This is a genomic window from Nocardia sp. NPDC041819 (genome assembly GCF_055590505.1).
Genome location: NZ_JBVJAP010000005.1, coordinates 341,727 through 398,908 on the forward strand (window position 1 = coordinate 341,727; position 57,182 = coordinate 398,908).

General features: G+C 65.3%; 53 protein-coding genes and 3 pseudogenes (2 of these 56 cut by a window edge). 26 read left to right on the forward strand and 30 right to left on the reverse strand.

Annotated features, from left to right (window positions below; translation table 11 throughout):
• Positions 1–663, forward strand: the 3' portion of a protein-coding gene (locus ACZ6DL_RS18565) for a helix-turn-helix transcriptional regulator (RefSeq protein WP_466052560.1). 12 nt of this gene lie to the left of the window's left edge; the window shows 663 of its 675 coding nt (coding positions 13–675); its start codon lies off the left edge, out of view; the stop codon is at positions 661–663.
• A 557-nt stretch (positions 664–1,220) separates the two neighbouring features.
• Here ACZ6DL_RS18565 and ACZ6DL_RS18570 read toward each other — a convergent pair.
• The 3 genes from ACZ6DL_RS18570 to ACZ6DL_RS18580 are packed head-to-tail and all read right to left on the reverse strand — an operon-like array spanning position 1,221 to position 3,440.
• Positions 1,221–1,733 (reverse strand): carboxymuconolactone decarboxylase family protein, encoded by a 513-nt coding sequence (locus ACZ6DL_RS18570; RefSeq protein ID WP_466052561.1) that lies wholly within the window; start codon positions 1,731–1,733, stop codon positions 1,221–1,223.
• 55 nt (positions 1,734–1,788) lie between these two features.
• On the reverse strand, positions 1,789–2,232 hold the full coding sequence (locus ACZ6DL_RS18575) for a DoxX family protein (protein ID WP_466052563.1): 444 nt from the start codon (positions 2,230–2,232) through the stop codon (positions 1,789–1,791).
• A 35-nt stretch (positions 2,233–2,267) separates the two neighbouring features.
• Positions 2,268–3,440 carry a serine hydrolase domain-containing protein gene (locus tag ACZ6DL_RS18580; protein ID WP_466052565.1) on the reverse strand — a complete coding sequence of 391 codons (1,173 nt, stop codon included), beginning with the start codon at positions 3,438–3,440 and terminating at the stop codon, positions 2,268–2,270.
• A gap of 320 nt (positions 3,441–3,760) precedes the next feature.
• Between ACZ6DL_RS18580 and ACZ6DL_RS18585 the strand changes: the two genes are divergently transcribed.
• Positions 3,761–4,642 carry a sigma-70 family RNA polymerase sigma factor gene (locus ACZ6DL_RS18585; RefSeq protein ID WP_466052567.1) on the forward strand — a complete coding sequence of 294 codons (882 nt, stop codon included), beginning with the start codon at positions 3,761–3,763 and terminating at the stop codon, positions 4,640–4,642.
• 242 nt (positions 4,643–4,884) lie between these two features.
• On the opposite strand, the gene ACZ6DL_RS18590 is transcribed toward ACZ6DL_RS18585, so the two are convergent.
• On the reverse strand, positions 4,885–5,700 hold the full coding sequence (locus ACZ6DL_RS18590) for an SDR family NAD(P)-dependent oxidoreductase (RefSeq protein ID WP_466052569.1): 816 nt from the start codon (positions 5,698–5,700) through the stop codon (positions 4,885–4,887).
• Between the two features lie 112 nt (positions 5,701–5,812).
• On the opposite strand from ACZ6DL_RS18590, the gene ACZ6DL_RS18595 reads away from it, so the two are divergent.
• Positions 5,813–6,418, forward strand: coding sequence for a TetR/AcrR family transcriptional regulator (locus ACZ6DL_RS18595; protein WP_466052571.1), 606 nt, complete (start codon positions 5,813–5,815; stop codon positions 6,416–6,418).
• A gap of 50 nt (positions 6,419–6,468) precedes the next feature.
• Here the strand turns inward: ACZ6DL_RS18595 and ACZ6DL_RS18600 are convergent.
• Positions 6,469–7,282 (reverse strand): annotated as a pseudogene (locus tag ACZ6DL_RS18600) (leucine zipper domain-containing protein).
• 646 nt (positions 7,283–7,928) lie between these two features.
• Here ACZ6DL_RS18600 and ACZ6DL_RS18605 point away from each other — a divergent pair.
• Complete coding sequence (locus tag ACZ6DL_RS18605; protein ID WP_396977933.1) at positions 7,929–8,240, forward strand: hypothetical protein; 312 nt, start codon at positions 7,929–7,931, stop codon at positions 8,238–8,240.
• 617 nt (positions 8,241–8,857) lie between these two features.
• Here the strand turns inward: ACZ6DL_RS18605 and ACZ6DL_RS18610 are convergent.
• Positions 8,858–10,078, reverse strand: a complete 1,221-nt coding sequence (locus ACZ6DL_RS18610; RefSeq protein ID WP_466052572.1) for a hypothetical protein — start codon at positions 10,076–10,078, stop codon at positions 8,858–8,860.
• 456 nt (positions 10,079–10,534) lie between these two features.
• Here ACZ6DL_RS18610 and ACZ6DL_RS18615 point away from each other — a divergent pair, with 456 nt between their 5' ends.
• Positions 10,535–10,765 (forward strand): DUF6400 family protein, encoded by a 231-nt coding sequence (locus ACZ6DL_RS18615; RefSeq protein WP_393230204.1) that lies wholly within the window; start codon positions 10,535–10,537, stop codon positions 10,763–10,765.
• Between the two features lie 34 nt (positions 10,766–10,799).
• Here the strand turns inward: ACZ6DL_RS18615 and ACZ6DL_RS18620 are convergent, their stop codons facing one another.
• Complete coding sequence (locus ACZ6DL_RS18620; RefSeq protein ID WP_466052573.1) at positions 10,800–11,003, reverse strand: ferredoxin; 204 nt, start codon at positions 11,001–11,003, stop codon at positions 10,800–10,802.
• Positions 11,004–11,007: 4 nt separating this feature from the next.
• Positions 11,008–12,198: a cytochrome P450 gene (locus ACZ6DL_RS18625; RefSeq protein ID WP_466052575.1), complete on the reverse strand. Its 1,191-nt coding sequence runs from the start codon at positions 12,196–12,198 to the stop codon at positions 11,008–11,010.
• Between the two features lie 229 nt (positions 12,199–12,427).
• On the opposite strand from ACZ6DL_RS18625, the gene ACZ6DL_RS18630 reads away from it, so the two are divergent.
• The 4 genes and pseudogenes from ACZ6DL_RS18630 (at position 12,428) to ACZ6DL_RS18645 (ending at position 15,189) form a co-directional block, all read left to right on the forward strand.
• Complete coding sequence (locus ACZ6DL_RS18630; RefSeq protein WP_466052577.1) at positions 12,428–13,144, forward strand: GbsR/MarR family transcriptional regulator; 717 nt, start codon at positions 12,428–12,430, stop codon at positions 13,142–13,144.
• 619 nt (positions 13,145–13,763) lie between these two features.
• Positions 13,764–14,270: pseudogene (locus tag ACZ6DL_RS18635) on the forward strand (cupin domain-containing protein); the annotation flags it as partial.
• 122 nt (positions 14,271–14,392) lie between these two features.
• Entirely contained in the window at positions 14,393–14,662 is a 270-nt protein-coding gene (locus ACZ6DL_RS18640) for a helix-turn-helix domain-containing protein (RefSeq protein ID WP_466052579.1), read from the forward strand.
• A 146-nt stretch (positions 14,663–14,808) separates the two neighbouring features.
• Positions 14,809–15,189 carry a peptidase inhibitor family I36 protein gene (locus ACZ6DL_RS18645; protein ID WP_466052581.1) on the forward strand — a complete coding sequence of 127 codons (381 nt, stop codon included), beginning with the start codon at positions 14,809–14,811 and terminating at the stop codon, positions 15,187–15,189.
• Between the two features lie 304 nt (positions 15,190–15,493).
• Here the strand turns inward: ACZ6DL_RS18645 and ACZ6DL_RS18650 are convergent, their stop codons facing one another.
• The 5 genes from ACZ6DL_RS18650 to ACZ6DL_RS18670 all read right to left on the reverse strand — a co-directional run bounded on the left by ACZ6DL_RS18650 (position 15,494) and on the right by ACZ6DL_RS18670 (position 19,232).
• Complete coding sequence (locus ACZ6DL_RS18650) at positions 15,494–15,892, reverse strand: PPOX class F420-dependent oxidoreductase (protein WP_466052583.1); 399 nt, start codon at positions 15,890–15,892, stop codon at positions 15,494–15,496.
• Positions 15,893–15,973: 81 nt separating this feature from the next.
• The gene (locus ACZ6DL_RS18655) at positions 15,974–16,450 is read right to left on the reverse strand and encodes a DUF1772 domain-containing protein (protein ID WP_466052585.1); all 477 of its coding nucleotides are present in this window, start codon (positions 16,448–16,450) and stop codon (positions 15,974–15,976) included.
• Positions 16,451–16,489: 39 nt separating this feature from the next.
• Complete coding sequence (locus tag ACZ6DL_RS18660; RefSeq protein ID WP_466052699.1) at positions 16,490–16,891, reverse strand: TetR/AcrR family transcriptional regulator; 402 nt, start codon at positions 16,889–16,891, stop codon at positions 16,490–16,492.
• Between the two features lie 312 nt (positions 16,892–17,203).
• Entirely contained in the window at positions 17,204–17,695 is a 492-nt protein-coding gene (locus tag ACZ6DL_RS18665; protein WP_466052587.1) for a DUF2199 domain-containing protein, read from the reverse strand.
• 367 nt (positions 17,696–18,062) lie between these two features.
• Positions 18,063–19,232 (reverse strand): aromatic ring-hydroxylating oxygenase subunit alpha, encoded by a 1,170-nt coding sequence (locus tag ACZ6DL_RS18670; RefSeq protein WP_466052588.1) that lies wholly within the window; start codon positions 19,230–19,232, stop codon positions 18,063–18,065.
• Positions 19,233–19,354: 122 nt separating this feature from the next.
• Between ACZ6DL_RS18670 and ACZ6DL_RS18675 the strand changes: the two genes are divergently transcribed.
• The 5 genes from ACZ6DL_RS18675 (at position 19,355) to ACZ6DL_RS18695 (ending at position 23,646) form a co-directional block, all read left to right on the forward strand.
• Entirely contained in the window at positions 19,355–19,972 is a 618-nt protein-coding gene (locus tag ACZ6DL_RS18675; RefSeq protein WP_466052590.1) for a TetR family transcriptional regulator, read from the forward strand.
• A gap of 266 nt (positions 19,973–20,238) precedes the next feature.
• Complete coding sequence (locus tag ACZ6DL_RS18680; protein ID WP_466052592.1) at positions 20,239–20,742, forward strand: hypothetical protein; 504 nt, start codon at positions 20,239–20,241, stop codon at positions 20,740–20,742.
• A complete protein-coding gene (locus ACZ6DL_RS18685) occupies positions 20,743–22,362 on the forward strand; it encodes a M48 family metalloprotease (RefSeq protein WP_466052594.1) in 1,620 nt (539 codons plus the stop codon).
• Positions 22,314–23,174 carry a hypothetical protein gene (locus tag ACZ6DL_RS18690; protein ID WP_466052596.1) on the forward strand — a complete coding sequence of 287 codons (861 nt, stop codon included), beginning with the start codon at positions 22,314–22,316 and terminating at the stop codon, positions 23,172–23,174. The genes ACZ6DL_RS18685 and ACZ6DL_RS18690 overlap by 49 nt, the downstream gene beginning before the upstream one ends.
• 304 nt (positions 23,175–23,478) lie before the next feature.
• Positions 23,479–23,646, forward strand: coding sequence for a DUF4265 domain-containing protein (locus tag ACZ6DL_RS18695; RefSeq protein ID WP_466052700.1), 168 nt, complete (start codon positions 23,479–23,481; stop codon positions 23,644–23,646).
• On the opposite strand, the gene ACZ6DL_RS18700 is transcribed toward ACZ6DL_RS18695, so the two are convergent.
• From ACZ6DL_RS18700 to ACZ6DL_RS18710, 3 genes are all read right to left on the reverse strand, one after another.
• The gene (locus ACZ6DL_RS18700; RefSeq protein WP_466052702.1) at positions 23,635–24,264 is read right to left on the reverse strand and encodes a DUF2199 domain-containing protein; all 630 of its coding nucleotides are present in this window, start codon (positions 24,262–24,264) and stop codon (positions 23,635–23,637) included. The two genes, ACZ6DL_RS18695 and ACZ6DL_RS18700, sit on opposite strands and share 12 nt — an antisense overlap.
• Positions 24,201–27,428 carry a protein kinase domain-containing protein gene (locus tag ACZ6DL_RS18705; protein ID WP_466052597.1) on the reverse strand — a complete coding sequence of 1,076 codons (3,228 nt, stop codon included), beginning with the start codon at positions 27,426–27,428 and terminating at the stop codon, positions 24,201–24,203. Before ACZ6DL_RS18705 ends, ACZ6DL_RS18700 begins: the two co-directional genes overlap by 64 nt.
• Before the next feature lie 195 nt (positions 27,429–27,623).
• Entirely contained in the window at positions 27,624–29,954 is a 2,331-nt protein-coding gene (locus tag ACZ6DL_RS18710; protein ID WP_466052599.1) for a transketolase-like TK C-terminal-containing protein, read from the reverse strand.
• Between the two features lie 271 nt (positions 29,955–30,225).
• Here ACZ6DL_RS18710 and ACZ6DL_RS18715 point away from each other — a divergent pair, with 271 nt between their 5' ends.
• The 3 genes from ACZ6DL_RS18715 (at position 30,226) to ACZ6DL_RS18725 (ending at position 35,236) form a co-directional block, all read left to right on the forward strand.
• Entirely contained in the window at positions 30,226–30,735 is a 510-nt protein-coding gene (locus ACZ6DL_RS18715) for an Lrp/AsnC family transcriptional regulator (RefSeq protein WP_357474400.1), read from the forward strand.
• A 992-nt stretch (positions 30,736–31,727) separates the two neighbouring features.
• Entirely contained in the window at positions 31,728–33,074 is a 1,347-nt protein-coding gene (locus ACZ6DL_RS18720) for an amidohydrolase family protein (protein WP_466052601.1), read from the forward strand.
• A complete protein-coding gene (locus ACZ6DL_RS18725; protein WP_466052603.1) occupies positions 33,071–35,236 on the forward strand; it encodes a bifunctional 3-(3-hydroxy-phenyl)propionate/3-hydroxycinnamic acid hydroxylase in 2,166 nt (721 codons plus the stop codon). The genes ACZ6DL_RS18720 and ACZ6DL_RS18725 overlap by 4 nt, the downstream gene beginning before the upstream one ends.
• A 771-nt stretch (positions 35,237–36,007) precedes the next feature.
• Here the strand turns inward: ACZ6DL_RS18725 and ACZ6DL_RS18730 are convergent.
• The 3 genes from ACZ6DL_RS18730 to ACZ6DL_RS18740 are packed head-to-tail and all read right to left on the reverse strand — an operon-like array spanning position 36,008 to position 39,338.
• A complete protein-coding gene (locus tag ACZ6DL_RS18730; protein ID WP_466052605.1) occupies positions 36,008–37,594 on the reverse strand; it encodes an FAD-dependent oxidoreductase in 1,587 nt (528 codons plus the stop codon).
• A complete protein-coding gene (locus tag ACZ6DL_RS18735) occupies positions 37,591–38,487 on the reverse strand; it encodes an alpha/beta fold hydrolase (RefSeq protein ID WP_466052606.1) in 897 nt (298 codons plus the stop codon). Before ACZ6DL_RS18735 ends, ACZ6DL_RS18730 begins: the two co-directional genes overlap by 4 nt.
• Positions 38,484–39,338: an alpha/beta fold hydrolase gene (locus ACZ6DL_RS18740; RefSeq protein ID WP_466052608.1), complete on the reverse strand. Its 855-nt coding sequence runs from the start codon at positions 39,336–39,338 to the stop codon at positions 38,484–38,486. Before ACZ6DL_RS18740 ends, ACZ6DL_RS18735 begins: the two co-directional genes overlap by 4 nt.
• A 77-nt stretch (positions 39,339–39,415) precedes the next feature.
• Between ACZ6DL_RS18740 and ACZ6DL_RS18745 the strand changes: the two genes are divergently transcribed.
• From ACZ6DL_RS18745 to ACZ6DL_RS18760, 4 genes are all read left to right on the forward strand, one after another.
• Positions 39,416–40,147, forward strand: coding sequence for a TetR/AcrR family transcriptional regulator C-terminal domain-containing protein (locus ACZ6DL_RS18745; RefSeq protein ID WP_466052610.1), 732 nt, complete (start codon positions 39,416–39,418; stop codon positions 40,145–40,147).
• Positions 40,148–40,288: 141 nt separating this feature from the next.
• Positions 40,289–40,720 carry a type II toxin-antitoxin system Rv0910 family toxin gene (locus ACZ6DL_RS18750; protein WP_466052611.1) on the forward strand — a complete coding sequence of 144 codons (432 nt, stop codon included), beginning with the start codon at positions 40,289–40,291 and terminating at the stop codon, positions 40,718–40,720.
• 77 nt (positions 40,721–40,797) lie between these two features.
• Positions 40,798–41,391: an SDR family oxidoreductase gene (locus ACZ6DL_RS18755; RefSeq protein WP_466052613.1), complete on the forward strand. Its 594-nt coding sequence runs from the start codon at positions 40,798–40,800 to the stop codon at positions 41,389–41,391.
• The gene (locus ACZ6DL_RS18760; protein ID WP_466052615.1) at positions 41,388–41,696 is read left to right on the forward strand and encodes a hypothetical protein; all 309 of its coding nucleotides are present in this window, start codon (positions 41,388–41,390) and stop codon (positions 41,694–41,696) included. Before ACZ6DL_RS18755 ends, ACZ6DL_RS18760 begins: the two co-directional genes overlap by 4 nt.
• 2 nt (positions 41,697–41,698) lie before the next feature.
• On the opposite strand, the gene ACZ6DL_RS18765 is transcribed toward ACZ6DL_RS18760, so the two are convergent.
• From ACZ6DL_RS18765 to ACZ6DL_RS18815, 11 genes are all read right to left on the reverse strand, one after another.
• Positions 41,699–42,316: a hypothetical protein gene (locus ACZ6DL_RS18765; protein WP_466052617.1), complete on the reverse strand. Its 618-nt coding sequence runs from the start codon at positions 42,314–42,316 to the stop codon at positions 41,699–41,701.
• Between the two features lie 38 nt (positions 42,317–42,354).
• Positions 42,355–43,323: an MlaD family protein gene (locus ACZ6DL_RS18770; RefSeq protein ID WP_466052619.1), complete on the reverse strand. Its 969-nt coding sequence runs from the start codon at positions 43,321–43,323 to the stop codon at positions 42,355–42,357.
• Complete coding sequence (locus ACZ6DL_RS18775) at positions 43,320–44,492, reverse strand: MlaD family protein (RefSeq protein WP_466052621.1); 1,173 nt, start codon at positions 44,490–44,492, stop codon at positions 43,320–43,322. The genes ACZ6DL_RS18770 and ACZ6DL_RS18775 overlap by 4 nt, the downstream gene beginning before the upstream one ends.
• Complete coding sequence (locus ACZ6DL_RS18780; protein WP_466052622.1) at positions 44,417–45,490, reverse strand: MlaD family protein; 1,074 nt, start codon at positions 45,488–45,490, stop codon at positions 44,417–44,419. Before ACZ6DL_RS18780 ends, ACZ6DL_RS18775 begins: the two co-directional genes overlap by 76 nt.
• A gap of 29 nt (positions 45,491–45,519) precedes the next feature.
• The gene (locus ACZ6DL_RS18785) at positions 45,520–46,563 is read right to left on the reverse strand and encodes an MlaD family protein (RefSeq protein ID WP_466052623.1); all 1,044 of its coding nucleotides are present in this window, start codon (positions 46,561–46,563) and stop codon (positions 45,520–45,522) included.
• The gene (locus ACZ6DL_RS18790) at positions 46,551–47,525 is read right to left on the reverse strand and encodes an MlaD family protein (protein ID WP_466052624.1); all 975 of its coding nucleotides are present in this window, start codon (positions 47,523–47,525) and stop codon (positions 46,551–46,553) included. Before ACZ6DL_RS18790 ends, ACZ6DL_RS18785 begins: the two co-directional genes overlap by 13 nt.
• Before the next feature lie 29 nt (positions 47,526–47,554).
• Positions 47,555–48,646: an MlaD family protein gene (locus tag ACZ6DL_RS18795; RefSeq protein WP_466052626.1), complete on the reverse strand. Its 1,092-nt coding sequence runs from the start codon at positions 48,644–48,646 to the stop codon at positions 47,555–47,557.
• Between the two features lie 5 nt (positions 48,647–48,651).
• Positions 48,652–49,518, reverse strand: a complete 867-nt coding sequence (locus tag ACZ6DL_RS18800; protein ID WP_466052627.1) for an ABC transporter permease — start codon at positions 49,516–49,518, stop codon at positions 48,652–48,654.
• Positions 49,518–50,375, reverse strand: coding sequence for an MlaE family ABC transporter permease (locus ACZ6DL_RS18805; RefSeq protein ID WP_466052629.1), 858 nt, complete (start codon positions 50,373–50,375; stop codon positions 49,518–49,520). Before ACZ6DL_RS18805 ends, ACZ6DL_RS18800 begins: the two co-directional genes overlap by 1 nt.
• A 6-nt stretch (positions 50,376–50,381) precedes the next feature.
• On the reverse strand, positions 50,382–51,083 hold the full coding sequence (locus ACZ6DL_RS18810) for a TetR/AcrR family transcriptional regulator (RefSeq protein WP_466052631.1): 702 nt from the start codon (positions 51,081–51,083) through the stop codon (positions 50,382–50,384).
• Between the two features lie 401 nt (positions 51,084–51,484).
• On the reverse strand, positions 51,485–52,153 hold the full coding sequence (locus tag ACZ6DL_RS18815; RefSeq protein ID WP_466052633.1) for a TetR/AcrR family transcriptional regulator: 669 nt from the start codon (positions 52,151–52,153) through the stop codon (positions 51,485–51,487).
• A gap of 372 nt (positions 52,154–52,525) precedes the next feature.
• On the opposite strand from ACZ6DL_RS18815, the gene ACZ6DL_RS18820 reads away from it, so the two are divergent.
• The 5 genes and pseudogenes from ACZ6DL_RS18820 to ACZ6DL_RS18840 all read left to right on the forward strand — a co-directional run.
• Complete coding sequence (locus ACZ6DL_RS18820) at positions 52,526–53,008, forward strand: flavin reductase family protein (RefSeq protein ID WP_466052703.1); 483 nt, start codon at positions 52,526–52,528, stop codon at positions 53,006–53,008.
• Positions 53,009–53,256: 248 nt separating this feature from the next.
• Positions 53,257–53,910, forward strand: a pseudogene (locus tag ACZ6DL_RS18825) (fumarylacetoacetate hydrolase family protein).
• Between the two features lie 41 nt (positions 53,911–53,951).
• On the forward strand, positions 53,952–55,148 hold the full coding sequence (locus ACZ6DL_RS18830; RefSeq protein WP_466052635.1) for an acyl-CoA dehydrogenase family protein: 1,197 nt from the start codon (positions 53,952–53,954) through the stop codon (positions 55,146–55,148).
• 170 nt (positions 55,149–55,318) lie between these two features.
• The gene (locus ACZ6DL_RS18835) at positions 55,319–55,918 is read left to right on the forward strand and encodes a TetR/AcrR family transcriptional regulator (protein ID WP_466052637.1); all 600 of its coding nucleotides are present in this window, start codon (positions 55,319–55,321) and stop codon (positions 55,916–55,918) included.
• A 149-nt stretch (positions 55,919–56,067) separates the two neighbouring features.
• A protein-coding gene (locus tag ACZ6DL_RS18840) for an MFS transporter (RefSeq protein ID WP_466052638.1) crosses the window boundary here: on the forward strand, positions 56,068–57,182 show its 5' portion. 394 nt of this gene lie beyond the right edge of the window; only the first 1,115 of its 1,509 coding nucleotides appear in the window; it begins with the start codon at positions 56,068–56,070; its stop codon lies beyond the right edge, outside the window.

Below are 57,182 nucleotides of genomic sequence, written 5' to 3' on the forward strand. Positions count from 1 at the left end.
GAACGCCTCCACGCGATCACCAACCACCTGCGAGTCCACTCACCCCGTCCCGTGGCCGCGGCCGTCCTCGCGGACCGATTCGGGGTGAGCCAGCGAACGATCGAGCGTGACCTACGTTCCCTGAACGACGCCGGCGTTCCCATCTACGGATCCCCGGGCCGCACCGGCGGGTACGCGATCCTGCCCGAGTACTCGCTGCCGCCCGTGCAGCTCACTGCCAAAGAGGCGGCGGCCTGTGTTGCAGCACTCGGGCTGATGGATCGCTCACCGCTTGCCCCGTACGCCCGGACTGCACTCGACAAGCTCCGCACGGCTCTGCCCGAACCGGTCAAAGCCGCCGCCACGGCTGCGCCTGTCGTCATGACGGTAGTCACGCAGCAGGCACAGAGAACCGCCGCCTGGCTCGATGCCGTCCGCGACCACGCCCTCGTGGAGATCCTTTACGAGAACGATCCAGCTCCCCGCCTCGTCGAGCCGTACACCACGCTCGAAGGAGGTGGCTCCTGGTACCTCGTCGGATGGTGCAGAACACGTGAAGGCGTGCGGGGTTTTCGCACCGATCGCGTCACCGAGTTGTCCGTCACGGCCACCTCATTCGAACCCAACCATGTAGCTGCCATCACAAATGACCTTGCCCGGTGGGCCGTCGCGCCGCTGACATGACCGCTCGGTGCGTGGCCACTCACGCTGGAACCGATATCTCCTCGCGCGCATCCCGGGCTGGGGAGCGGCGGACAAGGGTGGACTGCGTCGCGGCCGTCGACGTCTGCCATCGCCTGGCTGCCGATCCTGGTCCGCGCAGGAGCGTCGCTCCCGACGGCACCGACCTCCCAACCGACCGCCGAAAACGCCTACATAGAACCAGAAAACAGCAGATGAGCCGCACATGATGTGCCGGCACGGGCCACTCCCAGCGAGAACCGGGCCCGGACCACTCATTCATCCGCCTAACAGAGCACAGCCAACTCACCGGAAATCCGAGCACGGCGCCACACGTTCCACGGCGCGGTCAGCAATAGCAGCTTCACCATGTTCACATAAGGGCATCAGCTGACAGTGCTATCTGATAACTATCGATGAACAGCGATCTCGCCATCCATAAGCGTCCAAGAATGCACCATTGAATGAACAGTTGGGAGCCGGGGAGACGGGGTCCGAGTTGGCAGTCGGCTGTGGGTCCGGGCGTTTTGGCCCGGACCCACAGCCGATAGTTTGACCGGTCAGGCCGACACGGGGGTCCATTGTTCGGCCGGGGTCCGGCCGGGCAGCGGCTGTCCGATCAGCGCCAGGGGGACGAAGAAGTTCACCTGGCCGATGGCCATGGCGAGAGTGGCCAGGGCCTTGTCATCGTAGTGCTCGGCGGCCACGGCGTAGAGACTGTCAGACACCCGCTCACCGTGTGCGGCCGGCTGCAGGACAGCTTCGACCAGGGCCAGCGCGACACGTTCGGAGTCGGTGAAGTAGGGCGCGTCGCGCCAGGTCGCGACAGTGGCGATCCGCTCCTCGGTTTCCCCGGCGGTGCGCAGATTGCCTGTGTGCAGGATAACCAGGTAGGCGCTGCCGACGATCTGGCCGGCCCGCAACTGCACCAGGCCGATGGTGGTCCGGGGGATCGCCCCGTTGCCGGTGGCCTTGAAAAGCGCCGCGCCGATCTCGCCGAGTTCGGGGACGAGTTGCTGAGGGTTGGGCAGCCGGGAGCCGTCGCGCTGCTGGGTGGTGATGTTCGCGGTCATGGTGTGGGTTTCCTTTTCTCTTCTCGTGGTGAATTGCGGGTTGATATTCGATCGGTCAGGCGTGCTGAGGTCGGTGGCGGGAGCCGCCGATCGCGCGCAGGGTTGCGGCGGTGGATTCACCTTGCGGAAGCCAGGCTCGGGCGGCGAAGGTGGCGGCGGCGAAGAACAGGGGCATCGCCCATTTGTCGGGGCCGTCGCCGGCGGCCAGGTGTGAGGTGGCGGCGCCGCCGTAGACGAAGACGAGTCCGGCGTAGGCCCATTCCTTCGTCTGCGGGTGACCGGGGGTCAGGATCGCGGCGAGGGCGGCGGTTTTCGCGACGCCGAGGATGGTGGCGAAGTACAGGGGGTAGCCGAGGTGGTCGAACGAGTCGCGGACATAAGAGATCCGGGCCAGGTCCCAGTAGGCGCCGACCGCGGTTTCGGCCAGGACGGCGGTTACTGGGACCCAGCGGGCGAGTTTGAGGCCGCGGGAGATCATCGCAGTAGTACGAGTAGACATGTTTGTTGCTCCTGGAAATTCGTCGGCCGGAAAGGTCAGGCGGCCACGGTGATGCCGGTGCTGGTCGCGGCGCGGTGCAGGGCGGCGGCGAGCCGTGCGTTTTCGGGGGCGCTGAACGCGAAGGCGGCCCGGCGGCGGGTGTAGCCGTAGGTGAGACCGCTGTGTGGGTCGGCGAATCCGTCGGAGCCGGCGGAGCCGGTGTGTCCGAAGGCGTGGGCGCCGAGGAACCGATACAGCAGGCTTTTCGCTTCGAAGCCCAGCGTGTAGGGGGCGCGGTCGCCACGGACCAGATCCGGGCCGCTGGAATGGATGGCGGAGATGGTGGCGATGGTTTCCAGTGACAGCAGCGGTTCCCGGTCCTCGATGCCGGTGGTGGCGGCCGCGTACATGGCTGCCACGCCGTGCGCGCTGCCGACGCCGCGGGCCGAGCCTTGGCCGAGGCGGCGCAGTGTCGTGTTGTTCGGTAGTGCCATGACGTCGGCGGCGGTGAAGCCGCGGGCGTTGAGGTTGTAGGAGATACCGACGATGCCGTGCGGGTTGGGCGAGTTGGCGGCGAAGGCCGCTTCCATCTCCGGCGTGGCCCGCCAGGGCAGTATCGGCAGATAGCGGTGATCGAGTTCGGCGGGCAGGCCCACGTACACGTCGAGGCCGTAGGGGGCGCGGATCCGGTGCTCGAAGAGCTCCTGGATGGTGCTGCCGGTGATCGCCCGTACCACCTCGCCGATGATGGCGTAGGTGACGAACCCGCCGTAGCCGTGCACCGAGCCCGGTTCGAAGAAGGACCGTTGCCCTACCAGCCGCTCGGCGATGACTCGCTCGTCGGCGAGTTCGTCGACGGTGAAACCACCGTCGACCCCGACAATCCCGGACCGATGCACCAACACGTCGCGGACGGTGATGTTCTCCTTGCCAGCCGTGGCGAACCGTGGCCAGAAGTGGGCGATCGGCTGGTCGATATCGAGGACCCCGTCCTGGATCAGCAGTGCCACCACCAGGCCTGCGGCTCCTTTGGTCGTCGAGTGCAGACCGGTCAGGGTGGTGCCGGACACCTCCCGGCCGGCCCACAGGTCAACCACTTTCCGGCCCCGCACGAACGCGGCCAGCTGAGCGCCCGATTCCCCGTCCTCCTCGGCGACGACGGCGGCGAACTCGGCGCGCACCCGTTCGTATCCGTCGGCGACGGTGCCGTGTATCTGGATCGCGTTCACAGTGTTATTCCCTTCGTCAGCGGCCGGGTGGCTCCCGCGGCGAAAGACCTTCGGCTCCGGAAGCCGCCGCGGTCGGTGGTCTGGTGCACTGACGGACAGCGGTGAACAAACGTGACCGCAGCACGGAAACCAGCAGGTAGGGACACTGGAAGGCGTGTCCGGCCCCGCGGGGCTCGATTCCGGCCGCCGTGTGTCCGGGAGTCGATCGGGGCAGTGCGTGCGACGGAACTCCGCAGGGAAGCAGGCGGCGAAAGCGGGATGGGGTCACGTTTCCCGCCCGCGATTCGTCATCGGTACGGGACGAGATCGAGGAGGACCCCGTGCACGATGAGCAGTTGTTGGCTGAGGAATTCGAGGGCCACCGCACCCACCTGCGGGCGGTGGCCTACCGGATGCTCGGCTCGCTCACCGACGCCGACGACGCCGTGCAGGAAGCGTGGCTGCGGCTGGCCCGCGCCGACACCACCGAAGTCGGTAACCTCGGCGGCTGGCTGACCACCGTGGTGGGCCGGGTCTGCCTGGACATGCTGCGCACCCGCAAGACCCGCCACGAGGAACCCCTCGACACCGACCATCTCCCCGACCCGGTGATCATCAGCGAAAACACACCCGACCCGGAACACGAGGCACTGCTCGCCGATTCGGTAGGGCTGGCGCTGCTGGTTGTGCTGGAATCGCTGAGCCCGGCCGAACGACTCGCCTTCGTCCTGCACGACATGTTCGCCCTGCCCTACGAACAGATCGCCCCCATCGTCGACCGCACCCCGCAGACCGCGAAGAAGCTTGCCAGCCAAGCGCGCCGCCGGGTCCAGGGTGTGGCACCGGGCCCCGACCCGGACCTGCCCCGGCAACGCCGCATCGTGGATGCCTTCCTCACCGCCGCCCGCGGCGGCGACTTCGAGGAACTCCTGCAACTCCTCGACCCCGACGTAGTGCTGCGCGCCGACGCCGGCGAAGCGATGCGCGTGCTCCGCGGCGTGGCCGCCGTGGCCGGGCAAGCCGAAACGTTCCAGCGCATGGCCACCCTCTGCACCATCTATCCCGCAGTGGTCAACGGCGGTGCGGGACTGGTCAACACCGTCGAGGGCACCCCGTTCTCCGTTATCGGTTTCACCGTCGCCGACGACCGCATCACCGCGATCGACATCCTCTCCGACCCCGACCGTCTCGCCAGCCTCGACCTGACCACAGTCCTGGGTTGACCACGGTCCGACACGACGCCGCCGTACCGGGAGATGGTCGAGATCCAGTAGCAGATCCGCCAGGCCCTCGTGCTCGATTCCCCTGTGGTCCGGCGCTGTCGGGCTCGAACCACCGACCACGGCCGAAGCGCTGGGCACTCCAGCCGTGGTGAGCTTCGATGCGATGTGGACTACCTGCGGCGGCGACTCTGGCACGGCATCGCCCGGCGTGAGGAACCTCAGGTGTTCGCCACGCAGGCGCGTTATCCGGGAACCTTGCGGCTGAGGTGCTCCCAGGCGCGATACTGCGCCGCCCGGTCCTGCAAGTCTTGCTGGACCACGTCGAAGGATCCCGACCCGACGATGAGACGCCGCGGCGGGTCCGGCAGGTCCACCAGCTCCATGATCGCGGGAGCGGCGGTGGCCGGTGCGGGACCTGCCTCGTCGCCCCACATCTCGATCAGTTCCTCGCGCAGTTTCTGATAGTGCGGGTCGGGGGTCGTTGCCGTGGTGCCGGTGGTGAACAGGCCGGTGTCGTAGCCGCCCATCTGGACGATGGTGAGCTTGACGCCGAACTGCTCGGCCTCCATTGCCACGGCCTCGCTGACCGAGTCCAGCGCCGATTTGCCGCCCGCGTACAGGCCGACCATGGGGAAACCGCCACCGGTACCCATCGTGGTGACCTGCAGGATTCGCCCACTGCCCTGAGCACGCAGATACGGCAGCACAGCCTGGGTCACCCACACCGCGCCGAACAGATTCACATCGAAATGGGCTCTGACCTGCTCCTCACTGGCCTCCTCCACCATCCCCAAAAGCATCGCCCCGGCGTTGTTGACCACGATGTCGAGCCGGCCGAACGCCTCGTTTGCCTGCTTCACGCCCGTGAATACCGCCGCGCGGTCGGTGACATCGAGCGGAAGTCGTACCAGGTCATCGGGATACCGCCGAGCGAGGTCGGCCAGCGGCTCGACGTTACGCGCGGCTCCGATCACCCGGTTGCCCGCCTGCAGCGCCGCTTCCGCGAACGCCCGGCCCAAACCTCGTGACGCACCCGTAATGAACCACACCCGGCTCATGGGCTCCACCTCCTCCTGCTCCATCCACCCTAACGAGACAAGACGGTACGTCTCACTATAGACTCCGTCAAGACGGATCGGTTCGTCTCGTTACTCTGGTATTGTTCCGAGCATGGTCAAGCAGCCCGATCCCGCACGCCGTAGTGAGCGCTCCCGGCAGGCCATCCTCGCCGCGGCCCGCGAGCTGGTCTCCGAGTTGGGGTACGCGAAGCTGTCCGTCGAGTCCATCGCGGCCCGGGCCGGCGTGGGCAAACAGACCATCTACCGCTGGTGGCCCTCTAAAGGTGCGGTGGTCCTGGACGCTTTCCTGGCGCTCAGCGAAGAGGGCCCGGACCAGAGCATGGCGTTGCCCGACACCGGCGACCTGAAAGCCGACCTCGAGACCGTGATGCGGGCGACGGTGGCCGAATTCGCCGATCCGGCGTTCGAAAGACCGATCCGCGCGCTCAACACCGAGATCATCAATGATCCCACCCTCGCCGCCCAGTACCACGCCAAGCTGGCCGGCCCACTGGACGAGGCCAAGAAGGACCGGCTACGCAGCGCGCAACAGGCCGGTCAGCTCGACGCCGACGCAGACCTCGACCTGGCGCTCGAATTGCTTTACGCGCCCCTCTACCAGCGCTGGCTGCTCCGATCCGGCCCACTAACCCCCGAATACGCCGACGCCCTCGTCGAGGCATTCCTCAAAGCCATGCGACCGGACACCCCCGGATGATTTCGGCGCGGCGACAGAAATACAGCACCGAGCACATCCCGCCACACAACCTAGATGTACCGACCTGAAGAGAGGTTAGGGACGCGGCTGGCTGGTGGGTGTCCGCCGAGTGCGGTGTGGCCGCGGTGGACTCACAGTGATTGTAGGCGTGGAGCCAGTCGGTGAATGCGGCGCGGCGTTCGGTTTCGGACCGGTAGGGGTGGGCGTAGGCCCATTCCTCGAGCAGGGTGCGGCGGTTTCCTCGCGCTCGTCGGGCAGGGTTTCACTGTAGGCCAGTCGCGAGTGGTCATCGACTGCGTTGTGCAGGTAGCTGCAGCCGACATGGCTTTTACCGTTGTTGCGCAGTGTTTTTCCGGGCGTACTGGTGCGGTTGCGGGCGCCGGCGCGGCGGCCGACCACGCGGTGCCCTCCGCCGTCGGGGATGTTGCCGAGCTTCTTGATGTCGACGTGCACCAGGTCTCCCGGTGTGGAGTGTTCGTAGCGGCGTACCGGTGCTGCGGTGGCACGGTCGAGCCATCGCAGTCTGACCATCCGGTAGCGGGCCAGGACGCGGTGCACTGTCGAGGGATGCAGTCCGAGCAGGTAGGCGATGCGGGCCGGTCCCCACCGGCGCAGTAGCCGGACCTTGATAATGCGGCGCTCGGTGCGGGTCGGTGTCCGGTTCGGGTTGCGGTGCGGGCGGCTGGACCGGTCGCTCATCCCAGCGGTGCCGACTATGCGGTAGCGGTCGGCCCACCGTTTATCGGTGGTCGCTGACACTTGGAATCGTTCGGCGGCTCGGCGCAGCGGCCAGCCATCGTCGACGACGCACCGCGCCAGACGCATCCGACCCAGTTCTGACAGCGGGGCATAACGGTGGGACACGAAGATCTCCGGGAGGTGAATGCGTTCCTGGACAGCTCGCACTTCACCCGGAGGTCTTCGCCATGCCAGCCCGGCACGCCGCTACCAACGTCCGTGGTCAGTACAGACCACAGGGGCGACCACCTCGGTCACCTCACCGGATTCGATCACCGCGCCAGTACGGCAACAGAGGCAGTGACCGGCGGCCGGTCGCTCGACCGGATCTCGCCCACCAGCGATCCTCGACGATCAGACAACACCGGGAGTCGGCACGGACGGAAGCCGCTCGGCAGGCGGTGTTCGTCAGGCCCACCTGTGCGGCAGCGGAGGAGCAGTGGCCGCGGTTTGCGCACGCCGCATCCAGGAGGGCGCGCAGGCCAACCGACAGCCTGCTTGCGCCGAGCCGGGATCAGGACTCCCCCGCTACGAGATCGGCTCCGCCGCACGGCGATACGCGGCACCGTGAAAGATATCGACCGATTCGATCATGAATTTACATCCGAAGTGAAGATCAAATGGTGTTACCTCGGCACAATATATCGTTAGCCAACTATTAACGGTGATTATCCCCACAATAAGAGAAGTGGATTTATAGATCTCTTTTTCCTAACGTTGCTGGTGCACGCCCTAAGGCGTCGTTATCCAACTGTGAAAGGAAGCTTCGTACATGTTCTCTCGCAAGGCCCTGATCGCCGCCAGCAGCATCTCCGCCGCCGCCCTGTTCTTCGGCCCCGTCGCGGTGGCCTCCGCCGCCGGTGCCGGCGCCGCCGGTTCCGCTGCCACCGGCTCCGCTGCCACCGGTTCCGCCTCTGGTTCGGCCGACGGCGGCTCGTCCACCGGTTCCGCTGGTTCGTCCTCCGGTTCCGCCATGCTCGACTCCGGCAGCTCGGCACTGGACGGCGGCACCTCCGCGATCGTCAACATCATCGATGCGATCACCGGCGTCCGGGACCTGACCCAGCCCCAGCCCGCCGCCTGATCCGGTCCCGGTAGATCACCACTTTCTCCGAGCCACCGCTCGGGACCGGCACCTCTTTTCACCGCCACGCTGCGCATCAGCGATGCACGCACCATTGCAGTGTATTTGCCAGATTTTGAATATTCATTCGACGTGCCAGCGTAGCCACGGCGGATGAACCCTGGCGATTACATTTGCCCGCCAAGGAGATAGCGCCTTCACGCGATGGGTGCGGGGCTTCCTTGAACACCAACTGCGGGACCTGTGGGCGAACTAGAATCCACTCGCCACGGAACCGCGGACACGATCGACCGGCGCCACGGCCGACCGGACGATCGCCGCGATGGCCCACCGGCGCCACGCTTCATTCCGCTGACTCCACGACCAGCCCGAACACGGTGTCAGAGCCGTGACGTTTCGTCAGGCCGGTGTCAGCTGGGCTGACGAATCCGATGGTCCGGCCCCGCCGGGCTGGCGGGCGATACGGCCGACAGCGGAGTCATCTCAGCCACCGGACGGCCCGGAGTCGTCCGAGCCCCCGGTGGTGCACGAAGGGCTGGGGATAGCGGACCGCGGCAGGACGCGAACTCGTACTCTCCGAAGGATGCGCTACCCGGGTGTCCGGATCACCGCTTGGATCAGGCCGGCGAATGGCGGATGAGAGAGGTGCTGCGCTGACCCGCGCGCACGCGCCGAACGAGTCCGCGGGCTATCGGGAACCAGAGCAGGGTGAGGACCGTCAGCGTGAGGGCGTGCCAGGCTACCCGCCACCACCATTGGACCACCGGCGGGAACGAGGTTGCGGTGGTGGCGAGCGGCGCGGCGAAAGCCCAGGCCAGGAAGGCGTCACCGATGGGGAGGGCACCGAAGGCGTAGCGTTTCGAGTTGCCGGAAGTGACCGGTATCCCCAGACTTTCACCGAGGCCGGTGAGTGGACCGGAGAGGGAGCGATCGCCGTGCACTCGGGCCGCACCGATGGTGACCACGGTGGCCGACGCGCTGATACCGAGAATGAGTGGCCCGGAATCCACATCGCCCGCGCCGCTGTGGCCGTGCGGGTACTCCCGCACTCCCGGCAGGCCGAGTGGGGCATCGATGAAGAGTCGGCGGAATGTGCTGTACTGCTGTCCGGCCCACGCGGGGTCTATCTCGGGCAGGAACCGCTGGATCATCGACTGTGACGAGCCGCGCGCACCCTCCACCACGGGAGTCGCCTGATGCGGCAGTAGACCGGTCGCCGGGTCCAAGCGTGAGCGAGCCGAGATGAGCCATTCGGCGATCACCGGCTCGAAACGCGGTCCGAGGATGCGGTCGTGCAACCTCAACGCGGACACGGCCACCACACTGTCGACCGGCCAAGCCTGACCCGGATACGCCGCAAGGAACGGCCCGTCCATACCGAAAGCGACCGCGAGTCCTTCGCAATCCGCGATGAATTGCGCCGTCTCCGGCGCGCCGACACCGGCGAGTTCGATCACGTCCCCACGCAACCGGCTGGACCATCCGACATAGAAGACCCCGTATGCCGGGCGCAGCCGCGCATCGAAAACCGCCCGTGCCGATGCCGATCCCAATCGCTCCAGCGCCCAGCGTGCCTCCCGAAGCGCCTCGTCCCGAAACGTCGTGTCGCCACGGGCGATATCAGCCCACGCCAACCCGTACAAGACGTGGGAAAAGAAATAACCCTCGGGGAACATGCCCTGCATCTCCTCCCCGAGCCCCGACCCCAATTCCGCACGAAGAAACCGCAATTGAGCGATGACATCGGCACGCGGCTGCTCATCCCGATACAGCCGTACCTGCGGGACGAACAACGCCAAGGTGAGCAGAGCCGCGACGGCGACATACATCGCGCCCAAAACGGTCCTCAGTGATTCTGGGTTCCGGCCGGCCGCAGAGACCCGTGCGCAGCCGCGCTTGTACCCCATGCGGCCGGAATCTATCAGAACCCGTCCCCAGCGGAGAGATCCGCGACGTCGCGGGATTATCGCGATCCGTATCGACGGAGAATTCCGACCGGACAGAGATCGGACCTCGGTCGATCGCAAACGCCCGTTCGCGTTGCTCCCGAGTGCCGGGTACCCATACAGCTCGGTCGGCGAGGCTGCGCCGATGCTCGGCACGGCTGGGCCTCGACGCTACTTGCGCCGCTCGAATATGCAGGTCAGATGCCTACGCCGGGGGGCGAGTCCGCGCATCGGCAGCAAATGTGACGAAGTTCGGCCATGGAATGTGATGCAGGCCATTGCCCGAGAAAGGCACGGTTGGGCATTGTCGACAATTCGTTTCGGAAAGCACCTCGTTGGAGATCCCGAATGACCGACCACAATTTTGCTTACGACCTCACGCTGGACGAGGCACGACGGCGCAGCGCCGTTCTCGCGGCGCTCGGGGACGACTGGGATCCGGTCTCGGTGCTCGCCGAGGAAGATCTGGCGTACGCCATGCTGTACTCGAATCTCGATGACGAGCAGCAGCGAATCTACGAGGAACTCGTCCGATCCGGGATCCTGCCCGATCGGACGACGCGCGATACCGCCTACTGATCTCACCGCCGAGCACCAACCACCGTTCGTTGTGTTACCTCCGGCTGCTGATCCGGATCGCGGTTGCCGGGCATATTTCTTCGGCGGCGCGGGCCGCGGCATGGTGGCGCGGGGTCGGCTCGGGCTCGAGCAATACTGATCTTCCGCTGCTGTCTTGGTCGAAGATCTGAGGTGCGGTCAGGGCGCACATGCCCGCACCGATGCAGAGTTCACGATCCACGCTGATTCTCATCGGCATGTTCTCACCATGTGACGGGCAGGGCGTGCACGCCGTAGATGTCCAGGCCGTGCCGCAGGGGTACCTCGTCGGCCGGCACAGCCAATCGCAGCGTGGGGAAGCGTTGCGCCAGGGCGGGCAGCGCGACGCGCATTTCGACGCGAGCCAACTGCTGGCCGAGGCATTGGTGGACGCCGTGGCCGAAGCCCAGATGTCCGACCGCGTTGCGGCCGATGTCGAGGGTGTCCGGGTCGTCGAACTTGGCGGGATCGCGGTTGGCGGCTTGAATCGAGATCGCTACGGTCTCCCCCTGCTTGATCAGCTGTCCGTCCAGCTCGACATCTGCCAGAGCGGTTCTGGCACCGGTATGGGCGATGCTCAGATATCGCATCAACTCCTCGACGGCACGGTCGGTGCTGTCCGGATCGCTGCGCAACGCCTCCAGTCGGCCGGGATGTTCCAGCAACGCGAAGGTGCCCAGCGCCAGCATGTTCGCGGTGGTGTCCAGGCCTGCGCCGAGCAGCAGGGCTCCGACGCCCGACAGCTCGTCATCGGTCAGGTCGGTACCGGTGAGGTCGCTGAGCAGGTCGTCGGCCGGTTCGTCGCGTTTGATTCCCACCAGTTCGCGGATGTAATCCTGGATGGTGGTGAACGCGGCGACCCGTTCGTCCATCGAGTCGTCCACACCGCCGAGGGCGGCGACATTCTGCTGGAAGAGGTCGCGGTCACGGTAAGGAACGCCGAGTAGTTCACAGATCACCAACGCGGGGATCGGGAAGGCGAAAGCCTTCACCAGATCCACAGGGCCGCCCGCCCGTTCCATTTCGTCGAGATGGGCATCGGTGATGCTCGCGACATGTTCGGTGAGCTGGTGCATCCGGCGCACGGTGAACTTGCCGGCCAGGTGTTTGCGATAGCGGGTGTGTTCGGGTGGATCCACTCCGAGCATGTCTCCCGGTACTGCCGGTGGGATCTCTCCGGCGTCGGCCAGCGGGTAGTGCGTGATTTCGTAGCGCACACTGAAGCGTGGATCGGACAGCACGGCTCGCACCTCCCTGTATCCGGTGGCCAACCAACCTTGATGACCGTCGGGAAAGATCATCCGGGTCAGCGGACGCCGCGCCCGGATCCTGGCCAAACCGGGGGGCGGGTCGAACGGGCAACCCGGGATCCGGGTCGTGGGGAGTTCTACTGCGTCGGACACGGACTCTGTCACGATATCGCCTTTCCATCTATGTTTCACCAAAACTGAACGCTACGTTGCATTCGGGAGCGAATCCAGCATGAGAACCCGCACATCATCTGCAATAGCAGGTAGATCGCGAATCCTTCTTGCAATGACGCTGTAGCTCAATGCAATAACCCGGTCCCCGAATTGCAATGAGATGTGATTGAACGCATGCTGTACTCCGACAGCTGTCGACGAGCCGGAGGAGGATCAGGCGATGCCAGGTGGCAGGCTCACCCACGAGGACCGTCGGCAGATAGCGAGCGGGCTGGCGCACGGACTCGGATACGCCGAGATCGCCCGTCGGCTGGACCGGCCGACATCGACCGTGAGCAGAGAAGTGCTGCGCAACGGCGGACCCAACCGCTATCAGCCGCAGCGCGCGCAGCGCGCCACCGAGCAGCGCGCGCGCCGACGCAAAAGACCCGCCGCGCCGGCGGCCACCGGCAACGGTGACACCGCGACAGGCGAATACCTCGACCAACTCGGCGCATTGATCACCCGAACCGGTATCCCGCGCACCGCCGCGAATGTGATGACCGCTCTCTACGCCGTCGAAACGGCCGGCCTCACCGCGGCCGAGCTGGCGCAACGGCTGCACGTCAGCCCGGCCACCATCTCCTCCGCTGTCCGCCTACTGGAAACTCAAGGGTTGATCCGACGAGAGCGCGACGGCGCGCGACGGCGCGAGCGGTACGTCATCGACGACGACGCGTGGGTCCGAGCGACCTTGGCCAGTGCCCAGCAGATCCATGCCCTCGCCGAGGCAGCCCGCGAGGGCATCGCCGTGTTCGGAGCCACCACCGCGGCCGGTTCACGACTTCACACCATGAGCGAGTTCCTCGAATTCGTCGGCCACGACATGGTTGCCTCAGCCGAGCGCTGGCGAAAGATATTCGACCGAACCGGCCGCACAAAGGCCGGTAGCCAGTAGGAGAGCTTCATCCTGTCGTCCATGCATGCGGCACCGACGGCAACGACAACGTCCGCGCCACCGCCTTCAACACCTGAACAGGGGGGCTTCAGGCGGACGCTGGTGGGTTCGGATGTCGAACACTGCTGATACGCAGGAGAGCGACCCCGTCTTCGAGTCCGACAGCGAGTTCGGCGTTCCCTGTCGAACACATGCAGGTGATGTCGGCGCCGAGGTCGAGGCCGGCCACATGTTCACCGGATAGTAGGTGCATTATCCGCAGCATCCTGCCGAATGCCACTGCTACGACGACGCGGCCGTCTTCTAACCTTATTGCCGCCATGTGGCAGGTCGCCGACGCGTTCATGAGGCGACCGGGGTCGCAGTCGATCGCTGGACCTTCTATCACGGAGCGGCACAGCCGCGACCGCGGATACGGCTCGGTGGTGGCACAAGACGCACTGCGGAATGCGAAACCTGATGCGTGCCCGCAGGTGTCGACGGACAATACCTTCGACATCCACTGATGAGGCCCGTTCGCGTGGCACCTGCTGCTTGGAGGGCAGTCGGAATGTTCGTTGAACCGCTGTCGGCGCATCGCTATTTTCGCACCGCCGACCCCGAGGTAGCCCGGGCGGGGATGAGCGGCATTCTGCGTGAGCACCGGCTCGACCCGGGCGCCTCCACCATGGAAGCCAGCTGCAACGTCGTCCGGTACGGCGATGTCGGCCTGGTCTACAAGCATTACGGGGTTCAGGTTCGGATCCGGACCGAACCCATCGAAACCTTCCGCCTGGTTCAGATACCGCTGGCCGGGTGGGCCCGGGTACACAACGGGACCGCGGATATCGCCTCCGACCCGGCGGTGGCCTCGGTTCCGGACCCGGACGCGCCTCTGGACATGAACTGGCACGAGAGCAGCAGGCAACTCCTCGTCCGATACGACCGTGCCGCGTTGGACGACCATTTGCGGCGGATGCTGGGCCGGCCGCCGGATCGTCCGCTGCGGATGGCCATCGCCATGCAATTGCGGTCACCGGCCGCCCGGACCTGGTTCGAATCACTGCGCATGCTGCAGACCGACGCCGAAGGCCCCGGCCTGTTCCTGGATCCGCGACTGCGGCCACAGATCGAGCAGCTGATGATGTCCCAACTCCTGCTGGCCCAGCCGAACAGTTACTCGGAGCTCCTGCTCGACAGCGCCCCGGAAAGTCGACGCCGCGTCCCATCCGCCTGGCCGAACAACTCATTACCGACCATGCGCACGAAATGCTCACCGTCACCGACATCGCGGAGGCAGTGGGACTTTCGGTGCGGAGCCTGCAGGAGGGCTTCCGCCGATACCTCGACACCACACCGACGGCGCGATTGCGTGAAGCCCGGCTGGTGGGCGTGCACTCGGCGCTGGCCGCCGCGGACCCCACCGTGGCCACGGTCGCCGCAGTGGCCGCGGACTGGGGATTCTGGCATCTGGGCCGTTTTTCGGCCCTGTACCGGCGGCGATGGGGTGTGCCGCCGTCGGTGACGCTGCGCGCCTGACCCGCCGCGCAGCGCCGAACCTGCTGCGCAGACCGGACAGAACTCGCGCGAGGTGGATAGTCGTGGGCGGCCCGGCCCACCCATCATGAGTGCGGCGGATTTCCGCCGCATCGATACTCGATCCCATCGGCTTCGAAGGGTCACTCATGTTCTCACTCACACTGTTTCGCCGTCTCAGCGTTGCGGCGGTGGCCACCCTCGCGGTCGCCGGGTACGGCGCGGCCCTCGCGCCGACGCCGGCGTCGGCGGCCTACGACTGCCCGGGCGGACTGTTCTGCGGTTACGACCACCGCAACGGCACCGGCATGTTCGTGCAGGTCGACAACAACTGCCTGCTGCACGACATCGGCAACGAAGGAAATGGAGATCGTCTGAGCTCGTACTGGAACCGCACCGGAAAGACGGTCGGCGTCTACAACTGGACCGGTCACGAGTGGCAACTGCTCGTCTCGGTCCCCGACAACAGCAAGGGCAATGTGCCCGCCGACGGTGACAACAAGGCCGATGCGCTGCGGGTCTGCAACTGAGGGTTGCAATTCGCAAGACTCGACAAACCCTCCCGACACGTCGTCGGGAGGGTTTACTGTCTGTCAGCGGATTCGACACTGCGGCAATTCGACGCCCGGATTCGGACCGTACGCAGTGCGAGTGCACGGCCCGCGCCGTTCGGACCCTCGCCGGTCATCCACGCCTGGTCAGCGATCCACGCGGTCCGCTCCGCCCCGACACCGCGTCATGGCACAACGATCACCCGGTCGTACGACGTACTCATTCCGCTCGCTAGCGGACGGTCGGTGACGGCCTTTCGTGTGGGATCACCATGGTGCGTCACTATTCGGCGCGGCGACTGGTGAAGTCGAAGGATCCGCCGTCGATGCCCCAGGAGATGATCCGTTCGGGGTGAATGCGGATGACCGCGCGTTCCTGGGGTGGGAACGGTGGCTCCTCGTCATCGAGCGCCTCGGCCGTGCCACGTACCTCGATGCCGCGGATCACGTATGGCTCCAATGAAACCTGTTGGTCGACCACGAACGACACCCGGCTGCCCGCCTCGACATTGCGGTACTTTCGACTGGCACGCATCCCCATTCCCCCGATGTCGATCGTGCCGTCGGCGTTCACCCGATAGCTGGTCGGGTTGTTCTGTACAACGCCGTCGGGCGACACCGTGGCCAGCCGACCGATCCCGGCCTCGGCGAGGAACTGCTGTTCATTGATGGTGAAGGTCATGTCCGTTACTCCTTGGTGAATCGATATCTCGTGTGCCCGGCGATCAGCCGGAAGTGACACCGCCTACCTCGTTTTCCGAGATCAGAACAGAATCAGCGCGGCGCACAGTCCGGCGATGGCAATGAACTGCAGGGTGACCCGATACTTCAGAATGCTGTCCCACTTGTCCTGCAGCGCACGGGCATTGGCCGGAATGATGCCGCTCTGGGCGGCGGCGGTCTGCTGGGTGTTGATCGGTTTGGCGATGCGGACGTAGAAGGCGAGCCAGGTGAACAGTGCCGCCACCGTGATCCCCGCCGCGATAGCGGCGCCGATCTGCCCGGCCAGCAGTGCGATCAGCAGCGTGAGCACGGCGCTCACCACGCCGCCCGCGCCGACAACCGGCATGCGCTTGTCGCCGTAGTAGTGACCCCATCCCGCACTCATGGTCACGGCCGCGTCATCGAGCTTGCGGTACACAGACCGGGTGATCACGGCCCCGCAGACATCGGTGCCATAGACGACGGCATTGGCGAGAACGGCGACGGTGGCGATGGCCTGGCCGGTGAGAATGAGCATTTCGGCTTCCCTTCCCAAATTTTCTAGCATCGTTAGGAACTAGAGCGACGTTAACATTCGACCGCTATGTTGTCTAGCCTTGCTAGATTTCCGACCGCGCGCCGCACCACCGGCTCCTGCACGCTGCATCAGCTGCGTCTTTCCCGGCTTATGCACCGCGGAGGACGGCGCGTCGACCCTGTCGTCCATGAAGCTATCGGGGCATACCTCGGTGCGCGTCGTAGAGCGCGGGCCGCGTGGTCGCGAAGTCGAGATAGGCCCCCGCCACCGCCGCCAACGCTGCGCGCGGCTCGCGGACTCCAACGCCGCGCGGCTCCACGCGGCCATCTCCGCGATGCCCTCCTCGGCGACCGCCGTGACGATCTCATCCTTGCCCGCGAAGTGCGAATACAGCACAGGCTGGCTGTATTCGATCCGCTCCGCCAGCCTGCGCACAGTCACCGCTTCCCAGCCCTGCGACTCGGCCAACTCCCGAGCGGTGTCGATGATCAGCCGGTGCCGTTCGGCCCGTTCTCGTTCTCGCCGCGCCGGGGTCGTCAGTGGCCGATTTTAGCATTGCTATACCATCTAGTGTCACTAGATCTGGGATTCATCAGGACGGAGATGGCGGCCACGGCCGCAGCGCGCGCCGGGGTCGGCCATCGCGCCGATCGAAGCGGCGTTGATGACAGTGCAGCCCTTGACGGATCCAAGCCGAACGCACAGCGTCGTCAGCCACCTCGCGGGCGTAACGGGACCAGGGCTGCCCGTGGTTCAGTGGATCGACCCCAACACGACTTCATGCGACCACTGCTCGTGCAACACCCGAGCTAGGCGCGAATCCGCCGACGCTACGCAAACCGGCAGCTGCGCGGGATCTTTCACGATCGCCTCGACCGGCGCTGCCAGCATCCCCCACGGCGGAATCTCGTTCGCCAGATAGCCTTCGATGCGCAGCTGAGAATAGCCCGCACCCCACCAAGATTCGCAGATCGACCGAAATTCGGCGGGATGGACCAGTAGCCAGACCCCGAAAGTAACGCGGTAACCGCCGGTCAGCGCGACCGGAAGCGTCGCGCGCGCGAACGTTCCGACCTGCTGCACCTGAAGCAACTCCGAATCGGCCATATCCGAGCCGCTCATCCACACGTCCTGCGCGGGCACCGGCTGGGACACGCGCAACACCGGCTCTGGCAGCCTGAACCTTTGGTGCCGGTCGTGTTCGTCGAGCATCCGTCCACAGTCGGGGCAGTTGTCAATAGGCACGCCACCAGTATCGGCGACTCAGATCGCGGCTGCCGTGTCGCCTGAGCAGCCAGTCACTGCGGAATCAGCTATTAGCACGCATTCGCTGGACGCGCGGGATATTCCGTGCCGGCACAGGGTCACGGTGATGTCGATGGCTTGACCGAGCGTGGCCTCGACGCGGACTTCGGTGGCCAGGTCGGATTCGAACACCAGCCGGTAGGGGGCGAGGAATCTGGTCGCGTCGGCTCATCGGTACAACTCCGAGCCTGGCTGACCAGCGGCAGCCCCGCGACCCGGGCCGGGGTGCGGGGGCGGGCGCACTCCGCCCGTGCCTGTCGTTTTTGCGATCGACCAGAATCCTCACCCCGCGGGCGGTGTGGTCGGTTCAGGCCAGCGCGACGCCGAGTTCGGCGGCGAAGGTTTTGATCATGTGCTGCACGCCGATCTCGTTGCGGCCGATGATCATGTGGTCGTGTTGGCCTCGGCGCACACCCTCTCCGCATTGGGGCAGCATGGCGAAGTCCTCGTCCCGGACCGCGGCGTGGACCTGGTTGTAGATGTCGTCGTAGATGGCGCGTTGTTCGTCGGTGGTGGCGGGGATTTTTGCCATCCAGCTGTGGCGGACGGTGCAGCGGGTCGGGGCCCCGGCGGGCAGCATGTCCAGGATCTCCACGCCTACGGGGCTGTTGGCGAGGATCAGATTCGGATAGACCCAGTAGATGACGCCCATGTTCATCATCGGGTCCCAGGAGCCGGTGGGGTCGGCATCCAGCGCGGTGATCCAGTTGAACGGGAACCCCATCCGGTGGTGGCGGCCGAAGACGTCGTGGGTGGAGGTGTTGGCGACGGTGTTCTGGCCGATCACGCTCTTGCCGTGGACGAACGGGAAGTGATAACTCTCGGCGAAGGCTTCCAGCGCACCTTTCCAACTGACCTCGGAAACGAACTCGCGCTCGTCGTGGTAGCCGTAGGAGGCGTAATCCAACTGCGCCAGTTCCTCGCCCATCGGGCCGAGGTGGGCGTCGACATCGATCGCGGCATCCGCGGTGAGTACCGCCCAGACGAACCCGTGCCGCTCCCGGCTGGGCAGCTCGACCAGCCCGTAGTCGCCGCGGTCCATCCCGGTAAAGCCCTCCTTACCCGGCACCCCGGCCAACTCGCCGGTGTTGCGGTAGGTCCAGGCGTGATATGGGCAGGTGAAGCGGGTGGCGTTACCGGATCCGCAGGCCGGTTGGGCGCCGCGGTGGCGGCAGTAGTTCAACAGCACGTGCGCGACTCCGCCGCGGTCGCGGGTGACCAGCAGCGAATCACCGAGCACGGTCCGCACCACGTAGTCGTTCGGCTCGGGGATGCGCGCCGAGGGCACGATCATCAGCGGTGTACGCCGCAGGATCTGAGACTCTTCCACCTCGGCGATCTTCGGATCCCGGTAGTAGTGCAGCGGCACCCGCAACGGCGCGGCGGCCATCTCGGTAGTGCGGTCGAGCACCAGCCGCAGCGCACGGCGGGTCAGGTCATCGGTCAGGCCGGCGGAGGGCCCAGTGTATGTCGTCATGGAACCTGACCATACATATTTGCGTATCTGTATGGTCAGGTTTCGCGGGAACATCCTGGGGCCGTGACCGGTCGGCGCGCGCTATGGTCAGCCGAGATGTTGAGCCACGACGGAGGGGCACGATGCGCACACATGGCTGGTCGGGAACCACCCCGGCCGACGATGGTGAAGCAGTCGACCGCATCCTGGCCGCCGCGCGCGCCGCGATCGAGCGCAGCGGCGCAGAGTTCACGATGGCCGAGATCGCCCGGGATCTCGGCGTGACCCGCCAGACCGTCTACCGGTACTTCGCCAACGCCGACGCGCTGCTGGCCGCCACGGCACTCGCCGAAACGGGGAAGTTCCTCGACATCCTCGCCGCCCATCTGCAGCACATCACCGACCCCGCCGAAGCCGTGGTCGAAGGCATCGCCTACACCCTCGAAAAGCTGCCTCAGGACCGCTACCTCGGGTTCCTGCTCACGCCCGGCCGCGCCGGAACCTTCTCCGCCGGCGTCACCTCCGACACCGCACTGGCCTTCGGCCGCGCCGTCCTCGAACACATGGCCGTAGACTGGAATCGGGCAGGCATCACCGGTACCCGGCTGGATGAACTCGTCGAGCACATGCTGCGCATCGTCCAGTCCTTCGTCATCGACCCCGGCCGGCCACCACGCTCCGGCGTCACGCTGCGCAACTACCTCACCACCTGGATCGCCCCCGCCCTCATCGGCACCCCGACCAATACCACCCCCGCGTAGCGCTGCACTCCGTAAGCCCTTCCACGGAAACGACATACACCGTTCCCCGTCCATCGACGCTGCGCTGCGCGGCCGAAATGCAGCTCTTCGGCAATCGTGACGAACGAAACCCCAACTCGTCCGGACGGCAACCCGAACGACCGCGACGCGGCGAACTCCTTGCTCCGGCCGCTCCGCCCGCAGAACCCCCGACGGCATGGCAGAGACAGCCCAGTTGTGGCACGCTGTTGGTCTGACTCGATTGTCTTCGCCCAGGGGGAATTTCGGTGAACGAGCCGTCACAGACGCAGGCCGTCTTACTGGACCCGTGGGAGGTGCCGTCGGCACGCGCGTTGGCAGCGGCCCACGGCGTCGAGGTGCAGGAGTTCCCCCGCCGCGGAATCGAGCCGGTCACGACCGTGACCCTGCTGCTGATCGGTGCGGCGGCCGCCGTCGGCGCGGTAATGCACATCTTGGAGCAGCGCAAAGGCGGTCAGGTGATCGACCTGCGGCCGGGCGCACCGAAGGCGTTCTACCGCACCCCGGATGTCGTGTACGGCACCGTCGTGATCGTCACCGTCGACGGCAAGGTGACCGTGGAGGTCAGGGAGCCGGAGGGCATGTTCGGCAAAGTGGTATCCACCCTGCCGCAGTTGCTTTCCAGCGGCGGCAGCGCGGAGGAGGTCACTCGAACGGTGACCGAGAGGTTCGGCGCGGACATCGCGATAGAGACGGCGGACATCGCGGTCGAGACGATTGACGGCGATCCGGCTCCCGAGGGCGGCGCGTAGGTGCACGGTGACGCCCAGCAAGCAGCACAACGGTATTACGAGCAGCTGCGAGCGGCACTGGAGGAGCCCGAGCCCGGCGATCTCGCCGGCGCCGACCTGGCCGAATTCGAGGCCAGGGCTACGGAACTCCTCGAACGGATCCTGCGGGACTACGCGGCTCCCGAGGTCACCCCGGAGCTACGGGCGCAGGCGGAGCGGGTGGTCGCCCAGTTCATGCGCGGTCGCGCAGGCCGCCACGAGATCAAAATCGAGCAGCTGAGCAGAATCCAGGACAGGATCGAAGCGGCCATTCCGACCATGTTCCCGGACGGCTTACCCCGGGTCGGCGGGCGCCCGTTGGTGCGTCCGCTGCGAACCGGACAGCTCAATGCCGTGTGCACGCTGACACCGGGACGCTCGGATGCCTACCTGGTGCTCGTCGAGGACCAGATGGAGGAGTTCTGGCACAAGCTGAGCGCGGCAGTCGCCTGGGCGATCCCACGCGGCCCTGTGCACGACGGACATCTGCACGACTATCAGCTCGGCGTGTCCGGCGTGACCGAGCGGATCGAGTCCGATCCGGATGTCCTCGCTCGTTTCGTCGACGCCGTGACCGGTTACGCCGTGACCGGCCGGTTCGATCGGACCGAGTCCTATCCCATGCTGCCTCCGGGCTACCTCAGCTTCGCGAACATGTTGGGACAATCCCTGGAAAACTTCGTGATCGGTCACGAATACGGGCACATCCTGCTCGGCCATCTACACAAGACGGCGCCGAGCCGAGGTGTCCTGCCGATCGACGACGTCAGCACGCTGACCTACTCGTGGAAGCAGGAGCTCGAAGCCGACTTCATCGGCATGGGCCTGGCGATCAACTGCACCGACGCATATCCGGTCGAGTTGAGTTTTCTGGGCATCAGCCTGTTCTTCGACGCCCTGGACGTCATGGATCGAGCGGTGTCCCTGCTGGAAACCGGCGACGAGAACGTCCGCCAACTGGGCTCGCACCCACCGTCATATCTGCGCAGGCGACGAATGCGGGAGTCGCTCGAGCAGCTGGCTCGCGTCGACGGCACGGACGAGCGGGAGAAGGCCGAACGGTTCCGGGCGGCGCTGAAGAACGCCGAGATTCAGGCGGACGTCGTGCGTCTGCTGTGGGAACGCACGCGACCGCGCCTGCTGGACCTGCGCGAGCGTGGCGTGCGACCGGCGCGTAGCTGGCGAACCATCCCGAAAGAAGCGCCTACGCCCGACCCCCCCCCCCCCCCCCCCCCCCACTCGATCCGGGGTCGCTACACCCCGACGAAGCCGCGTCGCACTACTACCGGAATCTGCTGGCGCGGACCGATGCCCTGCTCGGCGCCCGCGCTCGGGTCGACCCAGCTGCCCTGGGAACCGAACTCGATCGCTTCCTCCGCGTCGAGCGAGCCGACGATCCACGAGCGGCGACGGTGCATCTGGGTCGCGATCCGCGGGACGTGGGCGACCTGTTCGCCGAGGTGCTGGGCTGGACCGAGAGTGCGTTGCAGGCCGAGGTGGCCGAATTCCCCCGCCCGCTCGTCGGCCACCTCCGGACGGGTCGGCTCGACGCGGTGCTCGCACCCGTGCCGGGCCATTGGGACGCTCGGGGCACCTGCCTGATGCTCATCGAAGACGAGCTGTCGCTGTTCGCGTTCAAGTTCGGTGAAGCAGTCCTGTCGGTCCTGCCGCAGCGGCGCACCGATACGAGCGGTAGAACCAGCTTCTCCTTCGACGAGTCCGCCGCGGCCGAGCGATTGGATGCCGAGCCGATGCTCGCCGCGCGCTTCGCCGAAATCGTCAGCGTTTACGCCATGACCGGCAGCGTCGTCGGCCATGCGCTCGGCGGGCTGCCGGGTGGTCAGCTCGACTTCGCCGCGGACCTGCGTGATTTCCTCCTTCGTTTCGTCCTGGGGCGGGCGTACGCACACCTTTTGGTGCACGCCAATGAAGCGACGCCGCGCGCGGAAATGCTGCCGGTCCCCGATGTCGAATCACTCACCCACTCCTGGCAACAGGAATTCCTGGCCGACGAGATCAGCTTGGGCATTCTCGCGACGGCCGGTTTCGGCGACGCCGACAACATCGACTTGGTAGGCGCCTTCCTGGGCATCGGCTTGTACTTCGATGTGGTGGACGTGATGGATCGCGCGTTGTCGCTGCTGGAGACCGGCGAGGAGCAGGCTCGTCAACTCGGTTCCCATCCGCCCTCGGACGCGCGAAAGCGACGGCTGAGTGAGCTTCTGGTGACGAGCGCCGAATCGACACGCCCGGTGACCGGAGCAGCCGAGGCGCAAGGCAGGATCATCCGCCTGTTGTGGGACCGTGCCCGGCCGCGCCTGCTGGAACTGCACCGGCAGGGCGCACGTCCAGCGCCCATGTGGCGGACGATCCCGAAGGAGACGAATGCGGCCGACGCCGCACGCGACCGGTAGCGACATGACCGACTCTCGGCCGACTTCGACAACCTCGGGACCCGGCGTTCTGATGGCGTTCAAGGACCCGGTAGACCGTTGCCCGACTGACGAGCACAAATCTGCCAGATAGACCCTCCCCTCAGCGGACACCCTTGATGAGACGGCCTCTCGCCTGGTCGGCGCATTGGTCCGGCACCGAAGTCCCATCGACTGTCGCGGTGCGGATGATGGTTCGGTGACCGATCTCAGACCTGACCACGTGAAGGTCCACTTTCGCATGGACATCGACGAACAGGGCTGGCCGCCGACAAGCGTCGAGACCATGGGGGCGGTAGACCTCGGTGACGGCACGGTTCGATTGGACAACACACCCTGGTTTGTTCGCGGAGTCGCCTGCGAAGACATCATCGCGGCGCAGCCGGACGACGACGGCCCCTTGGGGGGGCCGGGGAGGTGGTCCAGCCGTCGCAGAACTGCATCATCCGCTTGATCGTGCTCGAGGACGACGGCTCGGCCGCCGCTCGGCAGAGCGTGTTGGATGTTGGGCGTGTAGGAGTTGCTCAGCAAACCACTGAACTCGGGCCATGGTGATCCCCGCTCTCTGTTCAACGGCGAGCGGATGATCGGTGGGCTCCAACTCCACCAGTGGGCGGTCGCCGAGGGGCTGAGTGTGCAGCTTGGTCTCGAGGTTCACCGTGGTCGACTCATACACGGGAAGCGCTGTGGACAACCACCCGAAACATGGCGGCTCCTCGACCCTCTCGGGGTTGTCCCCCAACGCTGACATGCGGTGGAAGCCGGCCTCGCTCAGCGATACCCAGACACCCCAGTCGAACTCGGCATCAGTATCTGTGATCGGAAGCACCAGACGCGCCCGCACGAAGAAGTGCTCCCCGGCGATCACGCATTGTTCTTCCCCCAGCACGCTGCCCTGCTGATCCGCGAAGTCGGCGTCCCAGTAGACGGGCGCGAGCGTGCCATAGCCGAGGGGAGGCCCGTCGAGCCCTTCGTCCTCGTAGCGGCGCTTCCATCGGTAGAAGATGTTCAGGAACGCTCGCGCTGGGCCTTGTCCGCGATCCAGGCCGCAATTTGCGCGCGGGAGGTGAATCCGAGTTTGGTCAGGATATGTTCGACATGCCCGTCCGCGGTGCGCTGCGAGATCACCAGTTTCGCGGCGATCTGCTTGTTGGTGAGTCCCTGGGCAATAAGGTCCGCGACCTGCCGTTCGCGCTTGGTCAATGTCAGTTGCGAAGCGAGCGCGGTGGCGGGCGGCGCCTCACCCAGTGCGTAGGTCACTGCGGCGTTGTGTTCCATGGCCTGGCCGCGCCGGAAGGCCGTATCGAATCGTCGTTCGCCGAGCGTGCGACGCACCGTGCGCTCGCATTCGTCGTGAACGTGGGTCGCCCCCGGGAAGACAGCGAACCCAGACGCGGCGGACCGCAGAAGATTCTCCGCGGCACCCATCAGCACGGCCGCGCGCTCACCGTCCTCATCGGCGACGGTCCAGGCCAGTCCCTCGAGATCGAGCGCCGCTACGACGGGGCTGCGCATGCGCTGGTTGACTCGCAGCGATTCCTGCAGCAACTGCTGCGCGTGAGACCCCTCGCCTTGCAGCCATGTTGCAAGGCCCAACCCCCACAGCGCACTCGACCGATAAAGTGATTCACCGCATTCTTCGGTAATAGACAGCATTTGCTCGTGACATTCGATTGCCCGCGGTATATCGCCCTGCGCTGTGTAGGCCCAGCCGAGCAGCATCAACGCTGAAATGTATAGGTACCCTCGCTTATTCGAGCTGAACGCCGCCACGGCACGCTCGAAGAAGGAGACTGCGCGAGCGGGGTCGTCTCGATAAAGCGCCAGCATGCCGTCGGCGTAGGCGATCAGCGCCTGGTTCGTGGGAGTGGGATCCTGTTCGGCGAGGGCGCGCGCCTGCTCCAGTAATGACGCTGCCGATCGAAGGTCCCGCTGCGCCGTGGCCATGATAATGCTGGCTTCAAGCGCCTTGACACGGTCGGATATCGAGCCCGCGTCCGGGCTGGCCAGGGCGCGGTCGAGCCACCGTCGACCTTCACCGTACCGACCCCGAAAGCTCCAGAACCCGAATAGCGCATTGGCGGTGCGCAGCCCGGCAGCGGCCGAGTCCGCACTGTCCTCGGAGAGGGAGAACTCGAGGGCAGCCCGCAGATTCGGCTGCTCGCGATCAAGGCGAGCCAGCCAGTCGGGCTGGCGGTCACTGAACCAGCCCGCCACCGAATCCAGCACCAACCGCTGGCACCAGTCGCGGTGTCGTCGACGCAGCTCCCGGTCTTCGCGGGACTCTCGCAACTGCTCGCGCCCGTAGTCGCGCATGGTCTCGAGCATCCGGAAACGCACGACGCCATCCACTTCGTCGCGGTTCACAATCGATTTGTCGACCAGGGAGGACAAGGCATCCAGCAGATTCTCCGGCGCGAGGTCGGCGCCGCACACCTGTTCGGCGGCATCGAGTTCGAAACCGCCGGCGAACACCGACGACCGGGCCCACAACCGCTGCTCGACCGGCGTGCACAACTGGTAGCTCCAGTCGATGCACCACCGCAGCGTCCGCTGCCGCCTCGGCGCGGTGCGGCTACCGCGGGTGAGCAGCGCGTACCGGTCGGTCAGCCGCTGCAGGATCTGCTCGGGCGACATCGCGCGCATCCGAGCCGCGGCGAGTTCGATCGCCAGCGGCAACCCGTCCAACCGCGAACAGATCCCGACCACCGCGGCCTTGTTGTCGTCGGTAACCGCGAAACCGGGCACCACCGCCGCAGCGCGATCGGCGAACAAACTCACCGCATCGTATTTGGGCAGTCCGCGCAGCGTCGGCTCGACATCGGGGCTGGGAACGGCCAGCGGCCGCACCCGCAGCACCGATTCGCCGGCAACGTCCAACGGCTCGCGGCTGGTGACCAGAATCCGCACGCCCGGACACGCTAGCAACAATTCCGCGACCAGCTCCGCCAACGCCTGGACAACCTGCTCGCCATTGTCCAGAACAAGCAGCGTCTCCCGGGAACGCAGGAACTCGACCAGCACCTGCCGCATCGGCTGAGCCGAATCGTCTCTCATCCCCATACCGGCCGCCACGACATCGACCAGCAACACCGGGTCCCGCACGTCGGCGAGATCGATCATCCACACTCCGTCGGCGACATCGCGTCGAGCATTCGACGCCGCCCGCAGCGCCAGCCGGGTCTTGCCGACCCCACCGATCCCCGCCAACGTCACCAACCGCGACACCGACAGTAGGTTCTTGATCTCCGCCGTCTCCGTGCGACGGTCGATGAAACTGGTCAACTCGAGCGGCAGCTCACCAGTGCTGCGGCGGCCCTCTTCGATCGGCCACGGGGCCGATTCCGGCATCGACGGCGTATGGTCCCACATCCCTTGGGCTGCAAACGGTTTCCCGTGCAGGGCCATCTCGCCCACCGGGTATCCGTGGTGGCGCTGTACCTGCCGGATCGCCTCGCCGATCTCCGCCGCCGACGGCCGCTGCCGCAAATCCCGGTTCATCGCCGATTCCACCACCGCCGCCACGTCATCGGGAATACCGCCCTCGCGCAGGTCTGGCACCGGCTGGCTGGTGATCCGCAAGAACTGCGCCACCACCTGCTCACCACTACGCCGTTCATACGCGGCATGCCCGGTCAGCGCGCAGAACAAGGTCGCACCCAGACCGTAGACATCCGCCGCCGCAGTCGGCGTCTCGCCACCGAGCACCTCCGGTGCGGTGAACGCCGGAGAAGCGGTCAAGATACCCGTGGCCGTCTCGAACCCGCCGACAATGCGGGCGATACCGAAATCGGTCAACGCCGGCTCCCCGTAATCGGTCAGCAGGATATTGCCCGGCTTCACATCCCGATGCAAGATCCCGAGCCGATGAGCGCTCTCGAGCGCACCCGCGATCTTCACCCCGATCCACAACACGGTCTGCACCGGCAGCGGACCCTGCCGACGAACCCACGCATCCATCGAATCCAACGGGTGATACGGCATCACCAGATAAGGCCGCCCGCTCGCGGTGACACCCACTTGGAGCACCGTGACGATGTTCGGATGCCCGGTCAACCGACCCATCGCCTTCTGCTCGCGTAGAAACCGCGTCTGGTTGTCTTCGTCCAGCTCGGCGGTCAGCACCTTCACCGCAACCGTGCGGTCCAAGGCCACCTGCGTGCACCGATAGACCACACCGAAACCACCACGGCCGATCTCTTCGGCGTCCTCGAATCCGGATGCGCTCAACTCCACCGAGACGGGCATAATCACGTCACGTTGGGTCCGCGGTGGATCATCGCCGACCATCAGCGGTGGGCAGTCCACTCCATACGTGCACGAACATCGGGCACCATGCGCTTACCTTTCGACAACGCCCAGCGTATCGCCGACCACAGCGCACGGGCCACCCTTGTCGGCTTTCAGCCGAGAGCGCCCTCGCGACACCTGTCAAAGTAGATCGAGAGCGGCGCGCACAATGCTGTCGGAGTCGATGCCGTGATAGCGGTAGACATCGTCGAGGGAGCCGACCTGCCCGAACCGTGAGACACCCAATGCGGTGTGGCGCACCCGATTGATCCCGGCCAGGAAAGCCAGCGTGTGTGGGTGGCCGTCGAGGACCGTGAGCAGCGGGGTGGCGCGATCGGAAGGGAAGAGCTGATCGAGAATCCAGGTCTCGCCGGTGCCTCGGCCTCGGCGTGCCTGGATTGCTTGGAACAGCAGGCCGGGGCTGGTGATGCAGAGGACGTCGGCGGGGACACCTGTGTGCGTGAGACGTGCTGCGGCGGTGAGGGCCTCGGTCATCATCGCGCCCATTGCCGCGATGGTCACCTTCGCGTCGTCGTGCCGGACCAGTGGGTAGCCACCGGCGACGACCTGTCGGCGGCGGCGCTCGCGTGCGGCGGGGTCCGATGGGACTGCTGCCAGCGTCTGGTCGACGGGCCGGGTCGACAGGCGCAGGTAGGCCGAGGAGCCGTCCGCCCGCCCGAGGCGGGACAGACAAGCGAGCAACGTCCACTCGACGTCGATGGAGAATGCGGGTTCGTAGCTGACACAGCCCGGTTGTTCGAGGCCGATCGAGGGTGTCTTGATGGATTGGTGTGCTCCGCCCTCGGCAGCCAGGGTGACGCCGGACGGAGTGCCGACAAGTATGGATTGGCCGCCGGCGTAGATGCCATACGACCAGGGTTCGAGGGCGCGTTCGACGAAAGGATCGTAGAGAACTCCAATGGGGAGCAGCGGCTGTCCCCATCGACTCCAGGTTGCGCCGAGTTCGCCGATCAGGCCGACGAGGTTCGTTTCCGCGATGCCCAGTTCCATGTGCTGGCCGGTGGGCTTTTCACGCCAATGCAGGATTGTCTCGGCGTCGTCGGCGAACCAGTTGTGTCGTTCTGCCGACGCCCACACCCCCACCTTGTTCACCCACCCGGCGAGGTTGGTCGTCGAACTCACGTCCGGACTCACTGTGACAACACGTTTCGCCGCGTCGGGCGCCGCCCGGGTCAAGTCGAGCAACACCCGCCCGAGCGCTGATTGCGTAGTCGCGGTGCTCTTGGGAGTGCGGCCGAAATCGGACGGAATCGTCGCGGGTCGGGCAGTGCAGATCGGGTCGCGACGCAGCCGTTCCGCGACCATGGCGCAGACGCGTCCGGGTGCGGTGCCGACGTCGAATCGCTCCCAGGGCGAATGGGGGTCCATGCCCAATTCGCTTGCCAGCTGGGCGTACTCGTCGACGCTCAGTAGTGACGAGTGGTTTTGGGGGTGGCCCTGGATGGGCAGTCCGTAACCTTTGATGGTGTAGGCGAAGATGATGGTGGGCCGTGTGTCATCGATCTGCCGGTACGCCGCGGACAACGCCGCGAGGTCGTGGCCGCCGAGGTTGCGGATCGCCGCGGTCAACGTTGGATTGTCGATCCCTGCGATCAGCTGTGTGATTTCTGTGCTCCCGTTCCCGGTGCCGGGCAGTCGGGCGCGTAGTTCGTCGGCGTCGCAGCGCAGCAGCCGTTGGTACTCCGGGTTCGGCATATCCAGGATCCGGTCCCGGAGTTCGGCTCCGCCGGGCCGGGCGAACAGCGTCTCGAGTAGCTGCCCGAATTTCACGGTGATCACTTGCCAGCCCGCCGCGTCGAACATCTTCTCGAGCCTGCGTGCGGCGATGTTGGGTACCACACGATCGAGAGATTGCCGGTTGAGATCGACGATCCACACCACCTCGCCCAGATCGACGATGCCGGGATCGAGGATGGCTTCCCACACCGCGCCTTCGTCGAGTTCGGCGTCACCGACCAGGGAGTACTGGCGACCGGTGCCGGCGCCACCGCCGATGGTGTTGACATACCGGCGCGCCATCGCTCCCCAAATCGGAGCGGTTGCTCCGATTCCGACCGATCCGGTCGAGTAGTCGACGGGGTCGGGGTCTTTGGCCCGGCTCGGGTAGGACTGCAATCCACCGAACTCGCGCAATGCGGTCATGTACGACTCGTCGAGTTCGCCCAGCAGATAGTTGATGCTGTGCAGGACCGGGGACGCGTGGGGCTTGACCGACACGCGGTCACCTGCCCGGAGGTGCTCGAACCACAGTGCGGTCATGATCGACACCATCGACGCGCACGACGCCTGATGGCCCCCGACCTTGAGCCCACTCGGGTTGGGGCGTACCCGATTGGCGTGGTGGATCATCGCCGTGGACAGCCACAGCACTCGTTGCTGAATCGCCTCGAGTGCTTCGGGAGAGGGCCCACCGAAGCTCTGTGCTTCAGGATCGACGGCCAGGGCGTTCATCGGGACTTCTCCTCGCACCAAATTTGTTGCGGCCATGCGTATTCGAACTCTCGGTCGGGACACACAGTGACCGGATCCGGATTGCTCATGGACGTTGTGCGTCCGAATCGGGATTCAGCCGGGAATCGGGCGGATCGCCCTCCTATGACCGTCCTGTTGTGCAGAACTACCGCCAAGTGCAGCAACTCGGCGTCTTCTGCGCAATACTTGTGCCTTGAGTTGATCAGATTGCATCCGAGGGATCCGTTCCGACCAGACCGGGGTTATCACAATGCCAAGCACGCACACCGTCGACCAGATCGACGCGCGGATCCTGCTCGCGCTCGCCGACGCTCCGCGGGCGACCGTGCTGGCTCTTGCCGCCGAGACCGGACTGTCCCGAAACACTGTGCAGGCGCGCCTGAGCAAGCTCGACGCCGCCGGCTCGCTGCACTCGTTCGAGAGGCGCATCAATCCGCTGGCGCTGGGCTACCCACTGCAAGCATTTGTCCTCACCAATGTCACCCAGCGCAAACTCGCCGCTGTCGCGGCGGCACTCGCCGACATTCCGGAAGTCCTCGAAGTACACGGACTCAGCGGTGTCGCCGATCTGCTCATTCACGTGGCAGCCCGCGACGCGGATGACCTCTACCGGGTGGCTGGTCAGATCCTCGACATCAAAGGCGTTAAACGCACCAGTACCGCACTGGTTATGCGCGAACTGGTCGACTACCGCATCAATCCGTTGGTCGCCGCACTGGCCAGTGCCGCGCAAGACGAACGTCAACCCGATTCACGGTGAGACCACATCGAAGCCTGGGACAACCAGGCACGCCCGCAAGTGGTCGGCTCAGGTGAGGGAAGATCAGCGCGCACCAACAGTTGCGACTGGGCTCGGCAGAGGATGTCGACGTAAGCCTCAGACATGCGCCGGGTCGGGAGTACGCGCAGATTTCGCGGTAAATCGGCGGTGTCAACGACCGGGCGAAGCGACGATATTCCCCGTGCCGCGGGCAGCAGTGCCCGGCCCGCGGGAATGGGCCGGACACCCTGCGCGGTGCGATCGAGCAGCGTGACCTTCTGGCAGTTGCTGCTCGGGCGAGCGCTGTCGGGGCTGTCGGCCGGTATCTTCACCGGTACCGCGACCGCCCATGGCCGCTGCGATGCGTTTTCGCGGTACACCTGGCGATGACCGGGTTAGCTGTGCCGGCTATCAGGAATGCGGCCGAGACCGTTGTGGCACAGCCTCGGGCTCGGCTCGCGGTACAGCGATTCTCGATTCCGCCGGAGGCACGGCAGGTGTTCATTCGTGCGGCGACGGCGGCGTTCGCCGGGTTCTGCGTGATCGGTCTGTTCGCGTCGGTGGTGACGAGTTGGTGGTCTCCTCGACGTTCGCCGCCTCCGCGGCTGCCCAAGTCCTCACCAGGACGCTGCCCGTTCCCAACGCCATGATCCTCGGTTGTACAGCCCTGATACTCAGCGCCGCACTTGTCGGCGCGGCGCTCAGCGCCCGGTTGGTGCCGATCCTCATCGCGGCCGCGGTGATCGCCGGTGTCGGACAGGACACGACCTTGCGCAAGGGACTGGGCGCGGTAGTGGAAGCGGCTCCGCCATCGCAGCGCGGCGCCGAGGGCACAGCGCCGACTTCGACGCGCGCGGGCCTACACGATTGCCGCCGTCTGCGTTGCCGAGGTGCCGCCGGTATATTGACACCGAGCATAATAACGGCAACACTGTGTCCATTATGACAAAGGCGCTTTGCAACCCACCTTGTGTGTCCAATTGGAGGCGGTCATGAATTCCGACGGCCGCTTGCTGCTGCGCGGCGGAATCGTCCTCACGATGGACGAGGAGCTGGGTGATCACGAACGCGGCGATGTGCTCATCGAGGACGGCAGGATCGTCGAGGTGGGGCAGGATTTACAGGCCGACGCGCAGGTGCTCGACTGCGCGGGCAAGATCGTCCTTCCGGGGTTCGTGAACTCGCATCACCACATGTTCCAGACCGCCCTGCGCTCGTACTGGGCCGATGCCCTCGACATGGACTACTTCATGCAATCGCGGGCCGGAGCCGACGCGCTGTTCCACCAGTACACCCCTGAGGACGTCTACTGGGGACAATTCGGTGGGGCACTGGAGAACCTGGCCGCGGGAACCACGACCGTCGTCGACACATCGCAATGCTCGTATACCCCCGAGCACACCGACGCCGCGCTCGAAGGAATCCGCCGATCCGGGATCCGGTGCGTCTTCAGCTTCTCGCCGTCACTCGGCGATCACGAGCCGGACCCGTCGTATGCCCATCCGGATGACATCCGTCGCCTCATCGAAACGGCCGGTGAGGTGCACGAGGGAACACTCGTCCGCCTGGCTCTCGGCTATCACGTCGATGAGGACTTGTTCGAGCTTGCCCGAGACCTCGGTCTGCCGATGTTCGCGCATGTCAATGACACCAGCTGGGGTTATGTGCTCGAACAGTTCGAGAAGGAGGGACTGCTCGGTCCCTGGATCACCTACATCCACTGCCTCGGTATCGAGGACGCCGCATGGCGAGTCATCGAGCGGACCGGCGGCAAGGTGTCGGTCTCCACCAGCGCGGAGCAATCGCTCGCCATGGGCCAACCGGCGCTGCAAACGGCCCTCGAACATGGCATCCCAACAAGTTTCGGCACTGACACCGTCGGCATCGCACCCGTCGACTTCTTCTCCCAGATGCGCGCGGCCTACCACTGGCAGCGCAGCCGCATCCACGCAGCGATGCAGAGCAACTCACCCGAGATTCAGCCGGTCACGGTGCGGGACATACTCCGAATGGCAACAATCGGCGGAGCCCACGGGGCTCATCTCGACCATCTCGTCGGGTCCCTCACCCCGGGCAAACGGGCGGACGTCATCGCATTGAACGCACGCACACTCAATGCCGGACCGGTCAATCACGCGCCGGGCGCTGTCGTCCAGCATATGGACACCAGCAACGTCGATACCGTGATCGTGGACGGACGAATCGTCAAGCGCGAGGGCCGACTACTCGGCGTGGACGTCGAATCGGTACTGCAGCACCTCGAACGATCGGCGGCTGGCCTCGTGAGTCGTTCGCGAGCTACCGACATCCTTTTCACGGGATGCCGACACCTGTCATGAACACGTTCGACGTTGCCGTGATCGGCCTGGGTCCGGTCGGTGAGCTGGCGGCGCTGCTGCTGGCGCGTGCGGGGTTGACGGTACTGGTACTCGAGCGCGAGAGCGACGTATACCCCAACCCGCGCGTCGGCGTTCTCGATGGAGAAGCGCTGCGCACGCTGCAGAAAGCGGGAGTGTACGAGCGCGCCGTTCCCGACATGCTCCTCGGGGCCGGAGCCCAGTGGGTGTCGGCTCGCGGCAAGGTTGTCGCGACGACGCTGCCGACGGAGCACCTCCAGGGGCATCCGTGGATATCGGCGATCTACCAGCCGTTGCTGGATAAGCAACTTCGGGCGGCCCTCGCGGAGTACCCCGACGTCGACATCCGCCTGGGTCACCGGCTCACCGGGTTGACCCAGGACGACGAAGGCGTCGAACTCACGTTTCGTGATGTCGACGGCGGGACCGGTAACGCGCGCGCACGCTTCGTTGTCGGCTGCGATGGCGCGAACAGTGCGACCCGGGCAGCGATCGGCGTCGAGCTCGCCGGATCCGCATACACCGACACGTGGCTCATCGTCGACGCGAAGCTACCGGAGCCGGTCACACATCTCCCGTATTTTCAGATGACGCTGGACCCGGCGGCACCCCGCCTGACCGGCCGGCTCGCCGCCGGCGGGCACCGCTGGGAACGCAAGGTGATGCCGTGGGAGGACCAAGAGGAAATCCTGACACCACTAGCCGCGCGGCGAGTGATCGCTGAGGATGCGGACCCCGACACCGCGGAGATCCTGCGTCATCTCATCTACACCTTCCGAGCCAAGAGCGCCGAGCATTGGCGGGTCGGGAGGGTGTTGCTGTGCGGCGACGCCGCCCACCTGATGCCTCCCATGATCGGTCAGGGTCTGAACTCGGGAATCCGGGATGTCACCAACCTCAGCTGGAAAATCGCTGCCGTGGTGAACGCCGGTGCGCCACTGCGGATCCTCGACTCCTACGAGGCCGAGCGGCGTCCGCACGCCGACGCGATAACCAAGCTGTCGGTCCGGGTCGGCCATCTGGTCACCATGCGATCGCGCTGGGCTGCGGCGATTCGCGACGGGGTGGGCGAGACGCTCCTGCGTGTCCCGCCATTACGGGAACACGTTCGCCAAGGCCGCTGGCGCCCGCCGGCGCGGTACCGACGCGGCTTGCTTTTGGCACCACCATCGCTGCGCTCGCCGGTTGGCCGCTTATTTCCGCAGCCGATCGTGCGGACGTTCAGCGGCGCGGAGCACCGCCTCGATGACATCTCGGGCTCTGGCTGGCGCATCATCGGCTGGGACGCCGATCCACGCGAAGCGCTATCGAAACACGGCCGCCGCATCGCCGAAGACGTCTTGGGCGCGACGTATGTCACGCTGATCTCGCCGGGGCAGCGCCCCGTCCATCATGGTTCGCGGACCCAGATCCTCGAAGACCTTCATGAGCTGGCCCGTCCATACTTCAGGCGACAGCCATTCGTCGTACTTCGTCCCGACCACTATGTGTGCGCGAATCCCTCGTCAACTGAGCTCGACAGCACGCTGAGGAAGTTGATGCCGCAGGTATCAAATGAATCGGCTGCTCAGCAACGCACCGAGGCGGTAGAGCGAACCGGTGTCTGGAAACTCGATCCCGCAACCGCGGACATCAGGTTCTTCGCCCGCGGGCTCTGGGGGCTGCTTCCGGTACCCGGCCGCTTCAGTCGAGCATCCGGCTCGTTGACCTGGGGTAAGGATGGATCGGCCACGGTGCTGCTGGAACTTCACGCCGCTAGCATCGCGACCGGTCTCGGAATGCGAGACCGGCATCTGTGCGCGCCCGAGTTCCTGGACGTGCGAACCCACCCACTGATCTCGTTCCATGGCGACGCCGTCAGTCGCGGCCAAGGGCGACTCGCGGTAGTCGGCAAGCTGACCGTTCGCGGCACCACGACCGAAATGCACCTCGAGGTCGAGCTCGAACCGGACGGCCCCGAAATCGTTGCCGCGACTACCGCGCGGATCGACCTGTCCGCCTATGGCTTCGCGGCTCCACTCGACATGGTCCGCCCCAAGCTCGACCTCGAGATCCGAGGCCGTCTCATCCTCGCCCACCCGGGAACCGAGCGCACCAGCCTGCTTGCCCCTTCTGATCTCGCGCGCACGAACCGTGGCCGCTGACAGCGCAGCGCGTCTGCCGGAAGATCCGTCGCCGCGGTGAGCGGAAGCTCGAGGGAGACGAGTAAGTCCCGATACCGTTGGGCCAGTTGGGTCGCGGCGCGCTGCGGCTGTAGGCGACGATCTCGCGGTAGATATCGGGGCCGATTCGTCTGGTGTGCTGTACCCAGCCGCCGGGCACGACATTATGGGGCACAAGTGCTACGCCCAAGCCTTCCATCGCGAACAGCAGTGCGGCGGTCACCTGCCCGGTACGAGCCACCGCACGAGGGGTGAATCCGACGCTGGTGGCTACCCGGTCGGCGATCTCACTCATCCAACCCGCGTTCGGATTTCGGGCTGAACAGTCCGGCTGAGCATCGCCGACGCTCGCATTGAACGACGTTGGTTGAACGGCTGCCCTGGTGTCCCCCGGGCAGCCGTCAACCGGCGTTTTTGAACATGTACGCGGGATCCGGCCCGCTCGGCGTCGAAAACAGGCATTGGCACGGCATAACGGGATAGCGCTGGTCCACCCGATCATCGACAGCGACGGCCCGAGCCCAACCCCCTTCGATAGCCTCCCGCGCGAACGTTACGGCCGCCTCGTAGGAGGCAACGAAATGCAATGGTGAACCGATACCGAAATCGACCATCAGATGCCACATCAGCGCATTTCCAAACTGATAAAACGCCCTCAGCGGCGCTGCCGGCAGCCCGATCGTCTTCGAGCATTCGGTGTCCGAAGCTCGTCAGGTCGCAACGCAGCCGTTCCACGCAGGACGTTGTCGAGGTTCACCCTTTTCCCCCGACATCGGGTACGGCGGGGGCATCGAGCGCCGGGATCATCGCGGTGGCGTGTGCCAGGGTTACCCGCGCCATGTCGGTGGTGGCGATGGAGCCGATGTAGCCGTCGGGGCGGATCAACAGGAGTGTGGAATCGGCCACGCCATAGATCCGGGCAAAGGAATCGGTGATATCGACGAGCACGACGTCGGCGTCGACCTGCTCCCCGCCATTGATGGCGACCTTTTTCAGTCCCGCGCCCGCCGACGGCCACGTCAACGCGGCCAGCTCCTCGGCGGCCGTGGGACCATAGCCGATTGCGGTGAAATGTGGTCCGGAAAAGAGGTCGAACAGACGCTGCGCTCCCCCGGCCGCATCCAGCAGCTTCGCGTCCGGCGCCCGGTCGCCCACTCGTAGCGTTCCGGTTCGTTCGGCATCGGCCGTCACCAGTGGGCCGCCGCGGTAGTGCAGGCCGAGTTGGCGTTCGTCATCGCCGCGTTTGATCGATGACGGGTCGAGTTTGGCCAGGCCGTCGTACTTCTTGGTCGCCAACCCCAAGACCCCGGCCGCGATCGGTTGCCGCTCGGCCTCGTAGGTGTCGAGCAAGCTGTCCGGCGCACCGGCGAGCACCTGGCCCAGTTTCCAGCCCAGGTTGTAGGCATCCTGCAGACCGGTATTGAGTCCTTGCGCGCCCGCGGGGGGATGGACATGAGCGGCATCACCAGCGATGAATACCCGTCCCGACCGGTACCGGTCCGCCAGGCGAATGTTGGGGCGAAATACCGATGTCCAGCCGATGTTCGACAGGCGGAGGCGGCTGTCGCCGGTCTGTTTGCGGATGCGCGCGTTCAGGCTGTCCTTGTCGAGGGCGGGCTCCTCACCGGGTTGCAGACGGATCATCACCTGGAAGACATCGGAGTGCGGCAGCGGGCACGCACCGACGAACCGGCCGCTCGGACGCGGCCACACATGCCAGCGATCCCGGGAAAGACCGTCCACCACGGCGTCGACGATGATCATCCGATCGGATTCGTCCGTCGAGCCCTCGAAGCCGATGTCCGCTGCTTTGCGGACCGTGCTCGCCCCACCATCGGCGCCGACAAGGTAGCGGGCGCCGATCTCTTCGGCACCGTCGCGACCGGCGACCGTCGCAACGACCGCATCCCGATGTTGCTCGAATCCGACCAATTCACGTTTCGATTCGACGGTCACGCCCAGCCGCTGCAGTCCGGCGCGCAGCGCGGCATCGGTGCGGAATTGGGGAATCAACCACGTATTCGGGTGCGGCACATCGGATGTCAGCTCGTTCCGGGAGACCATATGCCACGGAATCGTCAGAGGGCCCGCATGGATGCCCAACAGGGGGTACTCTCCTCCGCCTGCGCGGATGTCCTCGAGGACGCCGAGATCCTCGAGCACTTCCAGGCTGCGCGGCTGGATTCCCTTGGCGCGTGAACCGTCGAACGACTTCGCGGCTTTGTCGATGATCCGCACCGCCAGGCCGCGTCGGGTCAGATCGATCGCCAGCGCAGTGCCGGTCGGCCCGCCGCCGACGACGAGGACGTCGATCAGTCGAGTGCTCGACTCTGTCTTCATCGTGACGACCCCTTCCTGGCAGCTTCGGCAAACGCGGTGAACAGCAGACCCACCCGGGTCGGCTCCTCGTAGGGGACCATGTGCCCGCAGGGCGAGACGATGTGCGCCTCGGCCGGCGCGAACAACGCGGACACCTCGTCGAAGCTCGTGATCGGGGTCACTTGATCTTCGTCGCCCCACAGCAACATCTTCGGAAACGGAAGCGTCCCGGTTCGCCGGTAGAGGTCCTGACGGCCACCCAGCGGAAAGTCGGCGATCGTGGCGGCCAAGGCGTAGATCGAGCCTTCGAACTGATAACACTCTCGCACCATCGCCGTGAGCGCCGCGGACTGCTGCGGATCCCGGACATTGTGGGACAGATGCCGGTCGAGCATTTTGCTACCCAGCTTCTTCGCCAGAAAGGTGCCCAGCACCTCCTGACGCAGCAAGGGGGCGAAGGCAGGGGTGGGCTGCAGGCCCGCGGGACCGGCCAACGTGAAGGTGGCGATCCGGTCGGTGTGGCGTTGAGCGAAAGCCATAGCCACCAACGCACCCATCGAAGCTCCGACGAGATGGAAAGGTTCGGTCAGATCCAGCCGCTGGGTCAGATCAGCGATTTGCCGCACGAACAGGGCCTCATCGTAGGTGGCCCGTACGCGATCGGAATAGCCGCGTCCGTACGGACTGTAGGCAACCGTGCGGAATCCGCGCGAATGCAGCTCACCGACGAGTTGGTCCCAGTAGAACAGCGGGGTGGTCAGACTACCCGCGAACACGACGACCTCGCCGCCCTCGGGGCCGGCTATCTCGTAATGCGTTATCCCATCACTGCATTCGATGAAGTCACCGCGCAACTCGGCACGTGTGACCTGGTCCAACTGGCGGGTCTCGCCGGGCACCACGAAGTACTTCATCGCTTTCCCTTCTCCGGCGAGTTCGCCTCGGCCGTCAGAAAGTTCAGTAGCGCGCTGGCAACCCAGTCCGGATCTTCGTCGGGGAGTAGGTGGCCACCGCTGGGGTGAATCCGTTCGAGGCTGCCGGGGATATCGCGCGTGAAATACTGTCCGTCGACGGACGCGCTGCGCAGCACCAGCGTCGGCGCTGCGATGGCCGGAATCTCGGCGGTGCGGTCGATCTGGTCGGTGTTGGCGAAGTCGATGAACGCCTCTTGGTTGCCGGGTCGGGTCAGCATCGCGTGCACCCGGTCGACCATCGCGTCATCCACCACCGACTTACGCGATCCCACCGCCGAGCGCAGATTGCGTTCGGTGGCCGAGCGAGACGCCAAATTCCGTACCAACACCCGACCGATCGGGTTACGCGCCAGGCGCAGCGCCAACGGCAACGACTTGCCCGGGTAACCGGTGGCATTGATCAACACCAGCCGATCCACCCGCTGCGGATAATCCAGCGTGAAGTTCCAGGCGATATTGCCACCGAGGGAATTGCCGACCACAGACGCCTCGGAGACCCCGATGGAGTCCAAGAACGCGCCGACCGTCTCGGCGTATGTCTGTATCCGGTAGTCCCGGTCGGCGCGCGGACCGGTGAGCCCGAAGCCGGGCAGATCCGGGCGAATCACATCGAACGACGACGACAACGCGGCGGCCACCTCATCGAAGCAGTGCAGCGAGGAACCGCTGCCGTGCAGTAGCAACACCGACGGCCCCGTCCCGGCCCGCTTGTAGTGGAGGTTACGGCCCTCGACGCTCGCGAAGCGCGAATCAGGGTCGATGTAGTCATCGGCGGCTGCTCGTCTACTCATAATGGTTACAGTGTTGCCGGTACATGACCGCAGGTCAAGTGATAACGGCAACAATGTGACCACTATATGATGATCACATGTCCAGACCGTCGATGCGCAACAATGCGAGTGTGACCACCGCCGATTCAGACGCCGTCGAGACCCCGGCTCGCCGCTCCCCCGGCCGCCCACGGGTGCCCTTCGACCGGATCGTGACGACCGCGCTGCGCATCATCGACGAGGAAGGCGCCGACGCGCTGTCGATGCGCACGCTCGCCCAACGCCTCGAAACGGGCACCGCCGTGCTCTACCGAGCAGTCGCCAACCGTGCCGAACTCATCGCCCACGTGGTCGACTCGGTCCTCGGCGAGATCGAAATCGACGAAAACGCGCCCGATGACGACTGGCAGCGCGCATGCATCGCCGCCGCAGAGGCCATCTTCGCGGTCCTGCACCGTCACCGAGGAATCGCACCTCTGATCATCGAGCAGGTGCCGATCGGACCCAATTCGCTCATGTTGCGCGAGCGAGTCTTGGCCCTGCTGCTCGCCAACGGCTTTCCCCCGAAGTCCGCGGCGCTTGTGTACGCCACCCTTGCCCGCTATGCCGTCGGCTTCGCCGCCCAGTTACAGGGCCACGACACCGAGGCCAACATCGACCCCGCCCCACTCACCGCGCTCTATCGCCAACTCGATCCGGCGCGATTCCCCGCCACGATCGCAGTCGCCGATTGCCTGCCGACGCAAACCCTGGAAAACGAATTCCACTTCGGCCTGCAGCTGCTCGTCGCGGGGCTCGTGCCGCTACACGACGCGGCGGACCCCACCTGATTCGTTCGGATGCCGCTGCTTTCGATCCATCTTGGCGCTCGGTTCTAATTCGGATACGCTGTAGCCGAATTAGATGCCCGGATTCCGCGCGGCGATAGCCGTCGTGCGCGAGATCGCGAGTGCCGAGAACAGGAGAATCGCATGCGTACCGTGCAAACCAGCGCCAGCTACCAGGCCAGTCCCGACGAGGTCTGGAAGGTCCTCGGCGATCCGTCGCGCTGGGGCGATTGGCTTGTGATTCACAAGTCGTGGAAGAGCGCCGTCCCAGCCCGGCTCGCCAGTGGCGACACCGCTACCGCAAGCGCGAGCGTGATGAACATGCCGGTCACCATCGACTGGACTTTCGAGAATGTCGACGCGCCGCGCTCGCTCGCCATGGGCGGAACCACAAGGGCAGGCGTCAAACTGGCACTCGCCATCAGCCTGCGAGGCGAGGCCGAGACCACCACGGTCGAGGTAACAGCCAGTATCGACGGCGGGATGATCGACGGCCCCATGGGCGGGGTCTTCAAGAACTCGCTCGTCGGCGCCCTGGACAAATCACTGAAAAAGGCTCAGGGGCTCGTCGCCTGATATCTGTCAGCCGCACCGCGCGCCGTTCATGGCCCGCGGCTCGGTACAGATTCGGTCATACCGGAAAGGTGGTTCGATTGAACGAGCCAAGGAAAACCATCGCCACGATCGGGTGTTCAGGCCAAGTGGCGGAAGTCTTCGTACGCGGCCTGCTAGCCCAAGGAGTCTCGGTCCGCCTCCTCGCCCGCGACGCCGATACGCTCGCGCGTCGCTATCCCGAAGCGACGATCGTCGCCGGCAGCATGATGAACGCGGACGACGTCGCGCGGGCAGCCGACGGCGCGGACGCGGCATTCTTCTTGACACCGATCACGCGGCAGAATGACCCCTCAACCGAGTTCCAGGCCGCGAACGCTGTGATCGCCGGCGCCAAGGCCGCCGAGCTGAAGCACCTGATCTACACTTCCGCGCTGGGAGCAGGCCGGAACACCGGCGTCGGTGTTCTCGACGCCAAGTTCGAGGTCGAACGCTTGTTGGCGTCGAGTGGCATCGGCTACAGCGTGCTGCGATGCGGATCATATATGGAAGATGTTTTCGACCCGCGACTGGATTTGCTCAACAAGGGCAGGTTCTTGTTGCCTATCGACAAGTCGCGCCACATCAGCTACGTGAGTCAAAAAGACGTGGCCCGTTCATCGTGCAAGAGTTGGTCTGCAAGGATCGTGTGGTGAATGGGGATATCGACTTCGTCGCACCACGAAGTTACGCCGTGCACGAGGTCGAGCAATTGCTGACGAGAGCGGCTGGCCGCACGGTCAAAGCGCCGCCGCGGTTCCCCACCTACTACCTTTTCCTGGCCGCTCTTCCCTATTTCCGCTGGCGTGGACACCGACTCTCATCGATCATTCCCCTGGCTCGTTACTGGGACAGCCACGGCTCCGTCGCATCGGAGAATACGGTCGGAGCCTATGCGCCGTCGTTCCGTATGACGACCCTCGAAGAGCATCTCACCGGCCTCTTCCAGCAGCGGAAATAGCCTCATTTCAGCGGTAGAGCGCCGTCCATACCGCCGACATCGGTAATCTTCCATCCCGCACCCGAATCGACGGTGACGTTATACGTCACCGTCGTTTGGCCTCCGTCGGGAGTCTGGGCGTTGGTGGAGTTGACATTCAAGAAGACGTTCACCTTGTATACGCCGCCGGTCTCCGAGGTGACCACGGCGCTGACCGGTGTTGCGGTCGAGGACCATTTCAACGGCACCAAGATTTCCCGCAGTTTCGGTGCGGTGGCATCGAATTTATTCGCCAGCTGCGGGCTGGTATTCGCCTTGAGCTTGGCGATCCACGCGTTGTAGTCCTGAAAGTTGATGGTGGAGGCGCCGACCGCGTAATCCGTGGCGACTTGCTCGGCACGGCGGTCGGTGGCGGCGGCGGCGTCGCGGTCGCGGAGCTGACCGCGAGCCGAAAGCCACAGCGCGGCGAATACGCCCGTTGCCGCCACCAGAGCGATGATCGCGGCTCCGAGTGCGATGGCGGACAGTCGTATCGACACCGTCCCCGCTGCGCGCCCGGTCGGTACGGAGTTGTCCTCAGCCCGTGCCGGCCGGTCAGTTGTCGTTTCTTCGTCGATTCGTTCGTTGGCATCGATGGTCATGTGTGCTCCTGGGGTGTTGTTTTCGATCTGTTCGCCGGTTATTTGACATTGATCTGCAAACGCAAGGCGCCGTCCCCGGTTTCGGCGAGTGCTTGCGATATCAGCGCGCCGAGGTCGACGCGACTCAGCTGCCCGGCGGCATGCGTGGTCAATGGAGTGAGCACCGGCACCAGCTTCGCCATGTCGGGACCCATCTGCTCGAGGTAGTCGGTCAATTCGGCGGAGAACGGGATGAGGCCGGTATCTTGGACATACATGTCCGGCGTCCGTCCGATCCGGACGAGTCTCTCGATGGATTGCGCGAGGTTGTCCGCCGATGTTCCGACCTGGTCCCAGCCCGGTGCGGCAGCGCTCATCGCCGGGCCGGTCCAATCCATATCCGCGCCCAACGCCTGCAGGTCGATGAGCATGCTGTGTATGGCGTCGGTGCGGGACAGCAGGGTGGCGGCGAGCAGGCTGGTGGATCGAGCCAGCTGCGGCACGATCACTTCGGTACCCGCCAATCCTCGGGTGAAGGTATCGACGAGGTCACCGATCGCCTGCGGGTCCAGCTGTTCCATCAGATGGGTCACCTGCCGGGCCACCTCGGGTATCGAGGTCGGCGTCCGGATGGCCCGAGTGTCGATGTGTTGTCCGTCGCGCAGATACGGGGCGGCCGCGTCCTTTACGGGCGTGAATTGGACCTGTGGTTCGCCTAGCGCGGAGAGGTTTTCGATGCTGACCGTGCTTGCCACCGGGATGTGGTAATCGTCGCGCACTCGCATGCTGACCTGGACGCCGCCGTCGCCGTGGCGCACGGACACGACCTTCCCCACGCGAACCCCGGACAGCAATACCGGTGATTGCGGACCGAGGCTGCCCGAATTGGTCAGTGTCATCGTCAGTTTGGAAAAGCTGGTAAACCAGTCGACGCCGACCACGTCGAAGGTGAGGTAGGCGAGAGCGAGCAGTGCTACCGCGGCGATGCTGCTCAATGACAGTGCGGGACCGAGGATTCGTGATTTCAACGCACTGCTCCGATCATGCGCAAGGTATCGATGATCCGACTGGTTTGTTCCTGCGCGGGGACGCCATTTCCGGTGTCGACACCGGTGATGTCCACCTTGGGCCCGTGCTCGACGAACGGAATGATCTGGTCCCGAAGCAGTGACACGAGTCGGTTGAGGTTCGATGGCGCGTTCAGGTCCAGTGGCCGATCGGTGAACAACAATGGCACGAAAGCTTTCGCCGCGGCGTCGCCCGCCGTCACCAGCGGCGTCATCCAGGTCAGGGCGTGGGCGATGTCGCCCATCGCACCGGCCAGCCCGAGCACGAGGATCAGGGATTTCAGCGCCGAGGTGACATGTGTGGCGCCCTGCTCATTCAGCAGCCCGCTCAGTGCTCGATCGCGGTCGAGCACCATGGCCACATTGGCTTCCATACCGTCGAGGAAGTTGTCGACCTCGCCGAGATGCCGTGCGACATCGGTGAAGTCCGCGCCGATGACCTGCGCGATATGCGCGCTGTCGGCAGGCTGTTCGGGCAATACCGCGTTCATGCGATTCACCAGGTCCTGTAACTGCTGCACCGCACCGCCCTGAACGAATGTCGCCAGGCCGGCCATGACGTCTTCCACCTGTACGGCTGGTTTCGTCTGTGCGATCGGGATGGTGCCGCCGTCGGCGATGGTTTTGTCGAACCCGTTCGGCGGTGTGGTCAACTCGATGAAAACATCACCCAACAGGGTGTTCTGCCGCAGTTGTGCGATGGTGGCAGTGGGCAGTTTCACCGCGCGATCGATATCGATATCCGCGATCACATGGCCTGCGGCGGTGGCCGCGGGATCCACTACGCGCACTTTCGCGAGGTCGCCGACCTGTACGCCGTTGGCCATCACCTTCGCCCGCCCCGGCAGGTTGAGCGCGTTGGCGAACTCGACATGCACCCGGTAACCGTCGCCACGGCCCATGCCCGGGACCGTAATGGCCGACGGATCGAGTGCGCAGCCTCCCAGCGCGCATCCCGTCACCGCGAGCGCGAGCAGCTTCGTCGTGAGTTTCATCGCACCCCAGTGCCTTCCGCGGCTGCGGAGCGCAGTTTTCGACAGCGGCAACCCGGTCCTCATTTCGTTCCCGCGATGGCCAGTATCAGCGAAACCAGATCGACATCGGCCAAACCGTGCTCCGCGCTGCGACACCGGCCGGGAACAGCGACGTTGATCGCCGCACACAGCTGATCGGCATCCGGTTGGGCGAGAGCCACTTTGGGGGCGGCGTAGGCGAGTGCGACCTGTCCGGTGCCGGGATCGACCGACCTTCGGAAGGCGTCGGTCAGCGTCGGAATCATGTCGACCAACTGCTCGAGTGTGCCGACATTCGCGCCGACCCAGCGGACCATCGGCACGCTCGCCCGCACGAGGTTCAGCAGCGGCCGCCCGAATTTCGTGGTGATGTCGTTGAACCAGGGCAGCAGTACCCGCAGCGCGTCGATGATCCCGACGAACGGCGCGATGACCTCGTTGTTGGCTTGGTCCAACATGCCGGCCAGGCGGGTGAGCATATGTTCGAGATCGCCCCAGTTGTTCTTCATCGCCGCGGCGAGTGTGTTGATCGCATCGATCAGCTCACCGATGCGTCCGATCGCGGCGTCCGGTGATTTCAGTGCGTCACCGAGCGTGAACAGCAACTCGTTGAGTGCGGGGCCGGTGCCCGACACGGCGGCATCCAGGGCCGAAACACCGCCGCTGACCGTGCCCTGTCGGGCCGGGTCGTCCGGAGCGCTCATCTCGGTCGCGAGTTTCGACAGGGCGTCCAGCGTCTGGGTCATGCTCTTGGGAGTGAGTGCGCGGGTGATGCATCGACCGGAGTCCCACTTCGGCGCGGGTTTCGGTGCCGACAGCATCGCGAGGTTACGGTCGGCGACCAGTGTGTCGGACAGGGTCACCGCTGAAACGTCCCCGCGCAGCGGGTGGTCGGACTCGACTCGGAAGTCGACCCGCACTCCGTCACCGGACGGTTCGATCCGGGTCACCGAGCCGACCGGGATGCCGAGCATGGTGACGTGGCTGCCCAGGTAGAGCCCCGCCGCGTCCGGCATCATCGCGCAGTACGAGCGCATCGGCTTGTCGGCACCGGTCAGCACGACGTACCCGGCGGCCGCGAGCACGACGATGACCAGGACGGCCGAAACCGACATGAATCCGCGGGAAGCTAGGAATCGGCGCATCAGCACGACCTCCCCGGCACCGGAACGCACAGTGCGGGCGCGGGCACAGTTGTCGCGGATCGGTCTATGGCGGGACCATTCGGTCCACCGGCGATCTGCTGCAGCTGCTGCCCAAGGTGCTCGACGGTGGCCACGACTTGGTCGAGTCGGCCGGTGAGCCTCTCCAGCTCGGGGACCACCTCGCCGAGTTTGTCGAGCATGGGTTTCAGCGAGCTGTCGAAAGCCGGTTCGGCCGCCGCGAGGCGCGACAGCATCCGTTCGAGCAGATCCAACGACGCGTGTAACTCGGCCCGCTTGCCGACGAGGATGTCGGTAGTGAGGTTGAGTTCGCGATCGAGTCGACCGTACAGCGCGGTGTTGCCGCTGATCGCAGACAAATACTCCTGCGAAACCGCCAGTGCCCGTGAGACGTCCGCATTCTGTCTGTCGAGGATATCGACGACGGAATCCACCGCACGTCCCAGTTGTCGCAGGCCGTCCGGGCTCCGGACGAGTGCCGTCTGCAGCTCGCCGAGATTCTGGCGCAGGGTTTCACCATCGACATCGCGGACCGGGGTCACCGCGTCCTGGAACGCCTGACCGAGAGTGTATGGCAGGCGCACTCGATCTTTCGCGATCACTTTGTGGCGCAGCGGTTTCGAACCGGCCGATGTCAGTGCCACATAGTGTCCGCCCGCGATGGTGAGCATGCGGATGTCGAGGGTGGACTGATCGCCGACGAAGACATCGGAATCCACCGTGAAGGTCATGTGCACCCGATCGTCGTACAGTTCCAGCGATTTGACCGTTCCGACCGTGATGCCCGCCATGCGTATGTCCTCACCGGCGCGGATGGCTCCGGCCTCGGTCATATCGGCGCCGTATTCCGCCCGGCCCGGTGGCATCGCGTACAGGACGCCACAGGCAGCCAGTACCAGCACCACTGCGGCCGCGCCGATCAGACCCAGCCGCAGCTCACGGCGGCGCACCGATCGGTCATCGGCGACGGGGCGATCGCCGGCGAGGCGAATCCGTTTGCGGAGTCCTGAAATCAACGGTTGCATAGCTCGATCCTCTGACCGCCGATGAACACCCGCAGCTGCGCTGGCACCGGCGCATTTCCTTTCGAACAGGTCCCGTCCATTTCGGGTCCGGCCGCAGGCAACGTCGCATCGAGCGCTTGCAGGAGTCCGGGGAGTTTGCCCAATACTTCGGTGGCCGCCTGCGGATCGGGAAACGCGGCGTGCAGGGCATTTTCGAGGTCGGGATTGGTGTCGGGGGTAAATCCCAGGGTCGCGAGCATATCGTCGATGGGGCCCAGCACCGGCGGTGCGGCAAGGGCGAAGTCGACAAGACCTTTCAATTTGTCCTCCAGCACGGTGAACAGGTCGGTCAGCCCCAGGATCAGAGTTTCCAGATACGGCGACTTACCGCCGACCCGGTCGTCGATGGCATGCAGGTTGCGGACCAGCGTGGAGATCACGACCTGCCGATCGACGGCATAGCGGCTCAGCTGTTCCACCGCGTCCAGCGCCGGTCCCAGGCCGGTGCCGTTGCCCTGGATCAACGCGAGGACGCTTTCGGCGAGTTGGTTGAGGGCACTGGGCGAGAATTCCCGAAGTACCGGTTGCAGCCCATTGAACAGGGTGGTGATGTCGAAGGACGGGATCGTGTGCTCGGGCGCGACGGTCGCGCCTGCCGCCAGTCTCTCCCCCGGCGCGGCGGGTTGACGTAGGTCGATATACCGCTGGCCGGTCAGCGTCTGGTAGCGGATCGCGAAGGTGCTCGTCTCGAACACCGGGTGGTCGCGTTGCACGCTCACACCCACCGAGGCTCGTCCCTCATCCAACGCGATGGTCAGTACCTTGCCGACTTGCACGCCGTACATCCGCACATCGTCGCCGGCCTTCAAACCATTGGCGTCGGTGAAAATCACGCGGAACGAGTCGGTGTTCCCGGAGACCGGCCGCTGGATCGCCGCCACCACCGTGGCCAACAGCACCGCCATCACCGCCGCGAATGCCACGAGCCGCAAAACGACGCCGACAGTCGATTTCATCGTGTACCTCCCGGAATCGCGGCGGGATCGCCCGGTGCAGGCGTAGCGACATCGACTCCCTTGCCCACTGCGCCGAGCAGTGGGGCGGCCAGCACCGGAAACCCACGCAAGGTGAGCTCGAGTCGCAGAACCGGGCCCTCGGGGGTGGCGACGAACGAATTATCGATGCGTTGCAACAGGGATCGCAGTTCCGCGCTCGACCGCTGTGGAGTGGGCACCATCTGAGCTGTGACGTTCAGCAACGGTGTCAGCATGTCGCTGTAGCCGGTGTAGTGCCGCTGCCCGGTGTAACCCAGGTTCGTGATCGCGGGGAACAGCTTGCCGGCGATCATATCGACTCCGGAGTCGAATAGCGGCTGGTCGGTGCGCAGGACTTCGATGTTGTTGATGTGGTCGAGCAGAGCGACAGTGGCACCGGCGAATTCGGCCGTTCCATGCAGTGTGGAGGCATACTGCCCGATCAGAAAGGACGGATCGTAGCGCTGGGTTTCGGCGACCGCACGGCTCAGCATCACGACGGCTTCCAAGATCGGGGTGAAGGCCTTGGCATCGGTGGCCAGAGCGGTCAGCACATCGGCCAGCTGTGGCGTCAGTACCCGGTCGGTCGTTTGCCCCAGCGACCGAATCAGGTTGCCCATCGTGGCATTCGAGACCCGAGACGCCGACGCGCCGGTGAGATCGACGGTTCCGCCCTCGTGTAACGGGACACCGCCCTGGCCGCGGCGCAACTCGACCTCGCTGATGCCGAACAGGTTCGACGGCGCATAGTCGAGGACGAGTGCGTCGGTGAGTCCGGTTAGCTGGGACTTATCCAACCGCAGCGTGATCTGCTGCTGCCCCGCCCCGGCACTTTCGATGCCGGTGACTTCGCCGATATTCACCCCGTCCAGCCGCACTCGCGCGCCGGTGACGATGCCGTCGCCGATCTGCTCGGTGCGCAGCGTTACCCGCATTCGATCATCCGCGCGCACCGCCTGACCCCCGGCCCAGACCGCGGCCACGACCGCGACGACTGCGAGGGCGATCACGCCCGTCCGCCGTGCGGACTTCCCGGTGGTGGCCGCCCCCGGCAACCCATACGTTGGCATTCTCGCTACCCCGTGAATGTGATCGTCGCGCTGAAACCCCAGATGACCAGGCTCAACAGCATGTCCAAAGTGATGATCGCGACGAAACTGGCTCGCACCGCACGTCCGGAGGCGATACCGACGCCCTCCGGTCCACCGGTCGCGAAAAACCCCTGATAGCAATGGATCAGGATTACCGCGATGCCGAAAACCATCACCTTCAGTACGGCAGCGGCGATATCGGGACCGCTGACGAATTGGCTGAAGTAGTGCTGGTAGACCCCCGACGCCTGGTCGTGGACCCCGACGACGACCAAGGCGCAGGACACATAGCTGAGGATCAGTGTGATCAGGAAGGTGGGCACGATCGCGACCACGCCGGCGATCACCCGGGTGGTCACCACGAACGGAATCGACCGCAGACCCAGACATTCGATCGCGTCGATTTCCTCGGAGATGCGCATCGACCCGATCTCCGCGGTCATCCGGCATCCGGCCTGCGCCGCGAATCCGATACCCGCGATGATCGGCGCGAGCTCCCGAGTGCTCGCGAACGACGAGACGATCCCGGTCAGCGGGCCGAGCCCGATCATGTTCAACGTGCCGTACGACTGGATACCCACGGCCGCGCCGAGCACCATACCCAGCACGATCAGCATCGGCACCGTGCCGCCGCCGACGATCAGCGAGCCTCTCCCCCAGGACGTTTCGCTGATGGCGCGAATGGTTTGGGTCCGATAGTGCTTGAGCGTCGACGGGATCGCCGACAGCACCTGCCAGCAGAACGACAACATGAACCCGATCGAGTCGATCGGCAGCAGCAGCTGTTGCCGTCGGCGGATCACCCGATACGCCCAGCGCAGTCCTTTCGGCGCGTACGGCGTCGCGGTCATCAGGCCATCCTCGTCGGTACGAACATCTGAACCAATTGGCTGACAACGAGATTGACGACAAGCACGGACACCACCGACAGCACCACCGAGGCATTCACGCCATCGGCCACGCCGCGGGGCCCGCCCCTGGCCTCCAGCCCCCGCTGACAGCCGATGACCGCCACGATGAACCCGAAAAGGATCGCCTCCAGCAGCGAGATCCCCACATCGGTGACCGTGGTGAAGGAACCGAAAGTCGCCCAATAGCTTCCCGAGGTCACGCCCTGCGCGCTGATCGCGACGATGTAGCCCGCGGCCACACCGGTGAAGATGATCAGCACGTTCAACAGCGGTGCGACCAGCACCATCGCGGTAATGCGCGGAATCACCAGGCGGCGGACCGGACTCACGCCCATGACCCGCAGCGCGTCCACTTCCTCGCGGATCGTGCGTGCGCCCAGGTCCGCGGCGATCGCCGCGGCGCCGGCACCGCCGAGTAGCAGTCCCGTCGCGATCGGGGCGCCCTGTTTGATGACTCCGAGCCCGCTCGCCGCCCCCAGCAGCGAGTCACCGCCCAATTCTCGGATCATGTTGCCGATCTGTACCGAGACGATCACACCGAACGGAACCGCCATCAGGATCGCGGGCAATGCCGTGACCGTGACCATGTACCACGCTTGATGCAGCATCTCTCGCCACTGGAATCGGCCACGTACCAGATCGAACAGCCCCTCCCGGACGGACTCGATCGCGAGATCGACCGTCCGTCCCCAGGTGCGTAGACCCGATACGGCGGTATCGGAGAAGTTTGCTCGCACGATTCGCAGCGCGGATGGATCTTTGCGCTGTTCGATCGACACGTTTGGTGCCAGAGTCAAAACAATCTATCTTTCGCTCGGGATGCTCTCGCATACCGGATGTCCCAGGGTGAAGAGCACCTGCTGGGCGAGGGTCTCGATCCACTCGGCTGTCAGAGCGGCCGGATCACGCCGCGAAGTTCGCAGGATCGCCAAAACGACCCCGCATGTCAGATCCAGAGCGGCTCCCACATCGTGGACGTGGAAGCACCCCGCCGACAGCCCGGCTCGAATGCCGGACGATAGGCGTGAGCGGATATCGGGGTTATCGAGAATCCGGTATCGCGCGGCGAGGACGATCGCGGCGGCGTCGGGATCGGCGAGGCCGAGCGCACCGAGCGCCCGCACCTGCGCTCGGACGACCTCGACCGGCTCATCGATGCCCGAGGCCGCGTTGTCCAGGATTCGGGCAAGGTCCTCGACCACCTCGGCGATAACCAGGTCGAGCAATTCATCTTTGCCACCGAAGTGGTTGTAGAAGGATCCGGTCGCGACACCGGCGTGACGGGCCAGATCGGCGATACCGAGCCGCGCGGCCCGGCCGCTACCCAATGCCTGACGGCCTGCTTGGATCAGCGCGGCGCGTGTGCGCCGCGCGCTTCGCGCCCGAGCGTTCACCGCGTCGGCATCCTGTGACTCCAGCACCCCCTCGGAGCTGCCGTGGACACGCTGGTCACGAAGAGCGGATTCCGGGTCGATCTGATCCTCGACAGTAGCTCGTCCACTCATAATGGATACAGTGTGACCGCTATAACGACAGACGTCAACAGGTTTCAGCAACATTGTTGCCGTTATTTTGCCGCGACTCTTCGGCTACGGCGTAGCCGAATTAACTAACAGGTAGAACAACTATCTGCACGTGAATCCAGTTCGGGGCCGCCCCGCTCGGCCGCATCGCGGGACCGCCCCCCGATGGCGTGCACAGCCTCGCGGCAGTGGGTTACTGATCCGGCGTGGCGTCGATGGATATGTCGTCACCAGTGATCCGCTCTCGACAGCGCGGACCGTCCCACGGCACCGACACCATGCCCAAACCCGGCACGGAAGGCACCGAGGCCGCCTCCGCGCAACTCACCCCGCCACTCCGGAGTCACCCACAACGAGCTATCCGCGAAAATCCTTACTGAACTTCAGGATCCGTAGAATTCGTCGAGCAACGGCCGAAGCGCAGACTCCACGTCGAGAGTGCGGTCCAGTGCGGCGGCCGAACGCAGCGCCGTAACAGTCAGTTCCATCAGGCATTCGACCACCGCGTCGACGTCGAACGGCTCATCGTTCTGCAGCCAATAGACGGCAGCCTCGTCGATCGCGCCGACAATCGACCGGATCATCATGCGTAAGGCCTGATTCTGCGGATCGAGCCCCAGCAGCGAGATCCAAGCCTCGATGGTCTGCCACCGGCCCGCCTCGAGCACCTCCCAGGCCTCGGGATCAGCGCCCCGACCCCCTAGCACCAAGCGCAGGGCGAGCCCGCGATGAGCGGCCAGAAACCTGAACTGCGCGGTGAACGCGCTGCGGATCTGCTCGACCGGCGATATTTCGGGACGCAGCACGTGGGTCTGCAGCACGCGATTCGACGTGTCCCGTATCGCCTCCAAATAGAGGCCACGCTTGGTGCCGAAGTAGTGGAACACCAGCCCATGGGCGGCATCGGCGGCCCGGCAGATGTCAGCCACGGCCACCTCGTCATAACTGCGCTCGGCGAACAACTCGACCGCGGCATCGACGAGGCGCTGCCGGGTTTCGGCGGCCTGCGCGGCGCGCGAGGTCGGTCGACTCTTATCGGTCGTGCTAGTCATTGCGCCCTCCGTCACCGAACACCTCTCCGCCCGATAGTGCCGGGTGACCTGGGAAAAAACAAGTTGATTTCAAGTCGTTGACATCAAATCAATGAAATTGTTACGCTATCGCCAGATCACTCGATGTGACCCGACTCACCCATCCGCCGCACCAGCAGAACCGGTACATCGCACCGGTGCCGTGCGTTGTTCAGGGCGGATCGCAACAAGGAGGCGACCATGGATACCGGGAAGAAACCTGCCCGAATCGGCAGGCAAACCACTCGCCTTCCCAGCACCACGGAACCGCTATCCGGCGGAACTCGGCTCCCGGGGTTCCCGCAAAGCTATTGGCTGAGCAACAGCTTCGGGACCGAAGCCACGCCGTCACCATTGACCACGCCCAGCGGTCCGGATCAATTGCGGCTGGCGTTCGGCTGTTTCCCCAGTGGCGTCATCGCGGTCTGCGCGATGCGCAACCAACAACCCACAGGCATGGTGGTCAGCTCGTTCACCTCGGTGTCGCTGGACCCAGCGCTGGTGTCGATCTGCATCATGAACAGCTCCCAGACCTGGGCTTCGCTGCGGGATGCGCCCAGGCTGGGGCTCAGCATCCTGGGTGACGAACAGGAGCCGATGTGTCGGCAATTGGCGTCGCGCTCCCCGGATCGGTTCGCGGACGTGGAATACGAGTGCACCGCCGAGGGCGCCGTGTTGCTATCCGGCGCGACAGCCTGGCTGGACTGCGCCCTGCACGACGAGTTCCGCGCAGGCGATCACACGATCGTCGTGCTCGCCATCCGGGGCCTCCACGCACATCCCACCGCACGCCCCCTCGTTTTCCACGGCTCACGGTATCGCCGTCTCATCACCTGACCGACACCGAATTCAGCAGTACCGCACCACCTTTCATCCAAGGAGCGACAGTGAAGATCGGCGACCTCGGTGATCGCCTGGTCATCGTGACGGCAGCCGGAGCCGTCGACGTCGAACGCGCCAGCGGTGGCCGCTTCACCGCGGATCCCCAGGCGGTCTACGAGCATTGGACCGCGTTCCGGGAGTGGGCCCACGGCGCCGACCTGGCCGACGCCGAGACGTTGGACCCGGCACGCCTGCGACCTCCGGTGCCACGCCCACCACAGATCTTCGCCATCGGACTGAACTACCGCCAGCACGCCGCCGAGTCCGGTCTCGACCTGCCGAGCGACCCGCTCGTGTTCACCAAGTTCGCGAGCTGCCTGACCGGCGCCCACAGCAGCATTCCCGTACCGACCGACGGAACCGCCGACTGGGAGATCGAGCTGGCGGTCGTGATCGGTGTCGGTGCCCGCAACGTCTCGGCCGACCGCGCCTGGGAGCATGTCGCCGGGGTCGCGGTGGCGCAGGACATCTCCGAGCGCGCCATCCAATTTTGCGGTCCCGCACCGTAATTCAGCCTCGGAAAATCTCTTCCCGGCTACGGCCCGATCGGCCCCTGGCTGGTCACACCCGACACGCTGCCCGACCCCGACGACCTGCACATGACCTGCACGCTCAACGGAGAGGAAGTGCAGAAGACAAGTACCAAAGACATGATCTTCCCGGTGCCGCAGCTGATCTCACGGTTGTCGGCCTTACTCCCGCTGCTGCCGGGCGACCTGCTGTTCACCGGCACGCCCGCGGGCATCGGCAGCGCGATGAATCCGCCGCGCTTCCTGGAGCCCGGCCAGACCCTGATCAGCCGGATCGACGGTGTCGGCGAACTGCGAAACCGCATCGTTGCCGCCGACCCGGCGTGAACCCGCCGAATTTCAACCACCACAGTAACTTTGGAGTACGCATGACCACCGTAGAGAACGACAGGACCGAGACCATCGAGGATGTGCTCACGCGCATCGCCGAGTTGGCGCCGCTGATCCGGAAGAATGCCGCCGCCGGCGAATCGGACCGGCGAGTATCCGAGGAGACGATCGCGGCGCTGAAGGAAGCCGGAGCGTTCCGCGTCGTGGCGCCACGGCGTTTCGGTGGCCTGGAGGCCAGCCTGCGCTCACTGCTGGATGTGTCGTCGGCGGTCGCCGAGGCCGACGGCGGCGCGGCATGGGTAGTCACGCTGTCGAACACCAATGTCTGGACCTCTTCCCTCCATCCCGGTCGCGGCCTCGACGAGGCGTTCGCCGACGGTCCCGACACGATTGTTTCCGGCGTGCTGGCACCCTCGGGCAAAGCCCGCAAGGTGCCCGGCGGCTACCGGGTGGACGGACGCTGGCCATACGCCTCGGCCAGTCTGCACGCCGATTGGACTACCAACGGGGCACTACTGGTCGACGGCAACGATCAGGCGCTCGACCAGGTCGCGGTGGCGATCCCCCGGGCAGACTTCCGGGTCGAGGACACCTGGTACGTCGCGGGAATGCGCGCGTCCGGCAGCAACACCATCGTCGTCGAGGACGTGTTCGTCCCCGAACATCGCGTTGCTTCGCTCGGCCCGTACCTGGCTGGCGAGCACATCTCCGCCCATCCCGATGCGCCCCTCTACCGAGGGGCCTTGACGTCGTTTCTGAACACGGCGGTCACGGGGCCGCAGTTGGGTCTCGGCCGGGCCGCGCTGAACCTGGTCCGCACCAAGGCGGCGGAAAAGGCACTGGCGTACACCACGGTCACTCGGCAAGCCGACTCCGTCGCCTTCCAGATGCTGGTCGCCGAGGCCGCGATGAAGATCGAAACCGCCCACCTGCACGCCTACCGTGCCGCCGATGACGTCCAGGCGCACGCGGACGCCGGAGTGTTCCCGGAGCTCATCGCCCGCGCCCGGATTCGCGGTGATGTCGCGATCACCTTGCGCAGTATCAACGAGGCGCTGAACATCCTGCTCGATGCACACGGCGCCGCATCGTTCGCCGAAGTCAATGCCATGCAGCGGATTTGGCGCGATTCCAACGTTGCCGCGCGGCACGCGGTGACCCTGCCGCACGTCTCGATGGAAACCTACGGCAAGGCCCTGCTCGGCATCCCCGAGCACATCACACCGCTCATCTGAGCAGCAGGTCGATCCAACGGTCGGATAAGTAATCCCGCCGAGGGCGTGCGGGCCACGCCCTCGGCAGCGGTGATGCTTCGCCGAATGCGACTAGGACCAGGCGCACGTACCCCCGAGCGAGCGGACCGCTATGGTAAGTACTGAACCGTACTTCCCAGGGAGGAGCCGCCGTGACCGAGAACGCGCCCATTCGGCGGCCGCGCATGACGCCTGATCGCGAGTACGAGCTACTGACCGCGGCGCTGGATCTGCTGCGCGAGGTCGGATACGAGGCGCTGTCGATGGATACCCTTGCGGCGCGGGCACATTGCAGTAAGGCGACACTGTATCGAATGTGGCCGACCAAGCCACAGCTGATCGCCGCGGCCCTGCGCGCCACCGGGCCGGCCGACGCGAAAGATATCGATACCGGAAGCCTTCGGGGCGACCTGGTGGCCATGGCCGACCGGTTCGTACCGCGCGCACAGCAGGACACGGCCCTGATCGCCGCCCTCGACCACGCGATAATCACCAATCCCGACTTGGCCGCGACCCTGCGAGCCGTCCTGCTCGAGCCCGACACCGCCGATCTCGCCCGCTTCATCAACCGAGCGGTCGAACGAGGAGAACTGCCCGCACGGCCCCCCGCCGCCGAATTGCTGTCCCCCCTGTTCTTCGGCGTGTTCGTCACGCGGCCGGTCTTCGACGGTTCCCTCGCCGATGCTGACTACATCACCCGATTCATCGACGACATCGTGCTACCGGCACTGCACCACTCCGCCTGTCGCTGATTGAGTCTCGGCCGCGTCCAGCCGACAGCAGCAGCCCGAGTCGTCTTCATGAGACACACCTCACACTCTAAATAGTACGATTGCGTTCCTCCCGAGCCGCTGCGATTCTTCTTATAGAACGACTTCGTACTATAAGAGAGGCGTAGTCCATGCCCGAGCACGCGGCTGTCGAACTGACCAAAAGCGACCCTGACCCCGCCGATTCCTCCCGAAGTCTCGGAGGTTCGCGGTGGTGGCTACTCATCGTCATCGCCCTCGCGCAGCTCATGGTGGTACTCGACGCGACCATCGTGAACATCGCATTGCCATCGGCGCAGCACGACCTCGGCTTCAGCGACAACGAGCGGCAGTGGGTGGTCACCGCATACGCCCTCGCTTTCGGCAGCCTGCTACTCCTGGGCGGCCGGATCGCAGACCTGTTCGGCCGCAAAGCGACGTTCCTCGTCGGTCTGGTCGGCTTCGCCGTCGCGTCCGCGGTGGGCGGTGCCGCACCCAGTTTCGAAATGTTGGTGGCCGCCCGGGCCGGACAGGGCATCTTCGCCGCACTGCTCGCCCCGGCCGCGTTGTCGCTGCTGACCACCATCTTCACCGAAGGCAAGGAACGAGCGACCGCTTTCAGCGTGTACGGCGCGGTGTCCGGTGCGGGCAGCGCCATCGGGCTACTGCTCGGCGGTGTACTGACCGAGACACTGACCTGGCGCTGGACGCTGTTCGTCAATCTGGCCTTCGCGCTCGGTGCGGTCATCGGCGGGGCACTCCTACTGCCGCGTGTTCGCCGGGACCGCACCGCGCGGCTCGACGTACCCGGTATCACGCTGGTGTCGGCCGGTTTGTTCAGCCTCGTCTACGGCTGCACGAACGCGGAGACCAACGGTTGGGCAGATATTTCCGCCTGGGGTCTGCTGGTGGCCAGCGCCGTTTTGCTGGCAGCTTTCGTATGGTGGCAAACCCGCACAAATCATCCCGTGTTGCCGTTGCGGATCCTGACCGACCGCACTCGCGCCGCATCGATGACCGCGATCTTCATCAGCGGTGCGGGGATGTTCGGCATCTTCCTGTATTTCACCTACTATCTGCAGCTCGATCTCGGGTACACGCCGATCCGTACCGGCCTGGCGTTCATGCCGATGGTCTTGGGTCTGATGATCGCGGCCATCACGGCGAACAATGTCCTGATCCCCCGGATCACCCCCAAACTCGTTGTGCCGCCCGGTATGGCGATCACCGCGATCGCACTGGTGTGGATGACCACCTTCGACATGAG

Bases quoted from the DNA above. Each gene is read 5' to 3' on its own strand.
- ACZ6DL_RS18570 (WP_466052561.1), bottom strand. From the start codon at position 1,733: ATGACCGCGAACATCACCACCCAGCAGCGCGACGGCTCCCGGCTGCCC.
- ACZ6DL_RS18575 (WP_466052563.1), bottom strand. From the start codon at position 2,232: ATGTCTACTCGTACTACTGCGATGATCTCCCGCGGCCTCAAACTCGCC.
- ACZ6DL_RS18590 (WP_466052569.1), bottom strand. From the start codon at position 5,700: ATGAGCCGGGTGTGGTTCATTACGGGTGCGTCACGAGGTTTGGGCCGG.
- ACZ6DL_RS18595 (WP_466052571.1), top strand. From the start codon at position 5,813: ATGGTCAAGCAGCCCGATCCCGCACGCCGTAGTGAGCGCTCCCGGCAG.
- ACZ6DL_RS18605 (WP_396977933.1), top strand. From the start codon at position 7,929: ATGTTCTCTCGCAAGGCCCTGATCGCCGCCAGCAGCATCTCCGCCGCC.
- ACZ6DL_RS18615 (WP_393230204.1), top strand. From the start codon at position 10,535: ATGACCGACCACAATTTTGCTTACGACCTCACGCTGGACGAGGCACGA.
- ACZ6DL_RS18620 (WP_466052573.1), bottom strand. From the start codon at position 11,003: ATGCCGATGAGAATCAGCGTGGATCGTGAACTCTGCATCGGTGCGGGC.
- ACZ6DL_RS18630 (WP_466052577.1), top strand. From the start codon at position 12,428: ATGCCAGGTGGCAGGCTCACCCACGAGGACCGTCGGCAGATAGCGAGC.
- ACZ6DL_RS18640 (WP_466052579.1), top strand. From the start codon at position 14,393: ATGCTCACCGTCACCGACATCGCGGAGGCAGTGGGACTTTCGGTGCGG.
- ACZ6DL_RS18645 (WP_466052581.1), top strand. From the start codon at position 14,809: ATGTTCTCACTCACACTGTTTCGCCGTCTCAGCGTTGCGGCGGTGGCC.
- ACZ6DL_RS18650 (WP_466052583.1), bottom strand. From the start codon at position 15,892: ATGACCTTCACCATCAATGAACAGCAGTTCCTCGCCGAGGCCGGGATC.
- ACZ6DL_RS18655 (WP_466052585.1), bottom strand. From the start codon at position 16,450: ATGCTCATTCTCACCGGCCAGGCCATCGCCACCGTCGCCGTTCTCGCC.
- ACZ6DL_RS18670 (WP_466052588.1), bottom strand. From the start codon at position 19,232: ATGACGACATACACTGGGCCCTCCGCCGGCCTGACCGATGACCTGACC.
- ACZ6DL_RS18675 (WP_466052590.1), top strand. From the start codon at position 19,355: ATGCGCACACATGGCTGGTCGGGAACCACCCCGGCCGACGATGGTGAA.
- ACZ6DL_RS18695 (WP_466052700.1), top strand. From the start codon at position 23,479: ATGGGGGCGGTAGACCTCGGTGACGGCACGGTTCGATTGGACAACACA.
- ACZ6DL_RS18710 (WP_466052599.1), bottom strand. From the start codon at position 29,954: ATGAACGCCCTGGCCGTCGATCCTGAAGCACAGAGCTTCGGTGGGCCC.
- ACZ6DL_RS18715 (WP_357474400.1), top strand. From the start codon at position 30,226: ATGCCAAGCACGCACACCGTCGACCAGATCGACGCGCGGATCCTGCTC.
- ACZ6DL_RS18720 (WP_466052601.1), top strand. From the start codon at position 31,728: ATGAATTCCGACGGCCGCTTGCTGCTGCGCGGCGGAATCGTCCTCACG.
- ACZ6DL_RS18725 (WP_466052603.1), top strand. From the start codon at position 33,071: ATGAACACGTTCGACGTTGCCGTGATCGGCCTGGGTCCGGTCGGTGAG.
- ACZ6DL_RS18730 (WP_466052605.1), bottom strand. From the start codon at position 37,594: ATGAAGACAGAGTCGAGCACTCGACTGATCGACGTCCTCGTCGTCGGC.
- ACZ6DL_RS18735 (WP_466052606.1), bottom strand. From the start codon at position 38,487: ATGAAGTACTTCGTGGTGCCCGGCGAGACCCGCCAGTTGGACCAGGTC.
- ACZ6DL_RS18740 (WP_466052608.1), bottom strand. From the start codon at position 39,338: ATGAGTAGACGAGCAGCCGCCGATGACTACATCGACCCTGATTCGCGC.
- ACZ6DL_RS18745 (WP_466052610.1), top strand. From the start codon at position 39,416: ATGTCCAGACCGTCGATGCGCAACAATGCGAGTGTGACCACCGCCGAT.
- ACZ6DL_RS18750 (WP_466052611.1), top strand. From the start codon at position 40,289: ATGCGTACCGTGCAAACCAGCGCCAGCTACCAGGCCAGTCCCGACGAG.
- ACZ6DL_RS18765 (WP_466052617.1), bottom strand. From the start codon at position 42,316: ATGACCATCGATGCCAACGAACGAATCGACGAAGAAACGACAACTGAC.
- ACZ6DL_RS18780 (WP_466052622.1), bottom strand. From the start codon at position 45,490: ATGTCGGTTTCGGCCGTCCTGGTCATCGTCGTGCTCGCGGCCGCCGGG.
- ACZ6DL_RS18785 (WP_466052623.1), bottom strand. From the start codon at position 46,563: ATGCAACCGTTGATTTCAGGACTCCGCAAACGGATTCGCCTCGCCGGC.
- ACZ6DL_RS18795 (WP_466052626.1), bottom strand. From the start codon at position 48,646: ATGCCAACGTATGGGTTGCCGGGGGCGGCCACCACCGGGAAGTCCGCA.
- ACZ6DL_RS18800 (WP_466052627.1), bottom strand. From the start codon at position 49,518: ATGACCGCGACGCCGTACGCGCCGAAAGGACTGCGCTGGGCGTATCGG.
- ACZ6DL_RS18810 (WP_466052631.1), bottom strand. From the start codon at position 51,083: ATGAGTGGACGAGCTACTGTCGAGGATCAGATCGACCCGGAATCCGCT.
- ACZ6DL_RS18815 (WP_466052633.1), bottom strand. From the start codon at position 52,153: ATGACTAGCACGACCGATAAGAGTCGACCGACCTCGCGCGCCGCGCAG.
- ACZ6DL_RS18830 (WP_466052635.1), top strand. From the start codon at position 53,952: ATGACCACCGTAGAGAACGACAGGACCGAGACCATCGAGGATGTGCTC.